Annotated in this window: 60 protein-coding genes and 2 pseudogenes (1 of these 62 running past the window's edge); 42 read left to right on the top strand and 20 right to left on the bottom strand. The window is 37.0% G+C overall.

The features are described from left to right. On the bottom strand, positions 1 to 655 hold the 5' portion of the coding sequence (locus tag ACVWXS_RS13380) for an alanine/glycine:cation symporter family protein (RefSeq protein ID WP_456958554.1). The gene continues 740 nt to the left of window position 1, outside the view; only the first 655 of its 1,395 coding nucleotides appear in the window; its start codon is at positions 653 to 655; its stop codon lies off the left edge, out of view. A gap of 301 nt (positions 656 to 956) precedes the next feature. On the opposite strand from ACVWXS_RS13380, the gene ACVWXS_RS13375 reads away from it, so the two are divergent. The 9 genes from ACVWXS_RS13375 (at position 957) to ACVWXS_RS13335 (ending at position 9,529) form a co-directional block, all read left to right on the top strand. After that, the gene (locus ACVWXS_RS13375; protein ID WP_456958553.1) at positions 957 to 1,655 is read left to right on the top strand and encodes an aspartate/glutamate racemase family protein; all 699 of its coding nucleotides are present in this window, start codon (positions 957 to 959) and stop codon (positions 1,653 to 1,655) included. Between the two features lies 1 nt (position 1,656). After that, positions 1,657 to 2,700 (top strand): DmpA family aminopeptidase, encoded by a 1,044-nt coding sequence (locus ACVWXS_RS13370; protein WP_456958552.1) that lies wholly within the window; start codon positions 1,657 to 1,659, stop codon positions 2,698 to 2,700. A gap of 42 nt (positions 2,701 to 2,742) precedes the next feature. Beyond that, complete coding sequence (locus tag ACVWXS_RS13365) at positions 2,743 to 3,636, top strand: hypothetical protein (RefSeq protein ID WP_456958551.1); 894 nt, start codon at positions 2,743 to 2,745, stop codon at positions 3,634 to 3,636. A 442-nt stretch (positions 3,637 to 4,078) separates the two neighbouring features. Further along, on the top strand, positions 4,079 to 4,609 hold the full coding sequence (gene sigY / locus ACVWXS_RS13360) for an RNA polymerase sigma factor SigY (protein ID WP_456958550.1): 531 nt from the start codon (positions 4,079 to 4,081) through the stop codon (positions 4,607 to 4,609). Continuing rightward, positions 4,596 to 4,949: a YxlC family protein gene (locus ACVWXS_RS13355; RefSeq protein WP_456958549.1), complete on the top strand. Its 354-nt coding sequence runs from the start codon at positions 4,596 to 4,598 to the stop codon at positions 4,947 to 4,949. Before sigY ends, ACVWXS_RS13355 begins: the two co-directional genes overlap by 14 nt. A gap of 307 nt (positions 4,950 to 5,256) precedes the next feature. Beyond that, a complete protein-coding gene (locus tag ACVWXS_RS13350; protein ID WP_456958548.1) occupies positions 5,257 to 5,460 on the top strand; it encodes a PLDc N-terminal domain-containing protein in 204 nt (67 codons plus the stop codon). Then, on the top strand, positions 5,460 to 6,365 hold the full coding sequence (locus ACVWXS_RS13345) for an ABC transporter ATP-binding protein (RefSeq protein ID WP_456958547.1): 906 nt from the start codon (positions 5,460 to 5,462) through the stop codon (positions 6,363 to 6,365). Before ACVWXS_RS13350 ends, ACVWXS_RS13345 begins: the two co-directional genes overlap by 1 nt. Continuing rightward, positions 6,362 to 7,141, top strand: a complete 780-nt coding sequence (locus ACVWXS_RS13340; protein ID WP_456958546.1) for an ABC transporter permease — start codon at positions 6,362 to 6,364, stop codon at positions 7,139 to 7,141. Before ACVWXS_RS13345 ends, ACVWXS_RS13340 begins: the two co-directional genes overlap by 4 nt. A 312-nt stretch (positions 7,142 to 7,453) precedes the next feature. Further along, positions 7,454 to 9,529: a serine hydrolase domain-containing protein gene (locus ACVWXS_RS13335; protein ID WP_456958545.1), complete on the top strand. Its 2,076-nt coding sequence runs from the start codon at positions 7,454 to 7,456 to the stop codon at positions 9,527 to 9,529. Positions 9,530 to 9,704: 175 nt separating this feature from the next. Here ACVWXS_RS13335 and ACVWXS_RS13330 read toward each other — a convergent pair whose 3' ends face one another. From ACVWXS_RS13330 to ACVWXS_RS13320, 3 genes are all read right to left on the bottom strand, one after another. Beyond that, positions 9,705 to 10,226, bottom strand: coding sequence for a GrpB family protein (locus ACVWXS_RS13330; protein ID WP_456958544.1), 522 nt, complete (start codon positions 10,224 to 10,226; stop codon positions 9,705 to 9,707). A 91-nt stretch (positions 10,227 to 10,317) separates the two neighbouring features. Then, positions 10,318 to 10,530 (bottom strand): hypothetical protein, encoded by a 213-nt coding sequence (locus ACVWXS_RS13325; protein ID WP_456958543.1) that lies wholly within the window; start codon positions 10,528 to 10,530, stop codon positions 10,318 to 10,320. A 417-nt stretch (positions 10,531 to 10,947) separates the two neighbouring features. Beyond that, entirely contained in the window at positions 10,948 to 11,517 is a 570-nt protein-coding gene (locus ACVWXS_RS13320) for a hypothetical protein (RefSeq protein ID WP_456958542.1), read from the bottom strand. Positions 11,518 to 12,203: 686 nt separating this feature from the next. Between ACVWXS_RS13320 and ACVWXS_RS13315 the strand changes: the two genes are divergently transcribed. From ACVWXS_RS13315 to ACVWXS_RS13260, 12 genes are all read left to right on the top strand, one after another. Next, complete coding sequence (locus tag ACVWXS_RS13315) at positions 12,204 to 12,896, top strand: M15 family metallopeptidase (RefSeq protein WP_456958541.1); 693 nt, start codon at positions 12,204 to 12,206, stop codon at positions 12,894 to 12,896. Next, entirely contained in the window at positions 12,893 to 13,687 is a 795-nt protein-coding gene (locus ACVWXS_RS13310; RefSeq protein ID WP_456958540.1) for a M55 family metallopeptidase, read from the top strand. Before ACVWXS_RS13315 ends, ACVWXS_RS13310 begins: the two co-directional genes overlap by 4 nt. Before the next feature lie 23 nt (positions 13,688 to 13,710). Then, entirely contained in the window at positions 13,711 to 14,775 is a 1,065-nt protein-coding gene (locus ACVWXS_RS13305) for a dipeptide epimerase (protein ID WP_456958539.1), read from the top strand. 206 nt (positions 14,776 to 14,981) lie between these two features. Then, complete coding sequence (locus ACVWXS_RS13300) at positions 14,982 to 16,805, top strand: peptide ABC transporter substrate-binding protein (RefSeq protein ID WP_456958538.1); 1,824 nt, start codon at positions 14,982 to 14,984, stop codon at positions 16,803 to 16,805. Between the two features lie 64 nt (positions 16,806 to 16,869). Then, the gene (locus ACVWXS_RS13295; RefSeq protein ID WP_456958537.1) at positions 16,870 to 17,019 is read left to right on the top strand and encodes a hypothetical protein; all 150 of its coding nucleotides are present in this window, start codon (positions 16,870 to 16,872) and stop codon (positions 17,017 to 17,019) included. Positions 17,020 to 17,149: 130 nt separating this feature from the next. After that, a complete protein-coding gene (locus ACVWXS_RS13290) occupies positions 17,150 to 18,094 on the top strand; it encodes an ABC transporter permease (protein ID WP_456958536.1) in 945 nt (314 codons plus the stop codon). Beyond that, positions 18,094 to 19,068: an ABC transporter permease gene (locus ACVWXS_RS13285; protein ID WP_456958535.1), complete on the top strand. Its 975-nt coding sequence runs from the start codon at positions 18,094 to 18,096 to the stop codon at positions 19,066 to 19,068. Before ACVWXS_RS13290 ends, ACVWXS_RS13285 begins: the two co-directional genes overlap by 1 nt. A 14-nt stretch (positions 19,069 to 19,082) precedes the next feature. Next, positions 19,083 to 20,138, top strand: coding sequence for an ABC transporter ATP-binding protein (locus ACVWXS_RS13280; RefSeq protein ID WP_456958534.1), 1,056 nt, complete (start codon positions 19,083 to 19,085; stop codon positions 20,136 to 20,138). Continuing rightward, a complete protein-coding gene (locus ACVWXS_RS13275; protein ID WP_456958533.1) occupies positions 20,128 to 21,075 on the top strand; it encodes an ATP-binding cassette domain-containing protein in 948 nt (315 codons plus the stop codon). The genes ACVWXS_RS13280 and ACVWXS_RS13275 overlap by 11 nt, the downstream gene beginning before the upstream one ends. Further along, positions 21,072 to 22,004, top strand: a complete 933-nt coding sequence (locus ACVWXS_RS13270) for a S66 peptidase family protein (protein ID WP_456958532.1) — start codon at positions 21,072 to 21,074, stop codon at positions 22,002 to 22,004. The genes ACVWXS_RS13275 and ACVWXS_RS13270 overlap by 4 nt, the downstream gene beginning before the upstream one ends. Before the next feature lie 7 nt (positions 22,005 to 22,011). After that, on the top strand, positions 22,012 to 22,797 hold the full coding sequence (locus tag ACVWXS_RS13265; protein ID WP_456958531.1) for a serine hydrolase: 786 nt from the start codon (positions 22,012 to 22,014) through the stop codon (positions 22,795 to 22,797). Continuing rightward, a complete protein-coding gene (locus tag ACVWXS_RS13260) occupies positions 22,794 to 23,609 on the top strand; it encodes a C40 family peptidase (RefSeq protein ID WP_456958530.1) in 816 nt (271 codons plus the stop codon). Before ACVWXS_RS13265 ends, ACVWXS_RS13260 begins: the two co-directional genes overlap by 4 nt. A gap of 53 nt (positions 23,610 to 23,662) precedes the next feature. Here ACVWXS_RS13260 and ACVWXS_RS13255 read toward each other — a convergent pair whose 3' ends face one another. After that, positions 23,663 to 24,424 (bottom strand): glucosaminidase domain-containing protein, encoded by a 762-nt coding sequence (locus tag ACVWXS_RS13255; RefSeq protein ID WP_456958529.1) that lies wholly within the window; start codon positions 24,422 to 24,424, stop codon positions 23,663 to 23,665. Positions 24,425 to 24,613: 189 nt separating this feature from the next. Then, positions 24,614 to 24,757 (bottom strand): hypothetical protein, encoded by a 144-nt coding sequence (locus ACVWXS_RS13250; protein WP_456958528.1) that lies wholly within the window; start codon positions 24,755 to 24,757, stop codon positions 24,614 to 24,616. Between the two features lie 599 nt (positions 24,758 to 25,356). Between ACVWXS_RS13250 and ACVWXS_RS13245 the strand changes: the two genes are divergently transcribed. The 3 genes from ACVWXS_RS13245 to ACVWXS_RS13235 all read left to right on the top strand — a co-directional run bounded on the left by ACVWXS_RS13245 (position 25,357) and on the right by ACVWXS_RS13235 (position 29,972). Then, positions 25,357 to 26,316, top strand: coding sequence for an ABC transporter ATP-binding protein (locus ACVWXS_RS13245; protein WP_456958527.1), 960 nt, complete (start codon positions 25,357 to 25,359; stop codon positions 26,314 to 26,316). Beyond that, a complete protein-coding gene (gene opuFB, locus ACVWXS_RS13240; RefSeq protein WP_456958526.1) occupies positions 26,309 to 27,823 on the top strand; it encodes an osmoprotectant update ABC transporter permease/substrate-binding subunit OpuFB in 1,515 nt (504 codons plus the stop codon). Before ACVWXS_RS13245 ends, opuFB begins: the two co-directional genes overlap by 8 nt. 880 nt (positions 27,824 to 28,703) lie before the next feature. Then, entirely contained in the window at positions 28,704 to 29,972 is a 1,269-nt protein-coding gene (locus ACVWXS_RS13235; RefSeq protein WP_456958525.1) for a DUF5068 domain-containing protein, read from the top strand. A 114-nt stretch (positions 29,973 to 30,086) separates the two neighbouring features. On the opposite strand, the gene ACVWXS_RS13230 is transcribed toward ACVWXS_RS13235, so the two are convergent. Next, positions 30,087 to 30,797 carry a hypothetical protein gene (locus tag ACVWXS_RS13230; RefSeq protein ID WP_456958524.1) on the bottom strand — a complete coding sequence of 237 codons (711 nt, stop codon included), beginning with the start codon at positions 30,795 to 30,797 and terminating at the stop codon, positions 30,087 to 30,089. A 193-nt stretch (positions 30,798 to 30,990) separates the two neighbouring features. Here ACVWXS_RS13230 and ACVWXS_RS13225 point away from each other — a divergent pair, with 193 nt between their 5' ends. The 5 genes from ACVWXS_RS13225 to ACVWXS_RS13205 all read left to right on the top strand — a co-directional run bounded on the left by ACVWXS_RS13225 (position 30,991) and on the right by ACVWXS_RS13205 (position 34,861). Beyond that, positions 30,991 to 31,158: a hypothetical protein gene (locus ACVWXS_RS13225; RefSeq protein WP_456958523.1), complete on the top strand. Its 168-nt coding sequence runs from the start codon at positions 30,991 to 30,993 to the stop codon at positions 31,156 to 31,158. A 5-nt stretch (positions 31,159 to 31,163) separates the two neighbouring features. Continuing rightward, on the top strand, positions 31,164 to 31,490 hold the full coding sequence (locus ACVWXS_RS13220; RefSeq protein WP_368636507.1) for a DMT family transporter: 327 nt from the start codon (positions 31,164 to 31,166) through the stop codon (positions 31,488 to 31,490). Between the two features lie 14 nt (positions 31,491 to 31,504). Beyond that, positions 31,505 to 31,840: a DMT family transporter gene (locus ACVWXS_RS13215; protein WP_456958522.1), complete on the top strand. Its 336-nt coding sequence runs from the start codon at positions 31,505 to 31,507 to the stop codon at positions 31,838 to 31,840. 224 nt (positions 31,841 to 32,064) lie between these two features. Further along, the gene (locus tag ACVWXS_RS13210) at positions 32,065 to 32,496 is read left to right on the top strand and encodes a hypothetical protein (protein WP_368636505.1); all 432 of its coding nucleotides are present in this window, start codon (positions 32,065 to 32,067) and stop codon (positions 32,494 to 32,496) included. 193 nt (positions 32,497 to 32,689) lie between these two features. Then, positions 32,690 to 34,861, top strand: coding sequence for a YheC/YheD family protein (locus ACVWXS_RS13205; protein ID WP_456958521.1), 2,172 nt, complete (start codon positions 32,690 to 32,692; stop codon positions 34,859 to 34,861). Positions 34,862 to 34,946: 85 nt separating this feature from the next. On the opposite strand, the gene ACVWXS_RS13200 is transcribed toward ACVWXS_RS13205, so the two are convergent. Then, positions 34,947 to 36,149 carry an ATP-grasp domain-containing protein gene (locus ACVWXS_RS13200; RefSeq protein ID WP_456958587.1) on the bottom strand — a complete coding sequence of 401 codons (1,203 nt, stop codon included), beginning with the start codon at positions 36,147 to 36,149 and terminating at the stop codon, positions 34,947 to 34,949. A 158-nt stretch (positions 36,150 to 36,307) separates the two neighbouring features. Here ACVWXS_RS13200 and ACVWXS_RS13195 point away from each other — a divergent pair, with 158 nt between their 5' ends. The 5 genes and pseudogenes from ACVWXS_RS13195 (at position 36,308) to ACVWXS_RS13175 (ending at position 40,239) form a co-directional block, all read left to right on the top strand. Next, the gene (locus ACVWXS_RS13195; RefSeq protein WP_456958520.1) at positions 36,308 to 37,702 is read left to right on the top strand and encodes a Mur ligase family protein; all 1,395 of its coding nucleotides are present in this window, start codon (positions 36,308 to 36,310) and stop codon (positions 37,700 to 37,702) included. 211 nt (positions 37,703 to 37,913) lie between these two features. Further along, positions 37,914 to 38,105 (top strand): hypothetical protein, encoded by a 192-nt coding sequence (locus tag ACVWXS_RS13190; protein ID WP_456958519.1) that lies wholly within the window; start codon positions 37,914 to 37,916, stop codon positions 38,103 to 38,105. 42 nt (positions 38,106 to 38,147) lie between these two features. Continuing rightward, positions 38,148 to 39,533, top strand: coding sequence for a UDP-N-acetylmuramoyl-tripeptide--D-alanyl-D-alanine ligase (locus tag ACVWXS_RS13185; RefSeq protein WP_456958518.1), 1,386 nt, complete (start codon positions 38,148 to 38,150; stop codon positions 39,531 to 39,533). Positions 39,534 to 39,841: 308 nt separating this feature from the next. Then, positions 39,842 to 40,066 (top strand): annotated as a pseudogene (locus tag ACVWXS_RS13180) (response regulator transcription factor); the annotation flags it as partial. Next, positions 40,057 to 40,239, top strand: a complete 183-nt coding sequence (locus tag ACVWXS_RS13175; protein ID WP_456958517.1) for a hypothetical protein — start codon at positions 40,057 to 40,059, stop codon at positions 40,237 to 40,239. The pseudogene ACVWXS_RS13180 and the gene ACVWXS_RS13175, both read left to right, overlap by 10 nt. 516 nt (positions 40,240 to 40,755) lie before the next feature. Here ACVWXS_RS13175 and ACVWXS_RS13170 read toward each other — a convergent pair. From ACVWXS_RS13170 to ACVWXS_RS13160, 3 genes and pseudogenes are all read right to left on the bottom strand, one after another. Beyond that, the gene (locus ACVWXS_RS13170) at positions 40,756 to 41,688 is read right to left on the bottom strand and encodes a C40 family peptidase (RefSeq protein WP_456958516.1); all 933 of its coding nucleotides are present in this window, start codon (positions 41,686 to 41,688) and stop codon (positions 40,756 to 40,758) included. 285 nt (positions 41,689 to 41,973) lie between these two features. After that, entirely contained in the window at positions 41,974 to 42,336 is a 363-nt protein-coding gene (locus ACVWXS_RS13165) for a VOC family protein (protein ID WP_368636500.1), read from the bottom strand. Between the two features lie 50 nt (positions 42,337 to 42,386). Further along, a pseudogene (locus ACVWXS_RS13160) lies at positions 42,387 to 42,602 on the bottom strand (DUF5367 family protein); the annotation flags it as partial. Positions 42,603 to 42,860: 258 nt separating this feature from the next. Between ACVWXS_RS13160 and ACVWXS_RS13155 the strand changes: the two are divergent. From ACVWXS_RS13155 to ACVWXS_RS13145, 3 genes are all read left to right on the top strand, one after another. After that, entirely contained in the window at positions 42,861 to 43,064 is a 204-nt protein-coding gene (locus tag ACVWXS_RS13155) for a hypothetical protein (RefSeq protein ID WP_068985645.1), read from the top strand. A gap of 838 nt (positions 43,065 to 43,902) precedes the next feature. Continuing rightward, positions 43,903 to 44,085 (top strand): hypothetical protein, encoded by a 183-nt coding sequence (locus ACVWXS_RS13150; protein ID WP_223554926.1) that lies wholly within the window; start codon positions 43,903 to 43,905, stop codon positions 44,083 to 44,085. A gap of 332 nt (positions 44,086 to 44,417) precedes the next feature. Then, positions 44,418 to 45,776, top strand: coding sequence for a PepSY-associated TM helix domain-containing protein (locus ACVWXS_RS13145; RefSeq protein WP_456958515.1), 1,359 nt, complete (start codon positions 44,418 to 44,420; stop codon positions 45,774 to 45,776). Between the two features lie 57 nt (positions 45,777 to 45,833). On the opposite strand, the gene ACVWXS_RS13140 is transcribed toward ACVWXS_RS13145, so the two are convergent. The 5 genes from ACVWXS_RS13140 to ACVWXS_RS13120 form a co-directional block, all read right to left on the bottom strand. Beyond that, positions 45,834 to 46,439, bottom strand: coding sequence for a response regulator (locus tag ACVWXS_RS13140; RefSeq protein ID WP_456958514.1), 606 nt, complete (start codon positions 46,437 to 46,439; stop codon positions 45,834 to 45,836). After that, positions 46,436 to 47,467, bottom strand: coding sequence for a sensor histidine kinase (locus ACVWXS_RS13135; protein ID WP_456958513.1), 1,032 nt, complete (start codon positions 47,465 to 47,467; stop codon positions 46,436 to 46,438). The genes ACVWXS_RS13140 and ACVWXS_RS13135 overlap by 4 nt, the downstream gene beginning before the upstream one ends. A gap of 96 nt (positions 47,468 to 47,563) precedes the next feature. Further along, positions 47,564 to 48,691, bottom strand: coding sequence for a DUF418 domain-containing protein (locus tag ACVWXS_RS13130; protein ID WP_456958512.1), 1,128 nt, complete (start codon positions 48,689 to 48,691; stop codon positions 47,564 to 47,566). A gap of 210 nt (positions 48,692 to 48,901) precedes the next feature. Beyond that, on the bottom strand, positions 48,902 to 49,534 hold the full coding sequence (locus ACVWXS_RS13125; protein ID WP_456958586.1) for a class I SAM-dependent methyltransferase: 633 nt from the start codon (positions 49,532 to 49,534) through the stop codon (positions 48,902 to 48,904). Between the two features lie 664 nt (positions 49,535 to 50,198). Then, entirely contained in the window at positions 50,199 to 51,248 is a 1,050-nt protein-coding gene (locus ACVWXS_RS13120) for an NAD(P)/FAD-dependent oxidoreductase (RefSeq protein ID WP_456958511.1), read from the bottom strand. A 138-nt stretch (positions 51,249 to 51,386) separates the two neighbouring features. Between ACVWXS_RS13120 and ACVWXS_RS13115 the strand changes: the two genes are divergently transcribed. The 5 genes from ACVWXS_RS13115 to ACVWXS_RS13095 all read left to right on the top strand — a co-directional run bounded on the left by ACVWXS_RS13115 (position 51,387) and on the right by ACVWXS_RS13095 (position 55,604). Beyond that, positions 51,387 to 52,175: an ABC transporter ATP-binding protein gene (locus tag ACVWXS_RS13115; protein ID WP_374967207.1), complete on the top strand. Its 789-nt coding sequence runs from the start codon at positions 51,387 to 51,389 to the stop codon at positions 52,173 to 52,175. Between the two features lie 15 nt (positions 52,176 to 52,190). After that, positions 52,191 to 53,108, top strand: a complete 918-nt coding sequence (locus ACVWXS_RS13110; protein WP_456958510.1) for an iron-hydroxamate ABC transporter substrate-binding protein — start codon at positions 52,191 to 52,193, stop codon at positions 53,106 to 53,108. Between the two features lie 26 nt (positions 53,109 to 53,134). Then, positions 53,135 to 54,136 carry a FecCD family ABC transporter permease gene (locus ACVWXS_RS13105; protein WP_456958509.1) on the top strand — a complete coding sequence of 334 codons (1,002 nt, stop codon included), beginning with the start codon at positions 53,135 to 53,137 and terminating at the stop codon, positions 54,134 to 54,136. Further along, positions 54,129 to 55,136, top strand: coding sequence for a FecCD family ABC transporter permease (locus ACVWXS_RS13100; RefSeq protein WP_456958508.1), 1,008 nt, complete (start codon positions 54,129 to 54,131; stop codon positions 55,134 to 55,136). Before ACVWXS_RS13105 ends, ACVWXS_RS13100 begins: the two co-directional genes overlap by 8 nt. A gap of 87 nt (positions 55,137 to 55,223) precedes the next feature. Then, positions 55,224 to 55,604 (top strand): hypothetical protein, encoded by a 381-nt coding sequence (locus ACVWXS_RS13095; protein ID WP_456958507.1) that lies wholly within the window; start codon positions 55,224 to 55,226, stop codon positions 55,602 to 55,604. A gap of 246 nt (positions 55,605 to 55,850) precedes the next feature. On the opposite strand, the gene ACVWXS_RS13090 is transcribed toward ACVWXS_RS13095, so the two are convergent. From ACVWXS_RS13090 to ACVWXS_RS13075, 4 genes are all read right to left on the bottom strand, one after another. Beyond that, positions 55,851 to 56,953, bottom strand: a protein-coding gene (locus ACVWXS_RS13090) for an IS3 family transposase (protein WP_456958506.1) whose coding sequence is annotated in 2 segments (ribosomal slippage) — positions 55,851 to 56,710 and positions 56,710 to 56,953 — 1,104 coding nt in all. Because the reading frame shifts where the segments join, the coding sequence is not laid out codon by codon here. A 121-nt stretch (positions 56,954 to 57,074) separates the two neighbouring features. Next, on the bottom strand, positions 57,075 to 57,242 hold the full coding sequence (locus tag ACVWXS_RS13085) for a hypothetical protein (protein WP_456958505.1): 168 nt from the start codon (positions 57,240 to 57,242) through the stop codon (positions 57,075 to 57,077). A gap of 38 nt (positions 57,243 to 57,280) precedes the next feature. Beyond that, positions 57,281 to 57,448, bottom strand: a complete 168-nt coding sequence (locus ACVWXS_RS13080; RefSeq protein ID WP_456958504.1) for a hypothetical protein — start codon at positions 57,446 to 57,448, stop codon at positions 57,281 to 57,283. A 38-nt stretch (positions 57,449 to 57,486) separates the two neighbouring features. Further along, positions 57,487 to 57,671 (bottom strand): hypothetical protein (locus ACVWXS_RS13075; protein ID WP_456958503.1); only part of this gene is annotated, 185 nt, incomplete at its 5' end.

Genomic DNA, 57,671 nt, shown 5'->3' with positions numbered 1-57,671 from the left:
CAGCTAAATAGAAAACAGCCATTACAGGTACAAGTACTTGCGTAACTTTTACAATTCTATGTACGCCACCGAAAATAATCAAAGCCGTTAACACAACGAGAATAACCCCAATGACTGCAGGTTTCACATCAAATGCTTCACCTACAGAAGTAGCAATCGTATTAGATTGTACAGCGTTAAAAATAAAGCCAAAACTTAACGTTAAAAGAATACTAAAAATGATTCCTAATTTTCGTTGACCTAACGCTTTTTCCATATAATAGGCTGGTCCGCCACGAAACGCATCGCCATCCTTGACCTTGTATACCTGTGCAAGTGTACTTTCAATAAAGGCAGTCGCCATTCCTAATATGGCGATCATCCACATCCAAAATACAGCTCCTGGTCCACCTACTCCGATTGCTAATGCAACACCTGTAATATTTCCAGTACCTACACGTGAGGCTGCGCTAATCGTAAAAGCTTGGAATGGGGAAACACCTGACTCCCCTTCTCTTTTTTCAACTATTAAACGAAACATTTCAGGAAAAAGACGAATTTGTACAAACTTTGTACCAAATGAAAAATATAATCCTGCAACTAATAACAATGCAATAAGGATATATGTCCATAAAATATTATTCATATCATTTACGATATTCGATATCCATTCCATCAGCTTTCCTCCTTTCACAATACGTTTTAGTCTACACTTTTTTTTTATAAAAAAGCAACTTTTAGAAAATAAAAATTATTAAAAAAATGTTTTGTTCACTTATTATTTGTTTTTTGGAAATATTTTTACTATTAGGATGTCCATTTTAGGATATTATAAACATTTATTTTGAATAAATTGCTATATGGTTCTTTGCTGAATCAGTTTCAATCAAATAAATTCCCTTATCCAATATAAAGTTAAATTTTGAAAATTCTCTTATTTGAGGTAAATTAATAATAGAATAAAAGGAGGAGATTTTATGGATACGATTGGCATGATTGGTGGAATGAGTTGGGAGTCTTCTGCGGAGTATTACCGCCTTATGAATGAAGAAGTAAAACGACAATTAGGAGGCTTGCATTCAGCAAAATGTATTTTGTATAGTGTTGATTTTCAAGAAATCGAGCATTATCAGGCAAGGGGAGATTGGGATAAGGCTGGACAAGTACTTGGCGAAGCGGCGCAATCTTTAGAGAAAGCAGGGGCAGATTTTATTATTATATGCACCAATACGATGCATAAGGTTATTGATATCATTCAGGAGAAGATTTCAATCCCAATTCTACATATAGCAGATGCCACAGCACATCAAATCACGGAGGCTGGTTTACAAAAGATTGCTCTTCTTGGGACAAAGTATACGATGGAGCAGGATTTCTATAAAGCTAGAATAGAAGGATTTGGCATTGATGTCCTTGTGCCGCTGACTGAGGAGCGTACAGAGATCAATCGTATCATCTATGAAGAATTATGCTTGGGTCAAATTGAGACAACATCGAAAGAATATTATTTGCAGGTGATTGAGGATCTTGTCAACTCAGGAGCACAAGGAATTATACTAGGCTGTACAGAGATTGGATTACTCATTAAGCAGGAAGATGTTAACGTAGCTGTTTTTGATACAACTGTGATTCATGCACGAGCTACCGTAAATAAGGCGATTCGTAAGGGGGAGTAACATGCCGGGAAAAGTACGAGAAAAGGGAATCTTCATCGGAACGTTATCGACGGGTGAGAAAAATTGTATTACCGATGTAGCCGGTGTGCGTGTAGGTCATATAACGCTTGATGAGAAGATGAATGAAGAAGGAGCTTATGCATGCACAGGCGTAACAGTGATTTTGCCGCATGAGGGCAATTTGTTTCAGCACAAGGTTACGGCTGCAAGCTATGTCTTAAATGGCTTTGGTAAAACGACAGGGCTTGTGCAGGTGAATGAGCTCGGGGTTATTGAATCACCCATTATGCTAACGAATACATTTGCTGTTCCAGCTGTAACACAAGGGACGCTGCAATATATGCTCGCTACGAATAGTGAAATAGGTCAATCGACAGGAACGATTAATATTGTTGTTGGGGAATGTAATGATAGCTTTTTAAATTCAATTCGAGAATGTCCTGTAACACCAGAGCATGCGAAGGAGGCGATTCGCAAGGCGTCAAATGAAACTGCAGAGGAAGGAGCAGTTGGTGCAGGTAAAGGGATGATGTGCTTTGGCTACAAAGGTGGAATTGGCTCATCTTCCCGACTTGTGACACATGAATCAACGAACTATACGATAGGATGTATGGTCCTTAGTAATTTCGGGCATAGCTCAGAGTTTTTAGCACATCAATATCATGTTTCAAAAGATCAACATGAATCGACAATATCACCTACAGATGGCTCCATTATCATTATACTTGCCACAGATGCTCCACTTAGCAGTCGTCAACTAACACGAGTCATTAAACGCTGTGGTATTGGACTAGGGCGTACTGGCAGTCATTTTTCACATGGCAGTGGGGATATTGTTATTGGTTTCACAACAGCACATCGTATTGCCCATACATCTGATCAGCTTGTCGAAACACGCACGCAGCTACGTGAGGATCATCCTATTATGAACCAGTTATTTGCAGCGGCTGCAGAAGCAACAGAGGAAGCCATTGTAAATTCACTATCACAGGCGCAGACTACAATTGGTCGAAATGGACATAAGGTTGAAGCTTATCAATTTTAATAGGGATGTGAAAATATCATTACAGATCAATCATTAGATGAAATGGCAGAGCCTATTAATTTTAGCCCTTTATTACCGAATGATAAACAAATGCAAACTAGCTATAATTTTTCATTGCGTCCGGAAACAAAAGATCATCGTAGTTCAATTTACTTCTATGCAAAACTTCAGAATGGAACTATTCGTGTAAAACAATTTTTTTATGATTGGGCATTCCCTTTTATTTATGCAGATACCAATCTAATTGAGCAAGGCAGCCCTTTTATAATAAATAATAGGGTTGGCTTTATTGGCGTAGACTACAAAAATAATAAGGCTTTAAGCTATTCTGTAGGATTTACAACTGTGGAGATATCCGTTTTTGATGGAGATGTGACGGATGATGAGTTCATTGCATATCTTTCAAGTTTAAAAATCATAAACCCTGATTTGTCCAAAAAATCATTTGCTACCGTAAGTTATACAGCTAGATATGATCAAGGAAAATGGGGAGAAGATGAAGTAACTAGAGTAAAATGGTTTAAACCAGAAACAATTGATTTGGATAATATTTTCTCAGAGACATTATTAGATTATAAGCTAGATTCGGTTGGGATTGGAAAAGAAACGGATGAAGTCCAGTTACTTTATCGACAAAAAGAAAACCTTACAGATGGCTGTTGGATTTCAATTGCACCTCATACTTTAGAGCAAGATTTACCAAAAGTTTTAGGGAGAAACATTGGAACTCGTCAAAAATGGAGATTTAGGTTATTGAAAATTCCATATAAAACTAGAAAAATTGAAGTATATTATGGAGTTCAAGAAACAAAATATCCTGCAAGATGGGTTTGGTTTAGTTTCGATGAAAAAATCGTCCAATGCCATATCCGCTCTTCTGTAAATGAAACCTCATCATTAGTACGTGAAATATTAATAAAAATATTATGTAGTTAGCCTGTTTGATGGGAATAAATGGGGGTGCTTGCCTTCGTTTTAGTTACTATCAAAATGGAGGTTTTTTTAATCTAAGTAAAGAAGGGTATCTACTATCTGAATAACATCAACAACTGTAGTTTTATAAAAAAGATTGATCATTAATCCTGTATCAAAGCAGGATTTTTTCTTATTCCACGAACGGGCAGGTTAGTTAGAGAAGACATACTTAAACAAAACATGTGAGTAGTTTGATAATACTATAATAATTAGACAAGTATTCTGAACTCGTTGAATGAGCAACAATACTTTGGTTTTTGGTCAAATATAGTACTTTCAAGTAAACTTAATTAATACTAATAGGTGGCTAAACATTTTTGTTGTGATTCTTTATTTTGAAAATGAACGATTTTTCCAAGTTAGTCGTATTACATATAAATCATTATTGTATGGAGTAGATCTCATGGATGAAAAGGATTTAATTCGAAAGGCGAAAAAAGGAGATACATTGGCTCTTTCGAAACTGCTACAACAGAATTATTCGTTCCTCGTAAAGTATTTAATGAAAGTTACCCTTCATCCACAAATCGCAGAAGATTTAACACAAGAGACGATGATGAAGTGTATTGAAAAAATCCAACTGTATAATGGTGAATCCAAGTTTTCCTCATGGCTTATCACAATCGCAACGAACCTTTTTATCGATCAACAGCGTAGAAAGAAGCGGGAGAAAAATTGGCTAGAGCAGGAACGAGCGCTCCGGAAAATGAAATGGAATGCAGCCATTATGAACGAAGATTGGACTGATGTACTTGATGTACTTGCTCAAATTAATGAAGAAATACGTATGCCAATCGTGTTAAAGCATTATTACGGATATACATATGAGGAAATTGGGGAAATGATGGGTATTGCAGAAGGAACAGTAAAATCTCGAGTTTCAAATGGTCTAAAAAGTGTACGAAAGGAGTTGGCTGAACTTGAAGGAGTATGATTCTAAAAATAGTAATTCTATATTGGATGATGAAGATGAATTAACGGTTAAGCAATTAATAGATGGTTTAGAAAAACTGGATCAATGGAATCCAGTATCTACTCCAAACTTACAATGGTTTCAACAGAATGTTGAATTAGAGAAGAAAAGAATACGAAAAAAACAATGGAAAGACCTCCTCACGTTTATCTCTGTTGCAGTATTTGTGCTTTCGGTTGTGATTGCTGTCGTTTATCGTCAGCCAATTCTTTTTCTTTATTTTCAGCTTGTGGGGATTATCTTACTGCCCTTAGCTTTTAACAACACTAGCAAAACTAGAAAGAAGGTCAGTACTGAATGAACTCAAACAAACTAAGTAGCATACCGCTTTGGTTAGGGGTCTTGATTGCATTCATTTTAATTTGCCAGAGCTCATGGATGTTTTGGGATGCACGGAAGAGGGGATATAATGCTTGGCTATGGGGCATTTTAGGCCTTATTCAATTTCCAACGTATCTTATTATCTATCTTATTTTTGCAAGAAAAATATTTAAAAGAAAGGTCTCAGGTTCAAATTCCTGAGATTTTTTTTATTTATTTTTTCGTGAGTGAACGATTAGACCAACGTAATCGTATTAAGGGTAAATACACAATTTAGAGGAGAAAAAATGAATGAACTGTTAAATGGAATCCCATGGGGAGCGATTGCGCCAATTCTTTTCTTACAATTAATTCTTATGATTATCGCATTAGTTTCTTGTATTAGAGAAGAAAAAACGAAGGGACCAAAATGGTTGTGGATCCTTATTATTCTCAGTATCAGCTTAATAGGACCAGTGCTTTATTTCGTTGTTGGAAGGAGAAATGATTAATGGAGTTATTAAAGGCAAGCGATTTAGTAAAAAGATTTGGAAATACGAATGCTGTGAAAGGAATCAATTTTCATATTGAAGAAGGCAGGTGCGTTTCATTACTTGGACCAAATGGAGCAGGAAAAACAACGACATTAAAAATGCTATCCGGATTGTTGGAACCGACTTCAGGCAGTATTGATTTTAAAGGGGAAAAAGCAAAGGATTTAAGGCAGTTTATTGGATATTTACCTCAATATCCTGCTTTCTATAATTGGATGAGCGGAAAGGAGTTTCTTGTTTTCGCAGGACAATTAGCAAAGTTGAATCGTAAAGAAGCAGAAAAAAGAAGTGAAGAATTACTTGAACGAGTAGGCCTAACGAATGCGAAGAAAAGAAAAATAGAAGGTTATTCTGGTGGAATGAAGCAGCGCCTCGGATTGGCACAGGCACTAATTCATCGTCCGAAATTACTTATTTTAGATGAGCCTGTTTCAGCACTCGATCCACTTGGGAGACGGGAAGTATTGGACATGATGAGAGAGATTAAAGAGGAAACAACCATTCTCTTCTCAACTCATGTCCTTCACGATGCAGAAGAAATAAGTGACGACATTCTTATCATGCATGCCGGAGAAATTGCGATATCAGGTAGCCTGGGAAGTGTAATGGAAGAGTATCGACAACCTATTTTACAAATTGAATTCGAATCACAGGCTGCCGATTGGCTAAAGAGCATAGCCAGTTATAGCTTTGTTTCTGAAGTAAACAATCAAGGTAATAAAACCAGCATCGTATTAAAAGATATGGTAAATGGGAAGCAAACATTATTAAAAGATATCGTGGATAGAAAACTACCGATTCGTAAGTTCGAGATTTCTCAAACAACATTAGAAGATTTATTTATGAAGGTGGTGAAGGCATGACACAATGGACTGTTCTTTATCGAAAAGAAATGATGGAAATGGCGCGAAATTATAAAATTTTATGGATTCCAATTGTCTTTATTTTGCTAGGTGTCATGCAGCCGGTTAGTTCGTATTTTATGCCAGAAATTTTGGACACTTTTGGCGGTCTTCCAGAAGGGACAATCCTTGAAATGCCTACTCCAACTGGAGCAGAAGTATTAATGAAGGTTCTATCTAATTATGGGATGCTTGGTGTACTTATTCTTGTTTTGAGTGCAATGGGTGTCGTTTCCGCAGAAAGACAGAGTGGAGTAGCAGGTATGGTCATGATTAAACCGGTTCCTTATTCCTCTTATATATTATCGAAATGGGCTGGGTTACTTACAATTACACTCATTTCATTGTTTATCGGATATGTAGCTTCTTGGTATTATACGAGTTTACTCATTGAAACAGTCGCTTTTGAGCGCATTTTTCAAAGTGTAGTGATCTACAGCATATGGTTAGTTTTTGTTGTTACATTGACGCTCTTTTTTAGTACGATAATGAAAGGAAATGGCAGTGTCGCTTTTGTTACAATTTTTGTGGTCTTTGCCATTTCGACGGTTACATCCATTCTAGGAAAGTATATGAAATGGAGTCCGGCTACGATGGCTGAGCACACAGGACAAGTCTTGTTGTCAGGTGAACTAGATTCTAGTTTCTTGCTAGCATTTATTACAACTATTGCTATTATCATTGTCGTTCTCATCTCGTCCATACAAATCTTCAAGAAAAAAGAGCTATTGGAATAAAAAGGTATCCTACCGTGTGATTCTTTTATATAATGTTTATGAAACACTGATAGCCTTAAATCCATTCTTTATGGAAAAGCGACGAAATCAATACGGCTTCTACAAAAAAGTTTATAAACATAAGTATTACAAGAGATAAAAATAAGTTGAGCTCCACTAATTTCATATGGTACTGACGAAAGGCAGCTTCCACAAATTTTACCATCTGTTTACTTTATTTTTTCTTTGATTTGGTTTTGTTTATGTATACTGCTAAACAAGGACCACAATAAGCAATGAAATCGATCACTTATCTAAGGAGGCAGTTCTTTTATGAAAAATAAACTATCTGCGGTGTTAGCCGCTACATTAGCGTTAACGATGAGCCTACCAACAGGGGCTATGGGGCTTTCAAGCAATCAAACTACGGTTGTGGCTAGCCAAGAATTAGCTAGTCAAGAACTGAAAAAGATCGCGGCAGAGAAAGCTACTTTACTCACGAAATCCTATGAGACGACTAGCGTGCAGTATGCGCTAATTGATAATGGTAAACTTATTTTATCGGGTCAGACAGGCAAGAACGATATGAAAGGGAAACAGCCGCTGACCAAAGATACCCTATACGGGATTGGTTCAGTCAGTAAAATGTATGCAACGGCGGCTGTGATGAAATTGGTCGACGAAGGAAAAGTCGATTTGGATACTCCTGTTGTCCACTATGTTCCTGATTTCAAAATGAAAGACGAACGTTACAAAAGCATTACGCCACGTATGCTGTTGAACCACTCCTCCGGCTTACAAGGTAGTACGCTTGGTAATTCATTTTTATTTAATGATAATGATACCTATGCCCATGATAACTTGTTGCAGCAATTGGCCAACCAGCGATTGAAGGCGGATCCTGGCGCGTTCTCTGTATACTGCAACGACGGTTTTACGCTAGCCGAGATTATGGTGGAAAGAGTCAGCGGTATGAGCTTTACCGAATTTATACATCAACGGTTTACAGAACCCTTAAAGCTAAATCATACGAAAACACCGCAGGACAAATGGGAAAACGATAAGCGAGCTGGTCTTTATTTTCCAACGTTCCAAGGGCAGCTTCCTACTGAATCGGTGAATGTGATTGGTACGGGAGGGATCTCTTCCACAGCAGAAGATATGGTGCGATTCTCACAAATATTTATGGGACAGGAAAAAGGAATCCTCTCTGATAAAGCAGTCAAGGCGATGGAGCAAGAGGAATATAAAAAAGGAATGTGGCCAGGGGATGGAGATAATATTGTCAACTATGGTCTTGGCTGGGATAGTGTGAAACTATATCCATTCAGTGAATATGGGATAAAGGGCTTGGCTAAAGGTGGCGACACGGCACTGCAACATGCTTCACTGGTCGTACTTCCTGAACAGAAGATGGCAGTGGCTGTGTTGTCCTCCGGCGGTAGCAGCACTACAAATCAACTGATGGCGACTGATATACTGCTCGCCGCGCTTAAAGAGAAGGGCACAATTAAGGAAATCAAGCCGAACAAATCCTTTGGCAAGCCGGTCAAGGCCAAGATGCCTCGAGACGTAGCAAAGCAAGCGGGTTTTTACGGCAATAGTTTCAGTCAATACAAAATAGAAATTACGAAGAATGGAGAACTGATCTTACCATCTAATCCAGAAGAAAAATATGTATATACTGCGGATGGAAGCTTTATTAATGCGGAAGGTACCTCCAAAATCAACTTCGTCACAGAGAAGAATAGACGAACATATTTGAGGCAGAGCACATTTATATCGCTGCCAGGCTTAGGGCAAGCAGTGATTACTCAATATGCAGCCGAGAAACTAGAAGACAATGTGTTATCGAAGGAAACCACTGCCGCATGGGCAAAGCGGGAAGGCGTCAACTTCTATCTTGTGAGCGAGAAATTTAGTTCTATGCAATATTTAATGATGGCTACTCAACAAATTAATAGCAAGGAAGGCAAGGAGGGCTATTGGGAAAGCAGAAAAATTACAGGCCCTAACACGGCGATGCATCAGTTCCAAATACCTGTGATGGGTGGCCGGGATATGTCGGAAGCCCGTTTCTATACAGAAGGCGGCGATGAATATTTAGAGATGTCCGGATCTTTATACGTAAGTGAAACCAACGTAAAACCGCTGGATGCAGGCCAATCATCCAAAGTTACGCTGCAAGCAAATGGGCATGCGAAATGGTTTACGATCCCACAAGCGGCTGCAGGGAAAACGATGACCGTGGCGTTGCCATCAAAGAGTTCGTTCGCGGTGTATGATGAGCAGGGTGTATGCGTCAATTTTACTGTTGTAAGCGGCAATAACAAAGTAAAACTGCCGAAGAACGGAACAGTTGTATTTGCTGGCGCGCCGAACTCGGAATTTGCAATCAAGTTGAACTAACTACGATTTAAGATGTACTTCAACAAAACCAGTACGACACCGAAAAGGTGTTTTGCTGGTTTTGTTTGTATTTATGCATTATCTTTACGAAGAGGCTTACCGAACTCATCATTTCCTCCATAAACAATCATGGTAATAATCTGTCAAAGGTGTTTGTCTTAAAATACTAAAAGCTTTATGACAATAGCTGAAAGCATAAATGCCAAGCAAGTGCTTTTTTCTCCATTGCTGAAACAAATGCTTTTTTAGCAGGGCTATAATCACGAGTTGACTCATATTTATTCGCTAAAGCTTCTTTAAATTGACTATATCTACTAGCTTCTTCTGGATTTGCAAGAAGATAATCTCGAAAAACTATGTGACGCTTAATTTGCGGGTTATCAGATTGATAAAAATGAAGATGGTGTGTCCTGTTTTCTCCACCTTTACGGAATAACCTTCTCCCCTCAATTCCCCATTCACCAGCTACATCATACTGCATTAATTTCATTTGTTCGTTGTATGAATCTATTTTTTCGATTTCATTTACTATACACATCATATCTATTACAGGCTTTGCTTTCATACCTGGAATGGAAGTGCTACCAAAATGCTCAAAAGATATTATTTCATCACCAAAAATAGCTTTTAATATTTTTACTTCTACTTCAAACATCACTTTCCAATCTTCAGTGTAATCTGATAATCTAACTTTCATTAAGCATCCTCCTCAACTTATATTTTTCGCAATCGAGTAAATCTTTATAACTATCATACTATAAAAAGTAAATTAAGATTTTATAGGCTCATCACCATAACGTGTGGTTGATTTCCGTTCCGACTGGGCGCTTTGTTGCTGTCGCTTCGCTTTCGCACAGATAAAACATTTGCCGCTGACGCTTCGCTTTCGCGCAGAGCAGAGCTTCCTGGGGGCGTCCGATGAGCCGCTTGACTCGCGTTGCTCGCTCCAGGGTCTCATTTGTGTCGCTGATCCCCAAGGAGTCGCCCAGTCTCCACTCCAATCAACTTATATACAAGGCATACGTCTTAACAAATGTCACCCACAACTTTTGGTGATGAGCCATTTTATATCAAGAAATTACAATATTTGGGAGGTGTTAGGTTATATAACCAATTAAATTTGATTCAATTAACTTAAACTCTTCATCGAAAGTGTGGAGGAATGTTAAATTGTATACATCTAGCTTTTGTTGGATGTAGAAACTCAAAAAAGCCGATTTGCATCACATTTTCTGTGGCAAATCGACTTTTTCAGTACCCTCGACGCTAATTCCCAGAGTCGCCTGTCTACACTCCAATACGGTGATGATCCTATTTAATTATGATACAAAAATATAAGAGCCTTGCTACAAATTATTGTAGTAAGACTCTTTAAAGTTGTTTAATTTTTATTCAATTTAAGCAACCATTAGTGAATTTTATTGGTTTTTTAATCTTTTCACCAAATCCAATGCTTGTTTAGTAGAATCAATTAAAGTAATATCACCTTTAATTTCTCGTAGCTTGAATGCTTGTATAAAGCATTTTTCAGCTTCAACAAACTTTCCCAATTCCATCAGAGATTTTCCCTTATGTTGTAAAGCAAAATCTAAGTACGCGTCTATTTTATTGGCTTTACATTTATTGAGAGCTTCATCAAAAAACTCTAACGCTTCATTATGTTTCTTATCATATTTTAACGCTTCTCCAAGTCGTATTAATGTAACTATTTCATTTCTTATGTTTCCTTCTTCTAATGCGTAACTCAGGCAATAGTTTAAATAATTTATTGCTCTCTGAGGCTCTCCGCAAATTCTATACAAATTACCTATTGTTCCGTAAAGAAAATATTTATCTTCTTCATTAGTTTTCAATAAATTTTCAGCTTCAGCAATAACTTCTTTTAACTTCAAAGGATTCGAGGTCTTTTCTCGTAGATAATCGTTATTATCAAAATAAATAAACTTGCTTAAGTCAGAAATACTTTTTTTAAAATCTACAATGCTCATCTCTTACCACCTCATATTTTAGATTATCATCTTCAACAAACCTACTCTGACATTTCAATAAAAAATTCAAGTTTAATTATTTACCAATTAAATATAAGGGACTACTTTTATAAGGTCTAGAAAAATCGAAAGCGGTATATTGAACGCTTCGAATGACTTGTTTCAATTGGCAGCTATTATGTCAACAAAGCTCCGGCTTTTCCAAACAGGTAGTGAAAATGGATAGCCGTCTTCGTCTTCAAATGGCAACAAGTCGCCATTTTCGTCTCGTAGTAACAAACCGTGTCTTAAAATAACCAAATACAAAGAGTTTACCTCCATTTTGATTAATGTTTATTCAAAATGGAGGTTTTAGTTTTTAATATAGAATTTTAGAACTACATGAGGATGGACCAAGCGTCATTCGTCATTTTTTGTGCTATTTCAGTAATCTTCTATTCGATCCATGAATAAAATTTCAAATAGGTGAAAAAACAAGGCTTTTCGACTTTATTGACTTACTTTGTAAAAAAAGAAGAGAATAGCCATTATTTTGTAATATTTCTTTTTTTATCTAGTCAATAAATTTAAGGTGTGATACATTCAATGAAAACTGAATTATCTAAAAATTTTATCGAAACCTGAAATTGGAGGTGGGTACTATATATGACGCCGTTTTTCGACCTATTGAGGAAAATATAACTTCAATGAGGGAATCAACGCCAGCAATTTGTGAAAATGGCGAGCCATTAATTCAAATTGGAGAAGAACATTCTAGGATTTTTATTGAGCCAATTTACTATCATCAAAAAATACCAAACAGTTTACAAGCGATTTATTTACGTCAGAGTGTGTATGAACGATTAACACAAGCGCTGTTATTATTGTCTAAAAATTATAGCCTGATCTTATATGATGGCTATCGACCGTTCCAAGTGCAGCAATATTTGTTTACGAGTTTTTCAAAGCAAATTGCAAAACTTTCTCCACATTTTACTGAACAAGAGATTGTTAGAGAAACGCAGAAGTATGTTGCGTTTCCTAGCATTGATCATGCTCATTTTGCCCCACATTTAACAGGTGGAGCGATTGATGTGACGCTAGGCGATTTAGATGGCAATGCTTTAAATTTAGGTACAGCATTTGATGAAATCAGTGAAAAGTCTGCGACACGCTATTTTGAACAACATCCAGAGGAAGATTGGGAAGCTTGTGTACATCGACGTCTACTGTATAACTGTTTGACAATGGTTGGTTTTACAAATTATTCAGAGGAATGGTGGCATTTTGATTTCAATAATGCTTCATGGGCGAGACGTGTAGGATCGCAAGAAGCTAGTTATGGAGCTGTGGAGGCAATGATCCAAGACAATAAAGTAAAGGAGTTTCGATTTCTATGAAGGTCTATATTAGTGCAGATATTGAAGGAATTACAGGGACAACAGCTTGGAGTGAAACGGAGCTAAATGCGCCAGATTATCAATTTTTCCAAGAGCAAATGACAAAGGAAGTAGAGGCAGCTATAGAGGGGGCTATTCTTGGTGGAGCAACTGAAATTTTATTAAAGGATGCTCATGATTCAGCGCGTAATCTTGATATTTCTAATTTGCCAGTAAACTGCAAGGTCATTCGGGGGTGGACGTATGACCCGATGTGTATGGTAGCGGGACTTGATAAGAGCTTTGATCGCGCCATTTTTATTGGCTATCACAGTAAAGGTGGAAGTGCAAGGAATCCATTAGCACATACGCTTTGTGTTTTTGCTGATGTGAAAATTAATGGTGAGTATGCGAGTGAATTTTTAATTAATACGTATGCGGCTGCTTTACATGGTGTACCAGTGTCATTTGTTAGTGGGGATGTGGGGTTAACAGAAGAAATTCGCTCCATCAATGACAGTATTATTACATTTGCTACAAAAGAAGGGATAGGAAATGCGACGATTAGCGTGAGTCCACAGCTGACAATTATGGAAACGAAACGACTTGTTGAGGACTCGATGAAGGTGTCACGTGAAGATTTACAAGTAACATTGCCTGAGCGATTTGTAGTGGAAATCATTTATCGGGATCATACGCGAGCATATCGAAATTCATTCTATCCGAACGCTTCGTTTAAGCCACATAATACAGTGGAATTTGTAACGGATGATTTTTATGAGGTGCTTCGACTTTTACAGTTCTTAACATAAGTAAACAAACGGTAGGTGAATGGATGAAAATAAAACAGATTGTCGTCGGAAAGGTAGAGGCACCACTTATAACACCGTTTAAAACCGCACTAAGAACAGTGCATAGCATTCACAATATTGCCGTCTATGTCCACACGGATGATGGGCATATAGGTATCGGTGAAGCGGCGCCAACTGCAGCTATTACTGGTGAAACATTGGGGTCTATTTCACACGCTATAGAAGCGTATATAAAGCCAGCCATTATCGGGATGGATATTGAGGACATGACAGAAATTATGGCGCGAATCGACAACAGTATTTATCAAAACACCAGTGCTAAAGCCGCTGTAGATATGGCGATTTATGATTTATTTGCGAAACACTATCAAACACCTCTGTATAAATTATTAGGGGGTTATCGCAAAGAATTAGTAACGGATATTACGATTAGTGTAAATGATACTGAAGAAATGGTGAAGGATAGTATAGCCGCGGTGCAGCGGGGGTTTCACATTTTAAAAATCAAGGTGGGGAAAGATCCAGTAGGGGATGTGGCGCGAGTTGTTGCCATTCGTGATGCAGTTGGACACGCCATCACATTACGAGTTGATGCGAATCAAGGCTGGACACCGAAGCAAGCTGTACAAATTATTCGTGCACTTGAAGATGCAGGTGCGAATGTCGAATTGGTTGAGCAGCCTGTTCATTGTCATGATCTTGCAGGAATGCAATTCGTGACGGCCCATACTTTGACAAATATTTTGGCAGATGAAAGTGTGTTCTCCGCAAAAGACGCCTATACCATTATTGAAAAGCGAGCTGCGGACTTGATTAATATTAAGCTCATGAAAACAGGGGGCATTTATCAAGCGCAGAAAATTTGTCACATTGCAGAGGCAAACGACATACCATGCATGATTGGCTGTATGCTAGAGTCCAAAATTAGTGTCAGTGCCGCTGCACATTTTGCCGCATCGCAGAAAAATATCACGATGGTAGATTTAGACGGACCAAGTTTATGTTTGAAAGATCCTATTGCAGGTGGTCCACTATTTGAAAATGATCGAATTAGGATGACGGATGCAGTTGGAATAGGATTTTCATAATAAAGTGAGATTTCAATCAGTGGGGGGATTCCTCATCCCATGCGGATTGTTAGTCTTCATCAATCGGGCTTTTACGGGCAGTTAATTGCCCATCTATATTTTTTGCTTCAGAAAGGAGTTTCTTGTACCTGACGCTTCGCTTTCGGTACAGATAAATTACTGCCCGTTAATGCTGGATAAAAAGATTACTAGGGGGGTTGTTTATTATGAAAAAGTATTGGTTGCTTTTCGTGTGTCTTGTTGTAATGCTTTGTGCAGCATGTAGTGATGATTCTTCAAAGGAAAAAAAATCAGAGTATCGCGTTGTTTATTCGGGGGAAATAAAAACGTTAAATTACTTAAAGACCTCTGAAACGAATGAGTTTGCCGTGGCTGCGAACTTAGTCGATGGATTGATTGAATATGACAAGTATGGTGTCGTACAACCAGGCTTAGCCAAAGAATGGTCATCAAATGACGATGCTACTGTTTGGACATTCAAGCTTCGTGAAGATGCAAAATGGGTTACCCATGATGGTAAAGAGTACGCAGATGTTGTCGCTCAAGATTTTGTAGATGGCTTACATTATGTGCTGGATGCCAAGAATGAATCATCGACAGCTTGGATTGCTACAGTTGTAAAAAATGGGAATGCCTTCTTTAACGGTGAGATGACAGACTTTACGAAGGTCGGTATAAAGGCGATTAATCAACATACAGTTGAATATACTTTAGAAACGCCTACACCTTATTTCCTTTCTATGTTGAACTATGTCTGTTTCTTCCCGGTTAATGGTAAATTTATAGAAGAAAAAGGAGATAGCTTTGGTACAACTCGTGAAAATTTCCTTTATAACGGATCCTTTATTTTAGATAAATTTGAACCGCAAAATGAGCGCGTACTTGTGAAAAATGATAAGTATTGGGATAAAGACAATGTACTGATTGATCGTATTCGCTATAAATACAATAAAGAAGCGGCTACAGTGGCACCAGAACTATTTTTACGAGGAGAAATCGATTCAGCGAGTATTCCAACATCGATCATTGATGAGTGGTTTAAAGACGACAAGAAAAAATCTCAAATTCGTCAAACACAAAATAACTTCTATACGTATTTCTATGCACTAAACTTTAACCCGCAATTTGATGCAGAATACGAACCTGAAAATTGGAAAGTCGCGGTCAACAATAAAGATTTCCGAAAATCACTATTCCATGCGCTCGACCGTGAATCTGCAATGCTAACTTTAGAACCTTATAATCCAAAAGATTTGCTGAGCAACACAATCACGCCTAAAAACTTTGTGAATGTAGAGGGTGTTGACTATACACAATTAGCGCCATTCGCTGATATTTCAAATAATGACACCTTTAACAAGGATATGGCATTACAATACAAGGAAAAAGCGAAGATAGCTTTAGCAGGAAAAGCAACTTTCCCAGTAAAAGTGTTAATGCCTTATAATTCTGGCAGTCCAGATTGGGCAAATCGTTCACAAGTAGTTGAACAGCAGATTGAAAAATTATTAGGTACGGATTATGTAGACATTATTATAGAGGCTGGACCATCAACAGGCTTTTTATCAGAAGTTCGTAAACCTGGTAAATTTGCATTACTTGAAGCAAACTGGGGTCCAGACTATGCCGATCCATCAACGTATACGGATCCATTCACTGTCGATGGTACTTATAATAAACCAGAGCTAGCTGAAGGTTATACAGAAGCAAATGGAAAATCAAAATATCAAAACTTAGTGGACGAAGCAAAGGCAACGATCGATCCAGCAAAACGTTACGAGCTGTTTGCCAAAGCAGAAGCCTTCTTAATTGAAGAGGCATTTGTCATTCCTTATTCAGTAGGGGGTAGCGGCTATGTTGCTTCTAAATTAAATCCATTTGAGGCTCAATACTCTCCATTTGGTGTGACTGCCGAGAAATTTAAAGGTCAACGAATTTTAGAAAAACCAATGAGTAATGAAGAGTTTAAAGAAGCTTTAGCGAAGTGGGAGCAGGAACGTGCGGATGCATTAGCTAAAGCAGCGAAATAATGGGAACAAAGATCATTGCTACATTCAAGATAAAGCGGTGTAAGTAATTATCTTCATTCAGCAAATGTTTTTTGTAGCGAAAGCAAAGCGGCAGCTACAGACGATTCCAATCTCTGAAGGTGGCGAGATGATTGCGGATATGGTTCCTATTCAGCGAGTGTCCAAACACCTACTGAATGAAGATAATGCCTCCGGCGGATGTCACAGATTTTGAAAGGAATGAATTGTGCGTGCACAATTCAAAATCCGGACGCAATTACGCCAAGGCGAAATTGATTCGAGGAGATACCGAATAAATAATCGGCATCTCCTTTAGTCTTTCTGAGAAACGGAGGGATGATAGGATGCTGTGGTATATAGGCAAACGATTATTACAATCCATTTTCACACTTTTTATTATAATCACGATTGTTTTTTCTTTATTACGTTTAATGCCAGAAGAAGGTTATTTAGGGTCAGCAGCGGATAAAATGTCACCTGCACAACAAGAGGTATATTTAACGAATTTAGGTTTACGTGATCCTTTGCTTGTGCAATTGGGAAATTTTTATACTGATCTGTTTCAAGGTGATTTAGGTAAATCCGTTACATATCGGACAGATGTACCAGTCGTCACGATTATTGCAGATAAGATGATGTATTCGGTGTTATTTGGTTTAGGTGCGGTTGCACTATCTCTTCTTATCGGGGTCCCGCTTGGTATACTAATGGCTCAGATGAAGGGACGCTGGTTGGACCGCTTAGGGACTGGCTATATCGTCGTTGTTGTTGCAGTGCCAGCTGCCGTTTACTATTTAGTCATTCAAATGTATATTACAGAAATTGTTCATTTACCAATGCTTTTTGATGAGTATAATCCCGTTACTTGGATTTTACCGCTAATTTCAATGGCGTTAGCACCGACTGCCTCCTATGCCATGTGGATGCGACGTTACATGGTAGATGAACTAAACAAAGATTATATTAAACTTGCACGAGCAAAAGGAGTGAAAGAGCGTACATTAATGTTTAAACATGTACTACGAAACGCTTTTATTCCGATGGCACAATATTTACCTGCAACGATTCTTTTTACCATTACAGGTTCCATCTACATTGAATCCTTATATTCCATTCCTGGGATGGGGGGCTTACTCGTAGATGCTATACAGCGACAGGATAATACGATTGTACAAGGCTTAGTGCTTGTGTTCTCTTCGCTTGGAATTATCGGACTAATTTTAGGTGATATAGCAATGGCCCTTGTTGATCCAAGGATTAAATTAGGGAAAGGGGAGAGTGTACGTTAATGGGGATGTATTCAGAAGAAATTAACAATATTTCAAACAAATCACGTGAAACATTGTTCGAATTTGCGGAAGTAGATGAACGTCAAGCTGAAGAAACTGCCTATTCTAATTACTCCTATTGGCGTTCAACATGGAAATCCTTTTTGAAAAATCGCATCGCTGTCTTTTTATTAGTGGGCGTGCTTATTATCGTAACCTTTACCATTTTACAGCCGTATTTACCAGCACAAAAATCGCCTACTGAAATATATACCGATGAGCAGACAGGTCTCCAAGCACGTAATATTGCACCGAACGCTGAATTTTGGTTTGGGACGAACTCTATTGGACAAGATTTATGGTCACGTATTTGGGCAGGGACAAGGACCTCGTTATTTATTGGCTGTGTCGTTGCTTTAGTAGAAGCGATCGTTGGTATTACAATCGGTACACTTTGGGGCTTTTCACGCAAATTAGAGGTGCCCATCACACAGCTTTATAACGTCGTTGATAATATACCGACAACCATTGTACTTATTTTAATGTCCTATATTTTGCGACCGAGTATTTCAACCATTATTATTGCCATGTGTATTACTGGTTGGGTAGAAATGGCAAGGTTTATCCGCAATCAAATTGTTATTTTACGTGATCGTGAATATAACTTAGCTTCAAAATGTTTAGGAACACCTGATTACCGCATTATTTTAAAAAATCTATTACCCTATCTCATTTCAGTCATTATGTTACGAATGAGTCTGGCGATACCATTTGCAATAGGCGCTGAAGTTTTTTTAACATACATCGGATTAGGACTACCGATTAGTGAACCGTCTTTAGGAAATTTAATCAATGAAGGCCGGGTACTCATGATGTCTCCCGATTTACGATATCAGCTCATTTTTCCAAGTATTGTATTAAGTGTCATTACGATTGCATTTTATATTATAGGAAATTCATTTGCAGATGCAGCAGATCCGAAAAATCATGTATAAGGGGGATATTGAGAGTGACACAAACTAAATCACCTATTTTAACAATTCAAAACCTAGTCATTAAATTTACACTTCGTGGCAGAGTGCTAACAGCCATTCGTAATATATCCCTTGATTTATACAAAGGTGAAAGTTTTGCAATCGTTGGCGAATCTGGTTCAGGAAAGTCAGTGCTGATGAAATCGATTATGGGCTTACTCGATAAAAATGGCTACATTGATCAGGGGAAAATCATCTACAACGACGAGGATTTAGCACAGTTTAAAACCGAGCAGGAGTGGCTAAGCATTCGTGGAAAAGAAGTGGCAATGGTTACACAGGATCCAATGACATCATTAAATCCACTTAAAACAATTGGCAAGCAAATTGAGGAATGTGTTGTTTTACATCAGAATGTAAATGGCAAAGAAGCATACGAAGAAACGTTGAAATTGTTAAAAGATGTTGGTATTCACGATGTGGAAAAGCGCTATAAGCAATATCCTCACGAATTTTCGGGTGGCATGCGTCAACGAATTGTGATAGCTATTGCACTAGCTTGTAAGCCTAAAATTTTAATTTGTGATGAGCCAACAACTGCATTAGACGTAACAATCCAAGCACAAATTTTGCAGCTTTTAAAAAATCTCCAGCAAAAATATGGACTAACAACTGTTTATATAACGCATGATTTAGGCGTTGTAGCGAAGGTTGCTGACCGTATTGCTGTCATGTATGCAGGTGATGTCATCGAGGTGGGAAAGACGCATGAAATTTTCTTTAATGGCAAGCATCCCTATACATGGGCACTCATTTCTTCATTACCGCAACTTGGCTCAAAAGGGGAGCAGCTTTATTCGATCAAAGGTACTCCACCAAATCTTTTTCAGGAAATTAAAGGAGATGCTTTTGCACCTCGCAATCAATATGCATTAAAGATTGATTTTGTAGAACGTCCGCCATTTTTTCAGGTGAGTGACACACATTATGCTCGGACATGGCTATTAGATCCACTCGCTCCTAAAGTAGAGCCTCCTGAAGCGCTACAAGCATTTTTCGAAGAAGGGAGACGATACGCGTATGAGCCATAAAGAAGTGTTACTCGAGGTGAAAAATTTAAAGGTTGTTTTTGGTAAAGGCAAAAATAAATTTATAGCTATTGATGATGTCAGCTTCGGTATTTTCAAAGGTGAAACATTTGGCTTAGTCGGTGAATCAGGTTCGGGAAAAACAACGATTGGTCGAGCTATTATGCGTATCAATGAAGTGACTGAAGGCCAAATACTGTATCACGGTAAGAAAGTAAATGGCAAAATCTCAAAAGAGTGGGATCGAGAAATTACACAGAAAATCCAAATGATTTTTCAAGACCCTATGGCATCTCTAAATGAACGCGCCAAGGTTGACTATATTATTTCCGAGGGGCTTATCAATACTAAAAATTTCAAAAATGAGGCCGATCGCCAACAGAAGGTACGTAATGCCCTATTAAATGTAGGATTATTACCGGAGTTTTCTAGTCGCTTTCCGCATGAATTTTCAGGAGGACAGCGACAGCGTATTGGCATTGCACGAGCATTAGTGATGGAGCCAGAGTTTATTATTGCGGATGAACCGATTTCAGCATTAGACGTTTCCATTCGTGCACAAGTATTAAACTTACTAGCAAATCTCCAACAGCAAAATGATTTAACCTATTTATTCATTGCACATGACTTATCTGTAGTGCGTTTTATTACTGATCGAACTGCTGTTATTTATAAAGGCAAAATTGTTGAGTTAGCTGAGACTGAAAAGCTGTTTTCTAATCCTATTCATCCATATACAAGGGCGTTATTATCGGCAGTACCTGAGCCGAATCCTTATAAGGAGCGTGATAAAGTCGTAGAATTCTATGATCCGTCACAGCACCGTTATGACATTCAGCCACCGTCATTTATCGAAATGGAGGAAGGTCATTTTGTATTAGCCAATGAAGAGGAATTGGAAAGATACCGAACTTCACTAAAAATGGAGGTAAGCAAATGATTCGTCCAAAGGCATTGAAAAAAGGGGACACAATTGGTCTTATAAGTGCTTCGGGTGCCACGCCGCCTGAAAAATTTCTTCCTGCTGTAGAAAGCATCGAGAAGCTAGGTTTTAAAGTTGTTGCAGGGGAGACCTGTCGAGCAAGGCATGGCTACTTAGCGGGCTCTGATGAACTACGTGCCTCTGAAGTGAATGAGATGTTTAGGGATTCAAATATTGACGGCATCTTCTGTATACGTGGAGGGTACGGAGCAACGAAAATTTTACCCCTTCTGGATTTCGAGATGATCAAGGCGAATCCCAAAGTATTTGCTGGCTATAGCGATGTGACGGCACTACATATCGCCTTTAACCAACAATGTGGCTTTGTCACGTATCATACACCTATGCCATCTACAGAGTTTATTCAGGAAAAGATGGATGACTATACATGGAATTCTTTTATCCAAAGCGTGACAGCCACAGACCGAAGTGATTACTATCTTGAAAATGCACCTGGCCGTAATATGACAACACTTGCAGCTGGCAACGCAACAGGTCAGCTGATTGGAGGGAATTTAACACTCGTTACAGCATCTCTTGGGACACCTTATGAAATTGATACAAAAGGAAAAATATTATTTTTGGAGGATATAGACGAGAATGAGCAGCGAGTGGACCGGATGCTTACCCAGTTAAAATTGGCAGGTAAGCTAGATGATGTAGCCGGTTTATTATTAGGAGCTTGGACAAATTGTGGTCCTGAAAATCCTAAGCATCCTGAACATAGTCTATCCCTACGAACAGTTTTTCAAGAAATTTTAGGTCCACTTAAAAAACCTATTATCATGGATATCACTTGTGGTCACTGTTTACCAACGATGTCACTGCCTTTAGGGCGAACAATAACAATGGACACGGTAAATCAGACGATTAAAGTTGTAGAGTAGGTGAAATATGGAGCGGACAATCAAACAGATGCTACAAGAAACGCCTTATAAAGTGCATATGTTTGTGAAAGATCCTAAGACAGAACAATTTTTCATGAACGAAAGGCTAGAAGAGGTGTTCCAAAGTGCTAGCTTAATAAAGGTACCTATACTGCTTGCTGTGCTGAATTATTTAGAAAGCAACAATAAATCCTTAGAGCAAGAAATGAAGATAGCACCAGAAGAATGGGTTGACTTTAGTGTTATTAGTGAACAGCGCCTAGAGCAAAGCACCATCTATGAGCTTTTAGTGTGGATGATTATTACGAGTGATAATACCGCAACAAATGTCCTGATCGATTTTCTAGGGATGGATGTACTCAATCAATATTTTCGTGAAATTGGGCTTCTGCATACAACAATCCAACGCAAGATGATGGATGTTGAAAGGCTTGCAAAAGGCTTTGATAATACTACATCTGCACGTGATATGGCACATCTATTTTCGCGAATTTATCGCAGAAACCTGTTATCACCAGCATTTAGTGAGCTTACGCTAGATATTTTAAGTCGTCAACGTGTACACGAATCATTAAAGCGTTATTTAGTAGATGATGTGAAACTTGCTCATAAAACAGGTGGTCTTGATACGATAGATCATGATGTTGGCATTGTCTACAGTAGCTCTGGTGATTATCTTATTGGTATATTCATTACCGAGGTTACGAATAATGATCAGGCAAGACAGTTAATCGGTCGTATTTCCAAAGTTGTTTATGATGATTTGGTGAAGCGGAAGGGGATGATAAAATGAATGCCATTGTGACGTCAATGCTTGCAAATTTACATGCAAAGCCAGATGCCGCTTCAGAATTAGTGGATGAGGTACTATACGGAATGACGGTTCAAATCATGGAAGAAATTGATGAGAGCTGGGTACGTATACAAACCGCTTATCGCTATGAAGGTTATTGCCAGAAGGATCACTTACTAGTTGATGAAGCGAAAATGGATACTTGGCTACAAGAAGCAAACCATTTTATAACCCAAAGCTTTGCCGATGTTTTGCAGCAGCCTCTAATTCAAAGCGCGAAAATGCTGACGCTTGTTAAAGGCTCAATTATCTGTTCTTCTGCTGTTGAAGAGCTAGATCCAGAATGGGCAACAGTGCAATTAGTGTCAGGTGAGATCGGTTATGTACGTAGGAAATGGCTACAAGAAAAAATACCAGTTAACAGCTTATCCGAGCAACAATTACGAGAAAATGTTGTCCAAACAGCGCTTAGCTATTTAGCAACACCCTATCGTTGGGGAGGAAAATCACCACTAGGAATTGACTGCTCAGGTCTCTGTTCTATGGCATATATGCTAAACGGGGTATATATTTATCGCGATGCCAAAATCGTTGAAGGTTTTCCTATCAAGGAAATATCTCTAAAGCACATACAAAAGGGAGACTTATTATACTTCCCAGGACATATTGCTTTATATATAGGGGATAACCTTTATGTACACTCTTCGCTTGATGGGAACGAAGTTAATATAAATAGTCTGGACGACCAGCATCCGCAATATCGAAAAGATTTGGCAACATCTATCACCGCTGTTGGTAGTTTATTTAAATAAGAAGTAATAGAAAAAATCTCCATGTCAAAAATTGTACATGGAGATTTTTTGCGTTAATATTTATAAATGTTTAATTGCTGGCCTGCTTCAATTCTATCAGATCGAAGTTGATTCCATTGTTTAATGGACGTCACATTCACGTTATGCGCCTCTGCAATATGCATAAGGGAGTCACCATCGGCTACGGTAATCGTTTTTTTATCTTTGACAGGACTGTCATATTGTTGTAAGTCATATTTTGCAATTACTGCATTAAGCTTTTCATTGTATTTTGAATCTGTTGCATAGGAGCCTGTTAAAAACTTCGTAGCATCTGTATAGGACTTCGTATTGCTTTTAAAAACGCCAGCATAGAAATCTTTGTTCCAGGAAACACCATTGTTCATTAATTTAACATAATCTTGTAGGGAAGCCTCGTAAGAAGGATACTTACGGAATTCAGCCATCACCGTTGTCATATTACCCGAACCATCATCCTCAGATGTTTCCAATGTTACGGAGTTATTTTGGTAACTACCTTTCATGCCAAACAAATTGTTATTAGGAGAAGAGCCAAGGCCACTTTGCCCATGATTACTTTCTAAAACAGCTTGCGCAATAATAACCGATGCGTATAAGTCATTTTCAGCACCAAGTTTCCGAGCAATTTCAGCAATGGAGCCGATAAACTCTTCAACACTAGGATTATTATCGACAACTTCAGGTTCTTCTTGGGTTTCATTCGTATTGAACACCTGCGTCACCATAAAAAACGAAATACAGATAACTACGATTGTAATCATAAGACCTTTTAAAAAATTTATTACGTATTTCATTGTTTCATTGATGTTGGTAGATTACAACATCTCCCTCCTTTCGTATAAAGTTAATATATTTATAATTATTACAGAGTCATAAATAGAAATAAAGTCATGTTTATATTTTATAGAGTACATATTCATAAAACGAAAAAAAACTTAATTAGTTTCCTCAATTACCAGCATATTTTAGAAATGAAATGATCGTTACATATAGTGGGATTGGTTCCTTGGAAAAGGTTCTTCACCAAAACGTGTGGTTGATTTCCGTTCCGACTGTGCGCTTTGCCGCTGACGCTTCGCTTTCGCGCAGAGCAGAGCTTCCTGGGGGCGTCCGATGAGCCGCTTCACTCGCGTTGCTCGCTCCAGGGTCTCGGGCCTACACGATGTAGGTCACGAAGGCGTTATCACAGGACGTGATGCTCTTAGCCTTCGTTCCTCTTTCGCTGATCCCCAAGGAGTCACCCAGCCTCCACTCCAATCAACTTATTTACATAGTATATGTTTTAACAAATGTCATCCACAACTTTTGGTGATGAGCCTTGCAAATAATGGTATTATGAACTTTTAAAAAGCTATTAACTTCTTAAAAAATAGTAATTTCATGTTACTTATTCGATTTTCTATTCATCATCATGCCGATTAGGACTGTTTTTATTTGGGAGAGCATCTGGTAAGAAAAGTCAGCAGTTCTGGCGTTTATTTATAGAACTTCATCAATGAAGCACCAGTTGGCAGAACATTAGAGGATCCTTCCTATTTATAACTCAACCCCAACATTGGATGTAGAATCAAAAAAAGTTTGAAATGACTTTAGTTAGTGAATTATATAGAAGAAAAAGGATGTTTCTTTAAAAATAATGCTAGTTCTAGATCTACGATGTTTACCGTATATGAAAATGAAGAAGAAAAATAATGTACGTAAAAGCATAACTAAAGGAGCATATACAATGATAACATTTGAAAATGTCACCAAAAAATATGTAAATGATCAAGTCGCAGTGAAGGCTATTAATTTGGAAATCAAGAAAGGGGAATTTTTTGTTCTTATTGGACCGAGTGGCTGCGGAAAAACAACATTATTAAAGATGATTAATCGTTTAATTCCTTTAACGGAAGGGACCATTCGAATTAATGAAAAAAGAATAAGTGATTATAACATACATGAATTACGCTGGAATATTGGCTATGTGCTTCAGCAGATTGCTCTTTTTCCTCATATGACCATAGAAGAAAATATAGCCGTAGTCCCTGAATTAAAGAAATGGGGTAAACAGCAAATCCAAAAGCGAGTGTATGAATTATTGGAGATGGTCGGACTTGAACCAGACAAATATAGCCAGCGTAAGCCAAAAGAGCTCTCCGGTGGTGAACAACAAAGAGTGGGCGTTGTTCGAGCATTAGCAGCTGATCCCGAGATTATTTTAATGGATGAACCATTCAGTGCCTTAGATCCGATTAGTCGTACGAAGTTGCAAGATGACCTACTTGAGCTTCAACGAGCCATACAAAAAACAATCGTCTTTGTGTCGCATGATATGCAAGAGGCTTTAAAATTAGGTGATCGCATTTGTGTGATGAGGGATGGGGAAATTGTACAAATAGGAACGCCGCAAGAAATTATACAAAATCCTGTTAATGATTTTGTGAGAGAGTTTATTGGGGTAAATACAATGAATCCATTCCATCTTGAAGCTGTAATGAAACCAATTACGGATGAAGATAGTGAAAGAAATTGTAAAGAAAGCATTTCATCTAAAGATTCTTTACAAACGATTCTTCAAAAATTAGCTCAATTTGAATGTTTAGGTGTAGTCGATAACGGAAAAATAATTGGCACGGTCACAAGAGCATCGATGCTGCAGTATTTAGCGCATGATTCCTTAGAAAGAGGTAATGCAAATGACTAATTTCTTTGACGTTTTTAGCGAACGAAAAGGCCAGCTATTGGCATCCTTATTAGAGCATATTCAAATTTCCTTTATAGCGCTATTTTTTGCAGTAGTCATTGCTATACCTCTAGGAATCTATTTAACGAATAAAAAGAAAATAGCGGAAAGTATTATTGGGATTAGTGCGGTTTTACAAACGATTCCTTCATTAGCACTATTAGGGTTATTGATTCCGTTGTTTGGCATCGGGAAAGTTCCTGCAATTATTGCCTTAGTTGTTTATGCTCTTCTTCCTATTTTACGTAATACATTTACGGGAATAAACGAAGTGGATCCTTCTTTAAAAGAGGCAGCAATGGCTATGGGGATGAATAAGCGTAAGCGGTTGGTGAAGGTAGAATTACCGCTCGCTATGCCAGTGATTATGGCAGGGATTAGAACAGCTATGGTATTAATCGTTGGAACGGCAACTTTAGCAGCATTAATTGGAGCGGGAGGATTAGGGGATATCATTTTGCTTGGTATTGACCGAAATAATACAGCACTAATTATTTTAGGAGCTGTTCCTGCGGCGATTTTAGCATTAGTGTTCGACTTCTTGCTAAAAAAGCTAGAATCACTGTCCTTTAGAAAAACGATGACAGCATTGAGCATGATTAGCATTGTCGCATTATCAATAATGATCCTGCCGCTACTAAACTTCAAAGAGCAAGAAGAAATTGTCATTGCAGGTAAGCTTGGCTCTGAGCCTGAGATTCTTATCAATATGTATAAATTGCTTATTGAAAATGAAACGGACTTAACGGTGCAATTAAAACCTGGTCTTGGTAAAACTTCTTTTGTATTTAATGCACTTAAATCTGGTAGTATCGATATTTATCCAGAATTTACTGGAACGGCAATTTCTGAGTTTTTAAAAGAGGAAGCCATCAATAATAATCAGGAAGATGTTTATCATCAAGCAAAAGAAGGAATGATGAATAAATTTGGCATGGTGATGCTAAGTCCGATGAAATATAACAATACGTATGCATTGGCTGTATCAAAGGAAATGGCTGAAACGTATGATTTGCAATCAATTTCTGACATTAAGCCTATTCAAGAAACGATAAAAGCTGGCTTCACATTGGAATTTAATGATCGAGAAGATGGTTATTTGGGTATTCAAAACCGTTATGGTATTACATTGCCTAATATAACAACAATGGAGCCAAAGCTTAGATATCAGGCGATCGAAACAGGAAATATCGATTTATTAGATGCTTATTCAACAGATAGTGAAATACGTCAATACAATTTGCAAGTTTTGGTAGATGATCAGCAACTATTTCCACCTTATCAAGGAGCCCCTTTACTAAGGAAAGAGACGCTAGATAAATATCCAGAGATCGAAACAGCTTTAAATAAGCTGGCCAATCGAATAACAGATGATGAGATGCGCGAAATGAATTATCAAGTAAATGTAGAAGGTAAAAATGTAGAAGATGTGGCACGTGAATATTTAATGAAAGCTGGACTGTTGTAAACCGATCATCATATGAAACAAGTAGAGACTGGGACATAATTATATATTCTAAGCCAGGCATGTTGATTAACCATTTTTATCCATCTTGATTAATTTGAAGGCTCTGATTTCCGCTACGTGCTACTCGCTTTGTTGCTGACGCTTCGCTTTCGCACAGAGCAAGGCTTCCTGCGGGCGAGCGTCGAGCCGCTTCCTCCGCTTAGCTCCGTGCAGGGTCTCGTCTGTCTCGCTTTCCCGCGGGAGTCGAGTAGCCCTACGCTACAATCAGTTAAAAATGTGAATATATTAGCAAAAATAGCAAAAAAAATTCCTTTTCTCGCTTAATAATAAACCTATTTTTCCCTAATCAACACGCCTGATTCTAAGCGGAATTAGAAAACTTCGCATCAGAAAAGCGCGAGAAATCAACGTTTCTAAAATTGATTTCTCGCGCTTTTTAAGGTTTTGACCAGTTATGTCCCAGCCTCTATTTTTGTTAGTTTTAGGATGGATTTGCATCAAAATGAAGTGACAGCCGCCATGACGTTAAGGTGAAAATACGTGATTTCACATGTGTCTATGTTCTTAGGTATATTATCCTTATTTTCTGAAAGTTATAGAATATACTCTTTTTTTAGTACATTTATAATTATTATTCAAAGAAAATATACTAAAAAAGCTTGAATATGCAAATTAATGGAAATTGAAAAATAAGATTGAATTATTAAAAAAACAATATTTGGATTGTCATTGCTTCGATAGTATAATTTCTTCCAATGTACGTTGTTTTGGAGCTAAATGTGGATTAAAATGGGTATCAGCTCAAAAAATTGCTTTTATTAGTATAAATTGTTTTTTAATTGAGCTTAAAAAATGATAAAGATACATCTTGGAGGAAGAAATGAAAAAGAGTTTATTTTTAATGTCTTCGCTAATTTTATCCACTTCAATTATTCTAGGTGGCTGTGGAAACAATGAAGATGAAGCAAAAAAAGATGAAAATTCAAAGAACACACAGGAAGAAAAAGGACAAGAACAAGATAAAGTTAAAAAAGACGAGCCTAAAAAAGATAAAGAATCAACTGAAGGATCAGCTGACTTTGCTTCTTTAATTTCTTATATGGAGAAGGAAACTCAAGGGAAAACGAAAGTTCTATTTGAAAACAATGAACCCCAAGTACATAAAATGGAAAATGTTTCGATTTCACTGGATGCATATTCAGTAGTAGAATTGAAGGATTTCCATACTGATTTTAATATTCCATTTAACGAGGAAACAAATGGTGGCGTTATTTTAGCTAAATACACTGTGAAAAATGACATGGATAAAGATGTTTATTATATGCCTAGTTTAGATATCACATTTACGGGTGCAGAAAAATATTATACAAATTATAAGGAATTAATTCCTGAAGAAGATCAATTACCAACAAAGCTAAGCTACTCAACAGATTATTTGCTAAAAAAGGGTGAAGAGGTAACAGGATATATTGCTTATCCATTCGGTGCAGCAGATTTAGCAAAAATCAATGAACTGGGCACTGTAGCGGTAATGGTTCCACTACCGCTTACTGAAAAAGAAAAATATGATTCTACGATCGGTTCTGAAGGAAGATTTAATCTAGCTTTACATGCTGCTGGTTCGGAAAAAGTATCAAGTAACGCATCATTCTATCAAGATAAAGCAACGATGGAAAATATGGGTGAAAAGAAGATGCTGAAGGAAAAAAGCGACATCAATGAAAGCAAAAAAATTGGTGATGTTAATGCTGTTCTAGAAGGGTATCAGTTTACAGCATTTACACCAAATGAGGTGGAAGCTCCTCGTTTCTCCAATTTCACAAATGGTGTTACATTATTAACAGTGAAATTTAAGTTAGACAATAAAGCTGCTAGTGAAATTGGCTTATCTGCTATGTCTTCAAAATTAACGGTTAATGATGGCTCACAATATTTATTGAGCGAAGGTATGTTATTAAATTACAGTTATAATGACATTATTAAAGCTGGAGAAGCTGGCGAGCTATTGCAAGTATACGTATTAGACCAAGAGCAATATGAAAAAATTTGGAAAGACAAAGCCTTTGAACTTGAATTAGGTCCAATTCGAGATAAAGGTGCAAAGGATACTTCTAAAGGCCATACAGTCACGTTTACATTACCAAAATAAATTGTAAGAGCCCTCTCAAGCTAATTTGAGAGGGCTTCATTTTTTCGTTGTTGGGGATTCATATAAGACGAGTATTTTGTCCTCACCTCAACACTTTAAAGTACCACTATATATTTACCATCCACTTAACCCTAATCCTTTTCGATGAGACGTTTCTAGTAGGGCAAGTTTTTCCACCCAGTCATCACATTTTTTCTCCCAATAGTGTAAAGAATTATTTTCTGAACATAGTATAGTAGAATCAATTTTTCGTAACTTCGTCCTTAATTGATGGGGAATTGCTAATATTTCATCACTAAACTTCATTTCCTCTTGATCTCGAAAATCGTTATAGTATTTAGTCATTTTATTGACGTACCGTTTATAGATCGCTAGTGAAAGACAAAAAGTTTCTATTGATGAATTTACATAGATGCGTTCTTTGTTTTCTAAATGGCTATAGTCTAATAAAACAATTTCAGCACGAAGTCGATTGAGCACAAAGTATTCATGATCGATATGCTCTTTAATCAGATAGAAGTTCTCAAAATGTAAATAAGTCGGTAGTTTATTGATAATATCAGCAAAGTACCAGTCATTTTCAAGTTTCGTTAAAGGTGCCTCCTCACCAGACTGCTCTAATTTTGATCCTTCGATTTTTAATTCCATGTCCTTTAGTGAGGAGTAGCTTCTTAAAAATCCTTTTGAAATAGATAAAAATTTATATTTTCTGCGGAACTTTTCAAAGTCATCCCCAATATGTTCAACTAAAAAATCAATTGAAGCTTGAGAGATTCCTTTTTGGTCCATTTGCAAAATGGCTCTGTATGTATTTAAAGAATCCAAAATGATATATCCTCTCTTTCTGTCTTTTGTCATATTATACAGAATTTTATTGGAAGGGTTAAAATGAAGTGTATAATGAACAAAGCATATTCAATATACAAAAATCGTGTCAACGTTAATTGTGATATGCAAGGCATTAAAAATTCAAATTATGCAATAGGATCATTTATCTATCTCATCAGCTTATGAATGCTTGCTAGAGGAGTTATGTATGGATGGATTGGAGGTTTCTATTGTACATTTGATTCGGTTAACGATTGATGGATTGTATTATGCAAAACGATTAAATATCGCACCGATTACGGATGAAGCAGTAGAGGGTGTTTTTGAACAATTAATGCAAATGACATGGAAGGACTAACATAGATGAGTGCTTTTGGTTTTTTATTTATTTCAATTATCTCAGAAGTTTTTGCAAGCTCCATGCTGAAACTTACAAATGGCTTTAAACGAATACTACCGTCAATTGGTGTAGTAGTTGGATACGGGACTGCCTTTTATTTCCTATCCTTAACCCTACAATCTTTAGCAATTGGCACAGTCTACGCGATCTGGGCGGGGGTAGGAACGGCGCTAACAGCGATAGTCGGCGTAGTGTTTTATAAGGAATTATTCAATGTGAAAAAAATGATTGGTATTTTGTTCATTATTGTCGGTGTGGTTTTTCTTAACCTTGCTGGTGGTGGACATTAAGGAGGAAGTTGCCAATGAAAGGTTATCTATTTTTAACGTTATCCATTGTTACCGAAGTATTTGCCACAACGATGCTCAAGCTTTCAGAAGGATTTACAATTTTAGGTCCATCCATTGCAGTCGTATTTGGATATGGCATTTCGTTTTATTCATTATCTTTATGTTTAAAAACGTTACCATTAAGCCTTGCATACGCCATTTGGTCTGGAATAGGCACAGCATTAACAGTCATTGTGGGAATCGTTATATGGGGAGATATTTTTAATCTTTACTCAGCCATCGGAATTACACTAATTATTGGTGGTGTTCTTCTTCTAAATCAAGGAGACCGACATAATGCAACAACATAGCGTTCATAACAAGAAAACGTCTAAATTTTAAATGATGGACGTTTTCTTTTTTTTGTAGAATTCTTTCATTTATATAAATTTATCCCGCATGAACATCCCCTTCTTTCATGAAAAAAGTCGTCATATCCCTAAGTTCTACATATTATAACGAGAAGGTGTTAAACATGTTGAAATTGGTTCATTGATAATAGATGTCTCACAAGACTTGGGAGGGGCTGGGGGAAATGAATAATGAAAACAGAAGAAATCATTTTTTATGTGAAGCACTCTACGACATAAAAACACTCCAGGATATGATGAATGATTTTCATTCTAAATACTTTGGACAGCTACTTGTGAATATAATTGGAAGTGATACGATACCCTTTTTTTTAGTAACACATAAAGGTGCTCATTTAAAATTATTAGATACAGTAAAGAAGTTTGAAACAGAGTTTTTTCGTATAGAGGATATTGATAGGGAACGTTGTCGTGGAACTGTTTCGCTTTTACGTGCCTATGATTATGAAGGGAACGATACGAATTTGTTACCAGAGGTTGTGAGGTTAGAGAAAACATCCACAAAAAAATCTATTGAATTAAGTGGTATTTCGGCAATTCAATTATTAAAGCCTGATATGTTAAAAGGGAAATACATCATTGAGCCCAAATGGTGATGATCATTTTTTTACTATTCAAATGAAACAATACTAAAATCTGTTCTTGATATAAAAAGCAGGAGTGCCGTCAAGTACATATTTTGGTGAGGAGTCACTAAAATAACAGAATGATTAGAGCATCTGTCTGTATGCATGCTAGATGGATTGAATTTATTAGAAAGAGAATTACAGGAAAGGAAGAGATTAATGCATGACAATTATTGGGATGTTACATCACCGTTTAGATCCTAGAACTGTTATTAAGTCGTATGCATATGCAGCTGTGGCAAAAGCAGAAGGAGCTCAATTTTTTTATTTTACACCAAGAAGCGTGAATTTTAATACACGTTCCATAAACGGGAAAGTATATGAAGATGGCGAATGGCACGATAGGAAAATGCCCTTTCCAGATGTAATATACAATGCAGGAAGTCCTGAAAAATTAGCGGTATCAAAGAGAATTATTAATAGATTAAAAAAAGAAATACCTTTTACAACACATTCAATCGGAAATAAGTGGAACGTTATGGAACGTCTTAGGGAAGCTAAGAAATTTGACAAGTATTTAATCCCAACAAAGATTGTGAAAAGTGCTGATTTGTTCCATAAGTTTATGACTACCTATAAAAAAGTAGTGTTTAAACCTATAGATGGCCGAAAGGGAAAAGGGATCTATTTTATTTCGCAAGCAGGGAGTACTAATTTTGAGGTAAGGAAGGATAGCGAAAAGAGTCTTTATTCGAAGCCCCAGTTAGATAAATTACTAGCTGATCAACTTTCTACTGGAACCTTTATCATGCAGCCCTATATTCAATCAGTAACAAAATCAGGGCAAGTTTATGATTTTCGTCTGCATGTGCAAAAAAACGGGGAAGGCAAATGGATTATTACGACAATCTATCCGCGCATTGCACCAAATGGCTCGATTATACCTAATATTAACAATGGTGGTTTTACAAATTATTTAGATCCTTTTTTGGAGCAGGAATTTGAAGAAGATGGCTATAATATCCGGCGCATGCTAGAGCATTTTTCTTTGTCATTAGCCCATCATTTAGATGATATTCAAATAGTGCAATTTGGAGAGGTCATTGATGAAATTGGCATTGATATTGGATTAGATGAAAATCAAAAAATTTGGATGTATGAGGTAAACTGGCGGCCGGGCTGCCCACCTGCCTTTTATTTAGAATTAGATGTTGTGATCCATTCTATTAAATATGCAATGTATCTTGCAAAGAACAAGAAACAACTTCAAAGTGAAATTACTCAACAGAAAAATAAACACCTAACCAAAAAACAAAATTTACCAATTATTGCGATTACCGGTAGTGCTGGAAAAACGACTTCTAAAGCATTTCTTGCCTCTATCTTATCGGTAAAATGGAACATTTTTGAATCGAAAGATTATTGGAATACGACAGAGCATACAAAAAAACACGCCGAAGAAATCAATGCTTCACATGAAGCGGTCGTGCTTGAGTACGGAATGGCCTATCCTGGAATCATAACAAATCACTGTAGCATTATCCAACCGAATATTAGTATTATCACAAATATCGGTTTGGCTCATGTCGGTAATTTTGATGGAGATATTAGAGGGGTGGCAAAGGCAAAATCAGAGTTAATACATGGAATGACTCAAGACGGTTTACTAATATTGAATAAAGATGATGACAATTCTAAGTTTTTAGAAACACAGAAGTTTAAAGGAAAGGTTTTAACAGTTGGTATTCATGGCACAGCAGACTATAATGCCTATGATATTCAATATAAAGATATTGGTATGACATTTAAAATAAAGCTGCAGGGACAAGAAACTGAAATGTATATCCCGATTTTAGGGGAACATCATGTTTATAATGCGCTCAATGCGATTGCAGTGGCCGATCATTTAGGATTTAGCCCATTAGATATTAAAGCGGGACTAAATTTCAAAAAGCCGCCAAGAAGGTTAACAATTTATAATTGTCGCGATGAAATCACAGTTATTGACGATACTGTTCACTCTCATCCTCAAGGTGTACGGGCTGCAATTGATGTTCTTAAGAATATTGCAAAGCAACGGAAAGTAGCAATCATAGGTCAGATGCGAGAACTAGGGGATTTAAGGGAAGAGGAATATCGTAAAGTTGGCGAGTACATTCAAGAGCAAGAGATAGATTTACTCATTACTTACGGATTTAGAACAGAGGAAATGGGAAATGCTGCAATAGCTAAGGGGATGAATCCTTCTAAAGTTTATCACTTTATTAATAAGGAAGAACTGCATGTACTATTAGATAAAATCATAAAACCTAATGACACCATTTTAGTAAAGGGTGCAAGTAAAACGAATATGTTTGAAACGGTAAAATTTTTAGACCAAACTTTTAAAGAATAATTTTTAAGCCCGAGTAACTGTCCACTAGAACGTGACAATTACTCGGGCAATTTTTTTGAAATATATTCTGTTTAGAAAATTTATTTTACACTTTTAGAATAAATTTTATCTCTTTTGCTGCGGTTGTCGCATTTTTTCTAGCTTCGGCTAAAGTGTTACCTTCCGCAATGACATATGCATAGCGATGACCCATTGATAAAGGTGGAGTTAGTAATGTTCCTCTTTTCGGCTTTACATATACCTCTACAATACCTGGTGATTTAGTTGCTCTATTTTTTCCAATTACCCTTTCTAAAATACCTTTACTGTCAACAATGATGTATTTTGTATAAACAGATTTTCTATGCCTCGGTTTGACATTAGGGGCTTCACCTAAAAATAACTTAAGTGTTTCTTCCACTAAACTAAATCCAAAAGCAGCTTGTAACATATTGTTCATGGCGCCGCCTGAAATTCTAGGATTAATCTCGATCAGCTTCCAACCATTTTGTGTTAAACGAAGCTCTAAATGAAGGGCACCATTCTCAATATTAAATGCCTTAACAATGGAATGGAGTACTTCTTCGATCCCAGTTTGAATGTTCGCAGGAGCTTTGACGACTACGCCATAACCGGTAATGATAAAGCGTTTCCCCTTGGTAATTTCTTGTTCAATAATGCCTATTACATGAGCTTGGTGTTGAAAAACGATGGCTTCCACTAAATATTGAGGGCCATCAAGGTATTCTTCAATCATAATTGTTTCATTTGGATTCTTACTTCGAAGAGATTTGAGGTGATTATTAAGCTGAGCTGAATTTTTTGCTAACAACACATCTTTGGAGCCCGTTGATTTTGGAGACTTCACAATCAATGGAAAACCCATATTATTAGAAATGGTTTCGTCTGGTTTAATTAGGGCAAATTGAGGTGAATAACTTTGGTCCCTTAAATGATTTCTTGTTTTTTCTTTATCCTCCATTATTTCGATGGCGGATGAAGATGTATAGTTTTGACAAAATTCATCACATAAAATAGAAGCAATATGGACAAATGGATCAACAAAACTTACAACACTTTTAATCTCAAATCCATTTTTAAATAATTTATCAATTTCTTCTTTCATTTTTTCTATGTTCAAAGTGTCAATAAGAATCATTTTATGAATGTCGGGGTAGGCTTTTCGCTGTTGAAGTTGTTTTTCATTGTTGGTGAAAAGGATTGTAAAATAGCCTAATCTTTCTGCTGCTCTTGTTGCTTCACGACTTGACCCGGATTTATTTGTACCGATAAATACAATGGCTTTCAGAGATATCACTCCTTCTAATGGTACTTAGTTACTTAATCACTTAATCATCTATATATATATGCAAACACATAGTTTTCTTCTAGTTATGTATCATGTCTACATCCAAGCAACTTTAAGCATGCTTCATATACTAGAAATAGAAAGGAGGGAGAGAAAATATGAAGCCTCTTTCGGTGAAGAATTTAACCATGATTACTGCAGGTAAACTAGTGCATGGGTCAGATAAAGTGCTAATTCAGTATGGTGCTTATCGACTAAAGCAAGTGAAAAAAACAAATACAGCCCTTTTTACGGATAAACATATTGTTAATTGGAAAAGTCTAGAGTCACTTTTTCCTCTAGTGCTAGTAACTGATTGGTCTTATAGTCCAAAAGAGATTCCTAGTCAAGTAATCATTATTAACGTAGCGAATGTAGATGAGGCCTATTGGAAATTTGTACATTTTTATCGAAGTCAATTTAATATCCCAATCGTTGCGATTACGGGCACTTCAGGAAAAACAACGACAAAAGAAATGATTAAACATATTCTTTCTGCTGAAAATAAAGTGGCAGCCACTACGCTAAGCAGCAATTCTAGAACAGCTTCTTTACAATATTTACTGAGCATTGATGATGAAACTGAAGCGGCTGTTTTTGAAACGGCTGTTGGTTCACCAGGGGATGTCAAAAAAGCAGGGAAATATTTCAAGCCATCCATTGGTGTTATTACCAATATAGGAGCACATCATTTGAATTATTGTAAAACGTTGGAGGGTTATATTGAGGCAAAGGGAGAAATGCTGGACATTATTGATCCCGCAGGCTCATTAATCCTTAATGCTGAGGATGTCAACACAAGCAAAATAGATTTATCAAGGTTTCACGGAAAAATCATTAAAGTAGGTAAGCATAAATCCAGTGATTTTCGAGCAAGTGATATTCGCTACCACAAAAATGGTATGTTGTTTAACGTTCATCACAAAAAGATGAGCTATGAAATCTTTGTTCCAGGATTTGGTGAACATCAAGTATATAATGCGCTTGCTGCCATTGCAGCCGTTTATGAAATAGGTGTTCCTATTCCAATGGCTGCTGAACAACTGCGATCATTCCGACATTTAAATAAGCAGCTTCAGCTTTTTGAGGGCATTAATGATTCCGTGTTATTGGATGATACATGGAGTATTACGACCACTTCTTTGGAAGCCGCATTAAAGGTTTTGAATGAGCTTGGAGTAGGTAAGAAAAAGATTGCAATAATTGGAACGATTACAGATTTAGGCTCTTGGGGATATACTATTCACGAGCAGGCGGGAGAGTTAATTAATCGCATTGGGGTCGATGTACTCATTACAATAGGGGAGCATGCACGCATTATGGCGGACCATGCCATTGATTTAGGATTTAGTTCACATGTTTATACATTTAGAAATAGTACGTTCGTCTATAAATTATTACAAAATCTTATTGATGAAAATACGATTGTTCTCATTAAAGGAGATATGTATAGTAAACAAATTTTTGAATTAGCTGCAAAATTAAAGGTAAAAACTGTACCCCCAGCTGAATAGTCTCAACTAATCGTGTGGGATCATGACTGTGCCACACAGAGTGTTTCTCTACTAATGTATAGTATTCTGCTAGAAAGGAGCGCTCTGGAAAGAAGATAAAAAGCGATAAAACAGAAGTCCATACGAGAAATGTTGGAAGATTGGCCAAACAACAGGTTCATCACCAAAAGTTGTGGATGACATTTGTTAAAACGTTTGCCATCTATATAGGTTGATTGGAGTAGAGGCTGGGCGACTCCTTGGGGCTCATCGGACGCCCCCAGGAAGCTTTGCTCTGCGCGAAAGCGAAGCGTCAGCGGCAAATGTTTTATCTGTGCGAAAGCGGAGCGTCAGCACCCAAGCGCCCGGTTGGTACGGAAATCAACTACACTTTATGGTGATGAGCCAAACAATACCCAATTGATTAGAGACATATATTATTGGATAAAGAGAGGGGGAATAGTCCTTGCAACATATAAGTGTGAGTGATATTAGGAAATTACTACAGGGGGAATTGATAAGCGGTTCTGAAAATTGGTCTGTCAAACATGCCATCTATTATAATCGACACGATTTGACGCAAAGTCATACACTAATGTTTGTTAGTAAAAATGATGAAATTAACTGGCAAGAGATCAATCGTATGGGTCCGTCTCTAGTGTTATCAAATAAATCAACAACAGAGCTGAAAAACGCACTAGAGAATACAACTGTTATTCAGGTTAAAAGTATTGTGCAGGCATACTGGAAGTTTGTGGAATATTACAGAGGTCTGTTCCAAATACCTGTTGTTGCTTTGACAGGTACATGTGGAAAAACAACAACGAAAGAAATGATTAAACATATAGCAAGTAAAGAATGGAATGTTCAAGCATCCATAAGTAGTAAAAACGAACCTCGGCAATCATTACCTTATTTGACAGGTATCGATGACACAACGAAAGCAGCAATATTTGAATTAGGTTTAGGAAATACAGGGAATATTAAGCATCAGTGTATGATTTATCAGCCGACTATTGGCATCATTACAAATATTGGTGTGCATCATTTAGATGGCTGTAGAAACCTTGAAGGCTATATTAAAGCGAAGGCAGAAATTGTAGATGGAATAAGGGATAACGGCATCTTGATTATCAATGGCGATGATGAAAATATCAAGAAGATCCCTATGCATACTTTTAAGGGAAAGATTATTACTGTTGGATTACAGGAACAAGCAGATTACAAAGCTTCTAAAATACAATTTCAAGATAACGGCATGCGGTTTGTTTTACATGTATCCGATGCAAAGTACAATGTATTTGTCCCTGGCTACGGTGAACACCAAGTATATAATGCATTAGCTGCTATCGCGGCCATAAAAGAAATGGGACTTTCCATTCGTCATGCCATCTCAAGTTTGCGATCATATAAACCGATGGCAAGACATTTAGAACTTTCGACAGGTATTGGTGATAGTACGATAGTAGATGACACGTGGACAAATAACCCGACATCTGTTGAAGCAGCTTTAAAAGTTATAGATACGATAGGAAAAGATAAAAAAGTCATCCTTATTTTAGGAGATATTAAGCGATTAGGTAATTACGAAGAAAAATATCATCGGGAAATAGGCTCCATGGTCGCCCAAAGAAAAATTGATACACTGATTACGATTGGCAAAAGAGCAGAGACTATTGCAGATCAAGTGCTAAAGGAAGGAACAAGCGCAGAAGTTCATCAGTTTAAAGATGTTACGGGCGTTTTAGAAATTTTGAAACCAAAGCTTGATCAAGATACGATAGTGCTTATCAAGGGACCGATGTCTAGTAGATCTATGATTGAATTTGCCAATAACCTAAAAAATAGATAAATAGAAAAAAGAAGTTTCTGGGGTTACCCCTGTCAAGTAGACAGCTTAAAAAGAGTCTAAGCAACCATCTGGTGTCGATATTCTATCGGTGCCAGATGGTTGAGTCGTTTTTGGAAGCGAAAAGTATATATATTCTTCAACGGCTTGTATCACGTCATCTTCAGAATTGTCAGCTAAGAGATATAAACATTCACTCTTAAAATGTGAGAAGAAGGATTCGATACAGGCATTATCCTGGCAGTTCCCTTTACATATAAATATAGAACTATCGAGAATAGTAAAAATGGGAGGGGTTATTAAGTAGTAGAGAGCTTGAGATAGTTGATTTATTAATCAAAGGATTAAAAGATAATCAAATAGAAGAAGAGTTATTTATTCGTAAATCTACTGTGAGAGCACATATAGGTAATATTTTTGAAAAGCTTGAGGTTAAATCTAGACTGGAATTGATTGATGAACATGATAGATTCATTTTTAAAGAAATAAAAGATCTATTATTAAGGGTCATCACCGAAACATGTACTTGGTTTTAAAAACGAAATTAGCACATGGAACGGAAGGCGGCGACTCCTTGGGGATTAGCGAACAGCTTGAGACCCCGCAGGAGCGTAAGCGACGAGGAGGCTCAAGGTTCGCCCCCAGGAAAGCGTCCGCCTGTAGTGGAATGTGCTGTCAAGTACATATTTTGGTGAAGAGCCATTATTAATGTATGAAATTTTTGATTGAACTTATTTTGCGCTGATTGCTTCGTATACAACATTTAAAAAGAGGAATGGAGATTATATGAAGATTTTTATATTTATTCTTATAACAATTACAACATTATTTAGTTGGTTCAAATTTAGAAAAGAAATAAAAATAGCTGAAAGTAATGAAGAAATTAGACAGGCATTTGTGCGATTCATGCTGATGCTATTTTTATTTTTAATTTTTATAGTTAGTGTTGGTTTCTATTAAAGAATAATAAAATGCAAATAAAAAACTTCTACTGTATACAAACTATTTTTTCTAGGCATAGAAAAATCCCCTTTAAGTAGAATGTTAATGACAGATTACTGTAGCTCTTTCAACATTGTCTACTTAAAGAGGATACTATCATTCCTCATAAAGGAATGCTTCTTTTCTTCTATTTAAACTATAAACGTGCGTTAATAGGAGAGAAATGTCGGTCTACTCTACTGTTTAGGTAGTAGAAATAATCAACAGTTAGAGTTGAACTTTTTTAAAATACACGTTTTGCTGTAATAAAGTGGTCTTTATAATAGTCAACCAATAGTACTCTTGTCATTACACCATCAGAATTTGGAATGATGATACGATGATCACCAGCATAGATAGCTACCATTGAAGGGGTTTTAGAGCCTGTCGTACTATTAAAGAACACCAAATCGCCCTTTTTTAAATTGGTACGTGAAACCGTTGTTCCGACGTTCATTTGTTGTTTTAAATTGGTTGTACCAAGATTAACGCCACTCTTACGATAAATAAACTCTACGTATCCTGGTGCTGTAAAACGTAGATTCTTTTCATTATTCGTTGAGCTAATTGTTACTTTATTTTTATAATTTAAGGCGTTCTCAACAATTTTATCGCCTTTCGTTGCAGGGTTAGCTGACATTAAAGTAGGTAAGACTCTGCGAGCAGAGACATAATTTTCTGTGTAATATGGCTTGCTATTTAAATCAGAAATAACAATATTTTGTTTAGAATCAGCCATGTGGATCATCTTATTATTCCCGATATACATACCTACGTGATCAGGGTCTGTTCCTGTCTTTTTACTCTTAAAGAATAGTAAATCGCCTTTTTGTAATTGATTTCTCGCTACATATGTTCCTTGTTGAATCATATAATTTTCATTGTAAGTGCCTAGGTCAACACCGTTCTGCTCGAAAATGTACATTAAAAATGAAGCGCATGAAAATTTATAAGGATATGTCGGCTTGTATACAGTATTGCTGTATGTTGCCTTACCAATTAAGCTTTTACCGGTTTGAATTAATTGATCTGCTTTCAAAGAAACGGCCTGTGCGTTATTTTGGGCATTTGTTGTTGCAGCTTCTACTTCTATTGGATGAACAGTAGGTTGTACCATCCCCACTGTGCTAAAACCGATCGTCAATGCTAATGTTGTAGTTAAAAATCGTTTATTCATGTTGTTAATTTCCTCCTGAAGCTTTTTTAGGATAAATCCTGTTTTGGCTTGCCATTGGAATTAATCGTAGCATGAAAAAGTAGGGCTTCTTTGAGGTAAATGTTACCACGCTTTTTCGAAATAGGCTTTCAACGCTTGATATAAAAGGCTTCATCGCGAGAGTTTACAGTTTCATTACAAATGTTTCAGTAGGATGTATTATTTGTAGATTGCATGAAATCATAAACTGCTCCAAATATGTTAGAGGACTTACTAACATCGTTGGAGCAGTACAAAAAGGGCTTTTTAAATTTCCTGAATCATCTCAACTCTATTACCAAATGGGTCTCTAAATTCAAAACGTTCAAAATGAGGAATAGGCACAGAATCGTAAATTTCTACATGATGTTCGGCTAATACTTGTTTCCAGTATTGTATATTTTCAACTTGGTAGGCAATATGAGCCTTCGTCGTTAATCGATCGAAGCCATCCTCGGTGCCTATATGTACCTCTTTATTGCCGACTTGTAACCAAAATCCACCTCGTCCTTTAAGAGAATCCGGTTTTTCAATCTCATTTAGCCCTAAAATCGTACAATAAAAATGTTTGGCCTGATCTTCCTGACCTTTTGGAATAGTAATTTGAACATGGTGTAAGCCAATAATCATTTTTCTTCCCCCTAAAAGAATTATTCTATACTTACTTCTAGAAAATATTGTTAAATCCTTCTAAGTATAGTGTTTTTTGTTTTAGAAGAAGCTTTCATAAAACCAGTAAGAAGAATGAGAGAATAGGCCCATAACAGCCATGAAGCAAAATAGCGATCTACGTCAGCTGGTAAATTTGTGAAAATAGTATCAAAAAATAATAATACGACTGCATCGATGAGCATCCCAGGTAATGCGATGCAAATGGCTGCTTGAAGTTGCTTTGAGTCAGATAGATTTTATTATAAAAAATCTAGACACAAGAGAAGAGTTTACGGAAAACCTTTTAAGTAAAATCAACTAGTAGAATACATAATTAAAGTCCTGCATCACTTTTGTTGTGGTTCTTTCTTCTTTTTGTCGATTGAAAAGTTAACCTTTCTTGATACTACGCCAATATATGCTATAATTTTCCTAAATAAACCCTATCAATCTCTAATATAATAGTAGTAGTATCTATTCTACTTTATTGGAGGTGATAGACTGTGAAAGAAAGGGATGATAAAGATATGTTAGAAGTTCTAAAAGAAGAAAAATTCGATACAAAAGAAAAGATTCCTAAAAGATATGATCTTGATAGTAAACGAATTAAGGAACTTGTAGCAAGTAAAGAAACTGTAATAGTCAAGAATGGAGTCATGCAAATTAATCCTTCTCATCCTGATTATGACTTTTGGATGGAGGATTGATTGATTTATGAAAGCAAGAGAAATATACAGACTTAACCATCCTAACGAAGAAGGACATGGTGATAAAGTTCGCCCTGTCCTTGTTTTTGTTTAGACTTCAACGCCTCATGAATTCCTCGCATTAAAAATAACTACAAAACCGAGACCTCAAAATCGAGTAGAAATTAGATATTGGCAAGAAGCTAATTTAGATTGTGAGTCATATGTTCAATGTGACCGATTTACATCTTTCATTTTAGATGGAGAAGCAGAATTTATTGGGACGCTAGAACAATATGATTACGATAGAGTTGTCTTGAAATTTAATGAATTTTACCCTATCTTAAATATGCAAAAAGATTATGAGGAAAGTTTAAAACGTACATAGCATTTAACTAACTAAGAAAAACTTTTATATACCTAACTCTCCCATTTTATATGGTGATGGGAGGGTTTTATTATTTCTCAAAACAATTAAATATTTCAAAATAAAAGAAGAAGGTAAGCGAATTTTGGTACGCTCTTTTTTTGTTTGTAAAAAATAGTGAAAAAGTTACAACAAACAAAAAAATCCTTTATCGCTCAATGATATACCTATTTTTTCTAAATCAAAACGCCTGTAAAATGACTTTAAAAATTGACTTCCATACAATAGATTATTGTAATCTTTTAGGATATTGTCTGTGTGTACACACATAATGGAATAATAATTAAAACGGAATAATAAGATAGAGGTACAGATCATAAATTCAATTTGTAGCAATTACGCCAAGACGACATTGATTCGTGATGGCAATCAACATAGTATGCCGTGTATTTGTCATAGTAGACATCTTTTTAAAGAGGAGGAGTGTTACACATGAATCCACAAGTAATTGAGTATTATGAAAGTCTGTTGAAATTTGAAATCATGCAAAAGCAATATACAAACGCTTCTCAAACATTAAGGGAGCTAGTTGAACAGTATGTAGGGCAGGATGCTGTTCATAAAAATGACATATTTACTGCTTATACGAATGTAATGAAAGAACTAATTGGATAAAGTAAAACTATAATCAGTGGGGGTTTTCTTCATCCCCACTGATTATTTATTTGTCTTCACGAATCGGCGGGCGATTAATGTGAATCTATCAGTGTTATAAAATTTTTACTAGGACTTCATTCTTATTTCACTTTTTCTTTATATAATAATTCTGCACTTATCTTCATTCAGTAAAGGCTTGCTGAAGATAATGCCTCCGGCGGATGTCACGGATTTTGAATAGTGCGAGCACAATTCAAAATCCAGACGCATTGTTTATCTGTAGCGAAAGCAAAGCGACAGCTACAATTACGCCAAGGCGAAATTGTATTTTATAGATTGGAGAACTAGACATGAAAAACACGCTTTATCAGAGTTTTTGGCGAATGCACTTTTATGCCGCACTATTTATAACTCCACTACTTATTTCGCTAACGCTCAGTGGTATAGGTTTTTTATTTTATACCGATGTTGAGGATCATTTATATGATGAATACTTTTTTGGTGATAGCGGAAAAACTGAGGTACAATCCATTGACGAAGCTGTTAAACTTGCAGAAGAATCATATGCTGGTTATAAAACAAATAAAATTATAGAGTTAGAAGAGCCATACAATACACGATTAACGATGAAAAATGCAGATGGTGAAGAAAGATATGTGTTCTTAGATGACAATAATCAAATTATTGGTGGTCAAGATGCTGGTTACACCTTTGCAAATATTATGAGAAATCTGCATAGTTCTTTATTTATTGGGGGAACTTTTGTAAATTATTTAGTAGAATTAGCTTCGTGCTGGGCTGTTTTTTTACTGCTTTCTGGTGTATACATGACATTTAAAGCAAAACTACTAAAGAAAACAAAGCAGACAAACAAACGTCAAAAGAGTAGGAAATTTCATGCCATTGTCGGGACAATTATTACGATTCCAATGCTTGTACTCATTTTTACAGGTTTACCATGGTCTGCGTTTATGGGGAACTATATTTACCAAGCTTCACAAGATCATCCTTCTTTCGGCACGCCATTATTACAGCAGCAGCCTCCTACATCGGATGTAAGTGAGATTCCTTGGGCTACTCGACAAGAAATCCCTCCAACGTCAGATTCAGGACATGCAGCACATCATGGTATGGAAGCCAATACCGGCTGTGGTGCTAACCCTTACCAACTAAGCGTAGAAAAGCTACAACATGAAATTGATGCAATGAATATATCAAAACCTTACGCGATTATCTATCCTACTAGTGAAGTCGGTGTCTATACAGTTGCAAAATCTAGTAACACAGGTATAACAGGACTTGATGTTAGTCCGGATGAAGAAACAACGATGTATTTTGATCAGTATAGCGGGAAGTTTATTGACAAAGTTGGATATGAGGACTACGGCATTCTTGCCAAATGGTTCACGTGGGGAATTCCTTTACATGAAGGTCATTTGTTTGGCTGGCCAAATAAATTAATAAATTTACTAGTATGTCTAGCATTTTTAGTGGTTATTGCTTGGGGAGTTAGAACATGGTTGCTAAGGAAGAAAAAAGGTCTTCTATCAGCACCACCTAAAATCTCTCAAAAAGTATCTATTCCTTTCATCGTTTTCATGATAATTTTAGGTATACTGATGCCACTATTCGGACTTTCTTTAATTGCTGTTGTACTGATAGAAATCATAATAAATTTGGTATCTAAGAATAAAAAAGAAGTCAATTAAAATACTAAGCGATACTGTATCCTTTCTAGATGAGGAAGCAGTATCGCTTTTCTTTTTCTAAAGCCAGCCTTTTTCACTGGCAACTTGGGCTGCTTGTTGTCTAGATTCGACATGTAGCTTTTGAATGGAGGTTGATAAATAGTTTCGAATCGTACCTTTCGTTAAAAATAATTTTTTACTAATCTCATTCGTTGTGAGTCCTTCTTTTACAAGTTGTAGAACAGCAATTTCACGTTCATTTAATGGATTTTGTTCCTTCATAAATAATGTAGCAGCTAAATCTCTGCTGACAACCTTTTCACCATTCATTACTTTTCTGATGGTTTCAATTAAATAATCGATCGGTTCATCCTTTAATAAATAACCGTGTACCTCACAGTCCATTGCTTTCTGTAAGTACCCAGGACGTGCAAAGGTTGTGACAATCATCACCTTGCATGGTAAATTTGCTTGTCTTATTTTTTCAGCAAGCTCAAGTCCAGTAAGATTTGGCATTTCGATGTCCAATACACAAACATCGGGTAGCTCTTGTTGAATATATTCCCACGCTGTTTGACCGTCTGAAACTTCTGCGATCACTTTGATATCTGGCTCAAACGACAACAAGGAAGTTAAGGCGCCGCGTAACATTTGTTGATCCTCTGCTAGTAATACTCGTATCATGTAGTTGGCTCCTTTCTGTAGTGTTGGATAGGGAGTGTTAACGTCACAATTGTTCCGTTCGTCGATAAATTTTCAATGGAAGCACTTCCGTGAAGGGCAGTCATTCTTTCTTTCATAGATGTTAGTCCATTTCCAAGCCCTTGGTTATGTAAGCCCACACCATCATCCTCGATGTTTAACGTCAAAATGCCATCTAAATCATTCATTTCAATGCGACATTTTTTCGCTTGACTATGTTTAATAATATTTGTAGTTGCTTCTCGAAGACATAAAGACAGCATCGTTTCTTCCACACTTGCTAGTAGTAGTTTTGGGCAGTTATTTTTCATTTTTATGGAAATATTCGCTGTTTGTAAATGCTGTTTACAATGTGTTAGCTCACTTTCTAGAGAAATAAAATTCATATCAGAGACTAATTCTCTTACTTGCTTTAATGCCGTCCGCGTTGTTGCTAAAATATCACTTAATTCATCTTTTACACGCACCGTATCTTTATCGACTAATTTTGATGTTAGTTCTGTTTTTATTTTAATCATTGTCAATGTATGACCAAGCGTATCGTGGAGGTCTCTGGCAATCCGTTGTCGTTCTTCTTGTTGAACAAGCTGCGTATTGACCTCTGTTAATTCTGATTGTAATTTTTTAGATTTTTCCACATAATAGATTAGCATTGGAAATAGTAGCTGAATGATCATTATAGGTATTAAAACTTCGGTCTCTAATTGGAAAGATGTTTCGGATTCAAACAAAATAACGATTAAAAACATAAGGGCAATTGCCATCATTCCTACTGCAATATGCCATTTAGTTTTAGCTCTTCCAATTAAATCAGCAAATGTAAATCCAAAAACTAACATAGAAGATCCTTCATAAATACCTAGTATGATAATAAGCGTAAAGCCTATTAAAGACGCTACAAGTAAACGCCAATCTTTAAACCATAAAGCAATATAGAACGCTACTAAAAATAACAGTAGGATTATTATTTTTGCCAATAATGGTAATTGAGAATTTGACCCTAATACCATGGTGAATAAAAAAATGAGCGATACTACATCAATAATTAGATAATGCTTTGCTTGCTCTCTTGGGTAAATTTTTATATGCTACACCAGCCCTTTTGATTATTTACGTGTAATAGCTTGAATAGTATTTTTACGAATCCATTCCAATGGTCCAAAATGAAAGTGTTTGATGCACAGTTGGGCGATCAAAATTTGTAGCAGGGAAATCGTCATCCAAATGGCAATAATCTCAATGCTATTTAGCGTTCCTCCTAAACCTAAACCCCAGCCGTAGAAAATGATAGATGCCATTAGATTTTGAAGGACATAGCAGCTTAAGGACATTTTACCGACGTCTCCAAGCTTCTTCCATAACCAATCTACCTTCTTGTATTCTATAAATTTACCTAATATACCAATATAACCAATTGATAGGATTGGTGCAAATAAATAGCGAACTGGAAAATCAAAAGTTCCTCCTGGAATAAAAATAAGAAGATTCAATGGTATCCCAATATAAATCCCAATGAATAATAGCTTTTTTCGTACCTTGCGGCCATGCTCACTTTGAGAAAAGACACCGTTACGCATAAATTTTACCCCAAGTAAAAATAAAAAGATGTTCATTGGAATAATAAAGATTGCTTCCGTTCTATAGTAGAGAAAATTTGCTAAGCGATATTGTATTTGCTCAAACCAAGTACCGTTTTGATAAAGCGAAACAACTGAATCGCTTTCATAAAGTACATTGGTACCTTGCAATGTACTGAATAAAATTAAAAGAATCATCATGGCATGAAAGCCACCGAACACATACAAACAACGATTGATCGCTTTATCACCAACTTTGACGATAAAGGCAACGATGATCCCTGTCACAGCATAGCTCATTAAAATATCGTATTCCATAACCAATGTAAAGTGGATAAGTCCTTCCGTAAATAAAAATAACAGTGTCCAAATATACATACCTGGCCAAGCATTTCCTTGTCGCATGGATTGCTGATATTTTAATTCCAGACCAACCCCAAACATAATTGTTAACAAACCAAGTAGCTTGCCGTTTACTAAAAATAAAACGAACATTCGTAAAAAGTCATTAAATGACCACCAGCCTGAATAATTACTGGTCATTATAGATGATGGGTCCCCAAGGTAAGCAAAAATCCAAATATTTGTACCAAGCGTCCCTAATACAGCAAAACCCCGTAATATATCGATTAATGGTAGTCTTTGATTTTTTTGCATGTTTCAAATCACTCTTTCTTTGTTTTCTTACTAAAATCATATGGAAAATCAAAGGAAAAAAATATTCACACGAGTCAAAGGTTCTTTATGACAGGTGTCATTTTATGGTGTATCCAGCGCTCGAAAAGTAAGAAACCAGCAATGCTTTAGCTGCTGGTTTATTACATCTATTTGTTTAACAGTAAAATCTTTTACTGCCGTTTGTTTTGACTATTTGGTACATGAATAAATTCTATAGTTTAAAATCTCTTCATACTTTAAGTTCATATCCAAATGTTTATCCATTATCTCATAAAGTTCAGGTCCAATATCCTCCGAGTAATGAAATTCAGGTACCGATGAGATTGCTTTGTTTTTTTGAATACGAATATTTTTAAAACCAGCTTGTTGAAACAAAGCGATCCAATCCTTTTTCATTGAGAAAGAATCAAATCCATAAAACTGTTGGATTTCCTTTTCGATCTTCGCTTCAAGTGGTTGAGTAATAGTAAATTCAATGGCGATAAAACGACCGCCATTCTTTAATACACGAAAGATTTCTTTTAGGGCACTAGGTTTATTGACAAAAGAAAGAACTGATTCGGAAATAATGACATCAAATGTATGATCCGGAAAAGGCATTTGTTCTATAGAACATTGATATATTTCTACTGGTAAACGGTTTTTTTTCATTCTCTTTTTTGCTTTTGCAACCATTATGGAATTGCTATCTATACCAGTTACTTTTGATTTATATTTATCAGCCAAATAGGCAGCGCTTTGACCTGTACCACACCCGACATCTAAAATGTGAGAGGTTTTACTAATGTTCTCAGTCTTGAATATTTCCTTTGTTAGATTAATACCACCAGGATGCGCACCACCAACACCAAATTTGGACAGAAAATCTAGATATTTAGAATTTTGAATAGGAATCCCTTCTTTAATCGTCTTTTTCTATAATATGAAATAAAAAATAGTATGGTTCCTGTAAGAGATCAAATCCGCTTGCCGTGCGCCATTTTAGGCTCCGAGAGATAGAATAAATTACTAGCTTTCGGGGCTTTTTTATGTCATATATATGTATGTTTTTTTCACAAACATCTGTGAAAGTCTAAGTGTTGAAAAAATACCAACATATACTATTTAAAAGTTATTTGTTAGGGGGTGAATGAATGCCGTTTTTTCCGCCAAATCCTAGAAGGGGACCAATCCAACCAAGATATCGACAAGGCTATGGCCCTTCTCAAGGTAGATTCGTGCAGCCCTTCTATTATCCTAATCAACAACCTCAAACCTATAGAGGAGGAAGATTACCACAGCATCTCAATACGCTTATGGGCCATGCCGGAACCATAACAAACGGAGTCAACATGATCAGGCAAATGGGCTATTTTTTAAGTTTTTTTAGGTAGTTTTTCTAGATTATAGACGAATATTAAGTAAACCCTCTTAGAACAAATTCTAAGAGGGTTTCTTTAGAAAGAAGACAGCAAACTAATTTGCTAAGATCGCAAGGGTTTTGTGTTTATTTTACTTGTATAAGGTGCTTTTCAATAATAGAGCGATTTTTCTCTTTGAATGCCTCGTTATGTGATGAAACGATGCCATGGCGATAGGCAGTAGGCTCTAAAAATGTTTTGATGGAGTTCACGGCATTGGCTGCATCCTGGAAGGTTCCTAGGAGAAGATGAATTTTCCCTTCAAATGCTAAAATATCACCTGCTGCAAAAATTCCAGGCTGTGCGGTTTCTCCTGTAGCTCTGCCTTCGAAATAGTAATCATCCTTTTTAGGAATAGTGATCGCTTGATCAAATTCTAATGATGCTTCGCGGTTATAGCCATGACTCACAATGACTTCATCAATTTGACGTGTATAGCTTTGCTTTGTTTTTGAGTTTTCGCACGTTACTAATTGAATAGCCGTTTTGTCAGCATTCGCAGTTAGTTTCGTAATAGTTGTATTGCATTCAATCTGGACACCGGCATCTAAAGCTTCTTGAATTGTGGCTTCATGGGCAGATAACGTATCTTTGCGATAAACAACAGTAACGTTTTTAGCGATACGACTAAGCTCAACTGCCCAGTCAATTGCCGCATTTCCGCCTCCCGAAATAATAACATCCTTGTCCACAAAACGTTGATAGGATTGCACGGTATAGTGTAAATTGGTCATTTCGTATTTTTCTGCGCCATCTAGAGTGAGCTTTTGAGGGTTGATGATTCCACCACCAACGGCTATAAGAACAGTTTTAGAGTAATGCTGATCGCCTTGGGCACTATGAAGTATAAAAATATCGTCTTGACGCTCTATGAAATCGATTTTTGTGTCTGTTAAAATAGTTGGATCGAACGTTTTAGCTTGCGCAATTAATTGTTGTACAAATTGTTCGCCTAACACAGGAGGGTGACCACCAATATCCCAAATTAGCTTTTCTGGATAAAGCAATACTTTCCCTCCAAGCTGTTGTTGACTCTCGATTAATTTCGTTTTTAATCCTCGTAAACCACTATAAAAGGCACTATATAGACCCGCAGGCCCACCACCAATAATTGTCACATCATATATATGTTGCATTTTCTCGCCACATCCTTAGAAAAATAATAAAAAAGTATTTGACAAAACTTGATCTGATTACTAGACTAATCTAGTGATAATGATTATCATTGGAGTATCATAGCATGGAAAGAAGTAAAAAGAAAGTGAGGTTACATTTTGCGTTTACAAGTTGAATCGATTCGTATTGGCTATGAGAACAAAACGATTGTGCATGATTTGTCGCTGGAAATTCCAGACGGTAAAATTACAACGATTATCGGCTCTAATGGCTGTGGTAAATCTACACTTTTAAAAGCTATTACAAGAATTTTGAAGCATGAGAGTGGACAAGTCATTTTAGACGGTCAAAATATTTCCAAGATGAAAACGAAGGAATTAGCGAAAGAGCTTGCTATATTGCCACAAAGTCCAGAAAGTGCTCATGGTTTAACAGTGGAAGAACTTGTATCTTACGGTCGATTTCCATATCAAAAAGGCTTCGGCAATTTATCACAAAAGGATAAAGACGTGATTGACTGGGCCTTAAAGGTAACTAAAACAGATGACTTTCGGTTAAATACAGTTGATGCCTTATCTGGTGGACAGCGTCAACGAGTGTGGATTGCGATGGCATTAGCACAGGAGACCGCTATCATTTTTTTAGATGAGCCAACAACCTATTTAGATATGGCCCATCAGTTAGAAGTTTTAGAACTACTTTACAAGTTAAATGAAGAAGAAGGACGCACAATTGTCATGGTGCTACATGATTTAAATCAAGCAGCTCGTTTTTCAGATTATATTGTTGCTCTTTCGCAAGGAGAGCTTGTGAAGTTTGGTACGGCAGAGGAAGTGATTGTACCAGAAGTATTAGAAAAAGTGTTTAATATTGATGCAGTCATTGGCAAGGATCCACGAACAGACAAGCCAATGTGCATTACATATAACTTACTAGAAACGGTGTAAAAGGAGAGTTAATTAATGAAAAAGTGGTTATTACCAATGTTTATGATGGTTGTACTAGTGCTTGCAGCGTGCGGCAATAAAGAAGAGAAGACAGATGAGGGCTCTAAAGAAACATCATCAGCGGAAACGATTACGTATCAATCTGAAACAGGTCCCATTGAAGTACCTGCTGACCCTAAACGTGTCGTTGTATTATCTTCTTTTGTTGGGGATTTATTACAACTTGGAGTAAATGTCGTTGGGGTTGATTCATGGGCTGCGAAAAATCCAAACTTCCAAGATGCTATTAAAGATGCAGTAGTTGTTGAGAATACAGATATTGAAAAAATTCTTGAGCTAGAACCGGATTTAATTATTGGTTTAAGCGGTATTGAAAATGCGGATAAATTAGCAGAAATCGCTCCGACTGTATTATTTACTTACGGAAAAGTTGACTATTTACAACAATTCATTGAAATCGGTAAGGTTGTTAACAAAGAAAAAGAAGCGACTGAGTGGGTTGAGGATTTTAAAACGCGTGCTGCAGAAACAGGTACGAAAATAAAAGAAAAAATCGGTGAAGATGCAACCGTTACTGTTGCAGAAAGCTTTAATAAGCAATTGTATGTTTATGGTGATAACTGGGGTCGTGGAACAGAAATTTTATATCAAGCAATGGGCTTAAACATGCCTGAAAAAGTGAAACAAGATGCTTTGAAGCCAGGTTATTTTGCGATTTCACAAGAAGTTTTAGGTGAATATGCAGGAGACTATGTGATTTTTAGTATGTTCCAGGATCAAGATAATTCATTTACAGATGCTGCGTGGTTTAAAGATTTAGAAGCGGTGAAAAATGGACAATTATTTGAAGTGAATGCCAACGCATTTTACTTTAATGATCCGATTACTTTAGAGTATCAATTAGATTTCTTTGAAGAGAAGTTTTTACAATAATTTTTAGTAGAGAGTAGCGAAGGCAAATGACAAAGTTTCGACAATTCCCATTTTGGCTTCAGGCGCTGTTTGCCCTGATCTTATTAGCAGTGACAGTGACGATCTCGCTTTGTGTTGGCGCGGCTAATACTAGCATTCAGGATGTCTATGAAGCTGTTGTCGGACAAAGCGGTGGCAAGCATTATACGATTTTACGTGAAATTCGATTTCCACGTATAATTGCGGCTATTTTTGTAGGCAGTGCACTTGCGGTTGCTGGTGCTATTATGCAAGGAGTTACAAGAAATCCATTAGCAGATCCTGGGCTCCTCGGTCTAACAGCGGGTGCCAATGCTGTACTTGCTTTAACAATGGCATTTATCCCCAATGCCTCTTATATGATGCTTATTTTTGCATGTTTCGTAGGTGCTGGGATCGGGATGATGATTGTATATGGTATTGGTGCTTCTACAAAGAATGGCTTTTCTCCATTAAAGCTTGTCTTAGCCGGTGCAGCTGTATCTGCTCTTTTACAAGCAATTGCAGATGGTACGGGAATATTATTTCAAATTTCAAAAGATGTATCGATGTGGACGAGTGGTGGTTTAATTGGCACAACATGGCAAGCGCTAATTATTGTTCCTTTTATTTTAATAGGCTTAGTAGTAGCGTTTATATTTAGTCGTCAGCTAACCATTTTAAGTTTAAACGAAGAAGTCGCTGTAGGGTTAGGACAAAATACAACAGTAATTAAAGGAATTATGATGTTTGTAGTTGTCGTACTGGCAGGCTCTGCAGTTGCCCTTGTTGGGAATCTTGCATTTGTTGGTTTGATGGTGCCGCATATTGTGCGTGCTATTGTTGGGACAGACTATCGATTTGTCTTACCGATGAGTGCCATTATCGGTGGTTGGTTTATGGTAACAGCGGATTTCGCAGGTAGAATGATTAACGCTCCATATGAAACACCGGTAGTTGCAATTATTTCCATTATCGGCCTTCCATTCTTCTTACTTCTTGTTCGGAAGGGAGGTCGTCAGGTTGTTTAATGACGGGCGAAAAAAACAACGTAAATGGTTAATTGTATGGATATTGTTGACAATCGTTATTTTTGTGATGGGCATATCAATGGGAGCTGCTTCGGTTTCTATTGACCGCATCATACCGATCTTGCTGGGAGACGGCAGCTTTAAAGAATCATTCGTATTGTTTTCTGTTCGTTTGCCAAGATTGTTTGTATTGGCAGCAGCAGGGATGGCATTAGCATTAGCGGGTGCCGTGTTGCAGGGAGTGACCCGTAATGACTTAGCGGACCCTGGTATTATTGGGATTAATGCTGGGGCGGGTGTTGGGATTACGCTTTTTTATCTCCTTGTAGATGGTAATCTTCCTAACTTTGCATATGTATTACCACTTGTCGGATTTGGTAGTGCTTTATTAACAGCATTGTGTATCTACTTTTTCGCCTATAAGCGCAATATGGGTGTACAGCCGGTCCAACTAATTTTAGTCGGAGTGGGCGTAGCCTCTGCCTTATCGGGAGTTATGATGATGTTAATTTCTTCAGCTGAGCGTAGTGATGTGCAATTTATCGCGCAATGGCTTGCGGGCAATGTTTGGGGAACGGATTGGCCGTTTTTCTGGGCGCTATTGCCTTGGCTGGTGCTAGGCATTCCATTTATTTTTTATAAGGCCAATGTGTTAAATGTACTGGCGATGAACGAACAAACGGCAGTTGGTTTAGGCATGAATATTGCACGCGAGCGCTTGCAATTATTAGTGGTCGCTGTTGCATTAGCTGCAGCTGCTGTTTCAGTTACAGGGGGAATTGCCTTTATCGGTCTAATGGCTCCACATATTGCGAAACAGCTTGTCGGCCCACGCTTCCAGTTCTTTTTACCGCTTACCTTGTTTATAGGTGCAAGTTTATTAATGCTGGCGGATACGATTGGCCGCGTAGCGATTGCAAGTGCGACAGTGCCAGCTGGTATTGTCGTAGCATGTATCGGTGCTCCTTATTTTTTATATTTATTACGAAAAAACGACTGAATGGCTTTGGCTGTTTGGTTGTTTTTTTTATTTTGAAAGGCTTTTTCGGAATATTTATTGAATATGATAAATGGGGAGTGATGGTACATGAAGAAATTATTAATCGTCTTATTATGTTCAATAATTGTATTGTCAGCATGTAATTCAACAGTAGCAATTACTAAAGTAAAATCTATACCAAAGGATTTACAAGAAACTTTAAATGTCCTTGGAATGGAAGATTATGCCCAAATGATAAATATTGGTGAAAAGCGCTCGTATATTGTGATAAATACAAAGGAAACTGTTACGGTCAGCGTGGAGAGTAAGGAAGATACGATTGTAATAAACATTGATGAAATTGAAAATCAAAACGACGAAGTTATTAAGCAGCATATTTATAAACTAACGCAAGATGCTAATTATGAATATGTTTATTTATATAAAAATGGCGAACAGATTCCGTTTAATACAGTTGCGGCTTTTTAGTTAAAAGGAGTGGCGGGAAGAATAGCGACAACGACGGATAAAAACCTCTGGAATGTCAACACTAATTTGAACAGTTCTTTTAAGGGTGGTTTTGTTATGAAGTGGCTTGACATGGAGCCTCTGCGGGCATGATTCTTGCGCCAAGGAACCAGCTTCATATAACTGGCTCTGCCAAACGAGGCTATCATGCCCGCCACTCCATGTAAAGCCGTTCTTCGATGGTTATTATATATACTGCTCTTTAAATTAAGCTAGTGTAAGATAACCAAGAGTTTGATGAATGCGAATATTGTTAAACCAATTCACATAATCCCAAAGTTCAAGTTCAAGCTGCTCCAGGATTATGAAAGTACGTTGGTAGACAAACTCAACTTTGAAGCTCTTGTATGTAGCTTCTGCGACGGCATTATCATACGGACATCCTTTCGCACTTAGTGAACGTTGGATTCCAAACGCTTCAGTTGCTTCTATCATTAGCTTATTATCAAACTCTGAACCTCGATCTGTATGAAAAAGTTGCACATTTGTTAAGTTCCCTTTAATACTACTTAAAGCTTTATAGACAAGCGCCGCATCTTTAGTTGGTCCAGCACTTGCACCGACAATTTCACGATTAAAGAGATCGACAAATAAGCATACATAGTGCCATTTTTTCTCGACCCTTACGTATGTTAAATCACTGACTAAAACTGATAATTCTTTTTCTTGTTCAAATTCACGATTTAGCACATTGGCTACTGGCGCTTCATTACTACGATTTTTCTGCGGTTTAAAATAGGCGGCCGTGTAGTTCGAGACAAGGCCTAGATGTTTCATGGTGCGACTAATTCGTCGTCTTGAAACTATCTTATTCTGCTTTTCTAGTTCTTTCTTTATTTTACGTGTCCCGTAATTATTACGACTTTGTTTGAAGATGACATAAATAGCCTCTTGTAAATCGGCTTCTTGTGCTTGTCGTTCATCATCTTCGCGTATTTTTAAGTGGTAGTAGTATGAACTTCTTGGAATTTGCAGGACGTCGCACATTGCTGATACCGAATATTTGTGAGCGTTGTGACGAATCACATCTATTTTCGTCCCATGATCAGCGCTGCTTGCTTTAAGATATCGTTCTCCATTCGTAGGCGTTGTACTTCTTTGCGTAGCTCTAATAGTTCATTTTCTTCCTGTGAACGGTTATCTTCTGCCTTAAATGAACCGGTTTCTTGATGGTTTTTAATCCAACGATCCAGTGCAGATGGTGTAATATCATACTCTCTCGCAATATCTGCACGAGATTTACCATTTTCAAATAACTTCACCATTTGAAGTTTAAAATCTGCTGTAAAAGTTCGACGTTGACGTGACATAAAAACACGCTCCTTTAGGTTAGTAATTATAGTGTACTAGCCCTTATAGAATCTGTCTAACTTAGTGTAGCCTATCCACTCAAGGAGACGGATAGAAAAGGGGGCGACGGAAACTATGGAGTTATCGACGGATAGAAGTCTCAGAGCGACGGAAAGAACGCCAGCACCGACGGATAAAAATCTCAAGAAGACGGGTAGAAATAGGGGAGACGGAAAGCAAGACCTTATCGACGGATAGAAGTCTCAGAGCGACGGAAAGAACGCCGGCACCGACGGATAAAAATCTCAAGGAGACGGGTAGAAATAGGGGAGACGGAAAGCAAGACCTTATCGACGGAAAGAAGTCTCAGAGCGACGGAAAGAACGCCGGCACCGACGGATAAAAATCTCAAAGAGACGGATAGAAATAGAGGCGAAGGAAAGCAAGACCTTATCGACGGATAGGAGTCTCAGAGCGACGGAAAGAACGCCGGCATCGACGGATAAAAATCTCAAAGAGACGGATAGAAATAGAGGCGAAGGAAAGCAAGACCTTATCGACGGAAAGAAGTCTCAGAGCGACGGAAAGAACGCCGGCACCGACGGATAAAAACCTCAAGGAGACGGATAGAAATAGAGGCGAAGGAAAGCAAGACCTTATCGACGGATAGAAGTCTCAGAGCGACGGAAAGAACGCCGGCACCGACGGATAAAAATCTCAAGGAGACGGGTAGAAATA

This window comes from Lysinibacillus sp. TE18511, assembly GCF_054062295.1.
Note: the sequence above shows the minus strand (reverse complement) of the source record. Positions and strands in the feature narration are given on the sequence as shown.

What these genes read in the sequence shown, in the direction of transcription:
- ACVWXS_RS13375 (WP_456958553.1), top strand. Translation starts at nt 957, where the DNA reads ATGGATACGATTGGCATGATTGGTGGAATGAGTTGGGAGTCTTCTGCG.
- ACVWXS_RS13370 (WP_456958552.1), top strand. Translation starts at nt 1,657, where the DNA reads ATGCCGGGAAAAGTACGAGAAAAGGGAATCTTCATCGGAACGTTATCG.
- ACVWXS_RS13365 (WP_456958551.1), top strand. Translation starts at nt 2,743, where the DNA reads ATGGCAGAGCCTATTAATTTTAGCCCTTTATTACCGAATGATAAACAA.
- sigY (WP_456958550.1), top strand. Translation starts at nt 4,079, where the DNA reads ATGGATGAAAAGGATTTAATTCGAAAGGCGAAAAAAGGAGATACATTG.
- ACVWXS_RS13350 (WP_456958548.1), top strand. Translation starts at nt 5,257, where the DNA reads ATGAATGAACTGTTAAATGGAATCCCATGGGGAGCGATTGCGCCAATT.
- ACVWXS_RS13345 (WP_456958547.1), top strand. Translation starts at nt 5,460, where the DNA reads ATGGAGTTATTAAAGGCAAGCGATTTAGTAAAAAGATTTGGAAATACG.
- ACVWXS_RS13340 (WP_456958546.1), top strand. Translation starts at nt 6,362, where the DNA reads ATGACACAATGGACTGTTCTTTATCGAAAAGAAATGATGGAAATGGCG.
- ACVWXS_RS13335 (WP_456958545.1), top strand. Translation starts at nt 7,454, where the DNA reads ATGAAAAATAAACTATCTGCGGTGTTAGCCGCTACATTAGCGTTAACG.
- ACVWXS_RS13330 (WP_456958544.1), bottom strand. Translation starts at nt 10,226, where the DNA reads ATGAAAGTTAGATTATCAGATTACACTGAAGATTGGAAAGTGATGTTT.
- ACVWXS_RS13320 (WP_456958542.1), bottom strand. Translation starts at nt 11,517, where the DNA reads ATGAGCATTGTAGATTTTAAAAAAAGTATTTCTGACTTAAGCAAGTTT.
- ACVWXS_RS13315 (WP_456958541.1), top strand. Translation starts at nt 12,204, where the DNA reads ATGAGGGAATCAACGCCAGCAATTTGTGAAAATGGCGAGCCATTAATT.
- ACVWXS_RS13310 (WP_456958540.1), top strand. Translation starts at nt 12,893, where the DNA reads ATGAAGGTCTATATTAGTGCAGATATTGAAGGAATTACAGGGACAACA.
- ACVWXS_RS13305 (WP_456958539.1), top strand. Translation starts at nt 13,711, where the DNA reads ATGAAAATAAAACAGATTGTCGTCGGAAAGGTAGAGGCACCACTTATA.
- ACVWXS_RS13300 (WP_456958538.1), top strand. Translation starts at nt 14,982, where the DNA reads ATGAAAAAGTATTGGTTGCTTTTCGTGTGTCTTGTTGTAATGCTTTGT.
- ACVWXS_RS13295 (WP_456958537.1), top strand. Translation starts at nt 16,870, where the DNA reads ATGTTTTTTGTAGCGAAAGCAAAGCGGCAGCTACAGACGATTCCAATC.
- ACVWXS_RS13290 (WP_456958536.1), top strand. Translation starts at nt 17,150, where the DNA reads ATGCTGTGGTATATAGGCAAACGATTATTACAATCCATTTTCACACTT.
- ACVWXS_RS13285 (WP_456958535.1), top strand. Translation starts at nt 18,094, where the DNA reads ATGGGGATGTATTCAGAAGAAATTAACAATATTTCAAACAAATCACGT.
- ACVWXS_RS13275 (WP_456958533.1), top strand. Translation starts at nt 20,128, where the DNA reads ATGAGCCATAAAGAAGTGTTACTCGAGGTGAAAAATTTAAAGGTTGTT.
- ACVWXS_RS13270 (WP_456958532.1), top strand. Translation starts at nt 21,072, where the DNA reads ATGATTCGTCCAAAGGCATTGAAAAAAGGGGACACAATTGGTCTTATA.
- ACVWXS_RS13265 (WP_456958531.1), top strand. Translation starts at nt 22,012, where the DNA reads ATGGAGCGGACAATCAAACAGATGCTACAAGAAACGCCTTATAAAGTG.
- ACVWXS_RS13260 (WP_456958530.1), top strand. Translation starts at nt 22,794, where the DNA reads ATGAATGCCATTGTGACGTCAATGCTTGCAAATTTACATGCAAAGCCA.
- ACVWXS_RS13255 (WP_456958529.1), bottom strand. Translation starts at nt 24,424, where the DNA reads ATGAAATACGTAATAAATTTTTTAAAAGGTCTTATGATTACAATCGTA.
- ACVWXS_RS13245 (WP_456958527.1), top strand. Translation starts at nt 25,357, where the DNA reads ATGATAACATTTGAAAATGTCACCAAAAAATATGTAAATGATCAAGTC.
- opuFB (WP_456958526.1), top strand. Translation starts at nt 26,309, where the DNA reads ATGACTAATTTCTTTGACGTTTTTAGCGAACGAAAAGGCCAGCTATTG.
- ACVWXS_RS13235 (WP_456958525.1), top strand. Translation starts at nt 28,704, where the DNA reads ATGAAAAAGAGTTTATTTTTAATGTCTTCGCTAATTTTATCCACTTCA.
- ACVWXS_RS13220 (WP_368636507.1), top strand. Translation starts at nt 31,164, where the DNA reads ATGAGTGCTTTTGGTTTTTTATTTATTTCAATTATCTCAGAAGTTTTT.
- ACVWXS_RS13215 (WP_456958522.1), top strand. Translation starts at nt 31,505, where the DNA reads ATGAAAGGTTATCTATTTTTAACGTTATCCATTGTTACCGAAGTATTT.
- ACVWXS_RS13210 (WP_368636505.1), top strand. Translation starts at nt 32,065, where the DNA reads ATGAATAATGAAAACAGAAGAAATCATTTTTTATGTGAAGCACTCTAC.
- ACVWXS_RS13205 (WP_456958521.1), top strand. Translation starts at nt 32,690, where the DNA reads ATGACAATTATTGGGATGTTACATCACCGTTTAGATCCTAGAACTGTT.
- ACVWXS_RS13195 (WP_456958520.1), top strand. Translation starts at nt 36,308, where the DNA reads ATGAAGCCTCTTTCGGTGAAGAATTTAACCATGATTACTGCAGGTAAA.
- ACVWXS_RS13170 (WP_456958516.1), bottom strand. Translation starts at nt 41,688, where the DNA reads ATGAATAAACGATTTTTAACTACAACATTAGCATTGACGATCGGTTTT.
- ACVWXS_RS13165 (WP_368636500.1), bottom strand. Translation starts at nt 42,336, where the DNA reads ATGATTATTGGCTTACACCATGTTCAAATTACTATTCCAAAAGGTCAG.
- ACVWXS_RS13150 (WP_223554926.1), top strand. Translation starts at nt 43,903, where the DNA reads ATGAATCCACAAGTAATTGAGTATTATGAAAGTCTGTTGAAATTTGAA.
- ACVWXS_RS13145 (WP_456958515.1), top strand. Translation starts at nt 44,418, where the DNA reads ATGAAAAACACGCTTTATCAGAGTTTTTGGCGAATGCACTTTTATGCC.
- ACVWXS_RS13140 (WP_456958514.1), bottom strand. Translation starts at nt 46,439, where the DNA reads ATGATACGAGTATTACTAGCAGAGGATCAACAAATGTTACGCGGCGCC.
- ACVWXS_RS13135 (WP_456958513.1), bottom strand. Translation starts at nt 47,467, where the DNA reads ATGGTATTAGGGTCAAATTCTCAATTACCATTATTGGCAAAAATAATA.
- ACVWXS_RS13130 (WP_456958512.1), bottom strand. Translation starts at nt 48,691, where the DNA reads ATGCAAAAAAATCAAAGACTACCATTAATCGATATATTACGGGGTTTT.
- ACVWXS_RS13120 (WP_456958511.1), bottom strand. Translation starts at nt 51,248, where the DNA reads ATGCAACATATATATGATGTGACAATTATTGGTGGTGGGCCTGCGGGT.
- ACVWXS_RS13110 (WP_456958510.1), top strand. Translation starts at nt 52,191, where the DNA reads ATGAAAAAGTGGTTATTACCAATGTTTATGATGGTTGTACTAGTGCTT.
- ACVWXS_RS13105 (WP_456958509.1), top strand. Translation starts at nt 53,135, where the DNA reads ATGACAAAGTTTCGACAATTCCCATTTTGGCTTCAGGCGCTGTTTGCC.
- ACVWXS_RS13095 (WP_456958507.1), top strand. Translation starts at nt 55,224, where the DNA reads ATGAAGAAATTATTAATCGTCTTATTATGTTCAATAATTGTATTGTCA.